This window comes from Micromonospora sp. NPDC057141 (assembly GCF_042670805.1).
In the GTDB taxonomy this organism is placed as follows: Bacteria; Actinomycetota; Actinomycetes; order Mycobacteriales; family Micromonosporaceae; genus Micromonospora.
Map to the genome: position 1 here is coordinate 1 of NZ_JBHUVA010000045.1, position 51,540 is coordinate 51,540.

48 protein-coding genes and 1 pseudogene are annotated in these 51,540 nt (G+C 74.1%); 27 read left to right on the forward strand and 22 right to left on the reverse strand.

The genetic code is table 11. From position 1 onward, the window contains the following. Nucleotides 1-119: 119 nt before the first annotated feature. Nucleotides 120-905: a bifunctional hydroxymethylpyrimidine kinase/phosphomethylpyrimidine kinase gene (gene thiD / locus ACFT41_RS21085; RefSeq protein WP_377581813.1), complete on the forward strand. Its 786-nt coding sequence runs from the start codon at nucleotides 120-122 to the stop codon at nucleotides 903-905. Nucleotides 906-925: 20 nt separating this feature from the next. After that, nucleotides 926-2,521: a phosphomethylpyrimidine synthase ThiC gene (gene thiC, locus ACFT41_RS21090; protein WP_377581608.1), complete on the forward strand. Its 1,596-nt coding sequence runs from the start codon at nucleotides 926-928 to the stop codon at nucleotides 2,519-2,521. A 26-nt stretch (nucleotides 2,522-2,547) separates the two neighbouring features. Here thiC and ACFT41_RS21095 read toward each other — a convergent pair whose 3' ends face one another. The 4 genes from ACFT41_RS21095 to ACFT41_RS21110 all read right to left on the reverse strand — a co-directional run bounded on the left by ACFT41_RS21095 (nucleotide 2,548) and on the right by ACFT41_RS21110 (nucleotide 6,661). Continuing rightward, nucleotides 2,548-4,497, reverse strand: coding sequence for a hypothetical protein (locus tag ACFT41_RS21095; RefSeq protein WP_377581610.1), 1,950 nt, complete (start codon nucleotides 4,495-4,497; stop codon nucleotides 2,548-2,550). Between the two features lie 76 nt (nucleotides 4,498-4,573). After that, entirely contained in the window at nucleotides 4,574-4,882 is a 309-nt protein-coding gene (locus ACFT41_RS21100; protein WP_377581612.1) for a cupin, read from the reverse strand. A 4-nt stretch (nucleotides 4,883-4,886) separates the two neighbouring features. Beyond that, nucleotides 4,887-5,855 carry an LLM class F420-dependent oxidoreductase gene (locus tag ACFT41_RS21105; RefSeq protein WP_377581815.1) on the reverse strand — a complete coding sequence of 323 codons (969 nt, stop codon included), beginning with the start codon at nucleotides 5,853-5,855 and terminating at the stop codon, nucleotides 4,887-4,889. A 2-nt stretch (nucleotides 5,856-5,857) separates the two neighbouring features. Continuing rightward, the gene (locus ACFT41_RS21110) at nucleotides 5,858-6,661 is read right to left on the reverse strand and encodes an ABC transporter ATP-binding protein (protein ID WP_377581614.1); all 804 of its coding nucleotides are present in this window, start codon (nucleotides 6,659-6,661) and stop codon (nucleotides 5,858-5,860) included. A 266-nt stretch (nucleotides 6,662-6,927) separates the two neighbouring features. Between ACFT41_RS21110 and ACFT41_RS21115 the strand changes: the two genes are divergently transcribed. Next, nucleotides 6,928-7,956: an ABC transporter substrate-binding protein gene (locus ACFT41_RS21115; protein WP_377581616.1), complete on the forward strand. Its 1,029-nt coding sequence runs from the start codon at nucleotides 6,928-6,930 to the stop codon at nucleotides 7,954-7,956. Nucleotides 7,957-8,347: 391 nt separating this feature from the next. After that, nucleotides 8,348-8,917 (forward strand): annotated as a pseudogene (locus ACFT41_RS21120) (ABC transporter permease); the annotation flags it as partial. Between the two features lie 49 nt (nucleotides 8,918-8,966). Here ACFT41_RS21120 and ACFT41_RS21125 read toward each other — a convergent pair. Beyond that, nucleotides 8,967-10,148, reverse strand: a complete 1,182-nt coding sequence (locus tag ACFT41_RS21125) for an ABC transporter substrate-binding protein (protein WP_377581618.1) — start codon at nucleotides 10,146-10,148, stop codon at nucleotides 8,967-8,969. Between the two features lie 448 nt (nucleotides 10,149-10,596). Between ACFT41_RS21125 and ACFT41_RS21130 the strand changes: the two genes are divergently transcribed. From ACFT41_RS21130 to ACFT41_RS21150, 5 genes are all read left to right on the forward strand, one after another. After that, complete coding sequence (locus tag ACFT41_RS21130) at nucleotides 10,597-13,749, forward strand: nitrate- and nitrite sensing domain-containing protein (RefSeq protein ID WP_377581619.1); 3,153 nt, start codon at nucleotides 10,597-10,599, stop codon at nucleotides 13,747-13,749. Next, entirely contained in the window at nucleotides 13,746-14,153 is a 408-nt protein-coding gene (locus tag ACFT41_RS21135; RefSeq protein ID WP_377581621.1) for a roadblock/LC7 domain-containing protein, read from the forward strand. Before ACFT41_RS21130 ends, ACFT41_RS21135 begins: the two co-directional genes overlap by 4 nt. A gap of 70 nt (nucleotides 14,154-14,223) precedes the next feature. Further along, nucleotides 14,224-14,589 (forward strand): DUF742 domain-containing protein, encoded by a 366-nt coding sequence (locus tag ACFT41_RS21140; protein ID WP_377581623.1) that lies wholly within the window; start codon nucleotides 14,224-14,226, stop codon nucleotides 14,587-14,589. After that, on the forward strand, nucleotides 14,570-15,193 hold the full coding sequence (locus ACFT41_RS21145) for an ATP/GTP-binding protein (RefSeq protein WP_377581625.1): 624 nt from the start codon (nucleotides 14,570-14,572) through the stop codon (nucleotides 15,191-15,193). Before ACFT41_RS21140 ends, ACFT41_RS21145 begins: the two co-directional genes overlap by 20 nt. A 314-nt stretch (nucleotides 15,194-15,507) precedes the next feature. Next, nucleotides 15,508-16,488, forward strand: a complete 981-nt coding sequence (locus ACFT41_RS21150; RefSeq protein WP_377581627.1) for a ferritin family protein — start codon at nucleotides 15,508-15,510, stop codon at nucleotides 16,486-16,488. Nucleotides 16,489-16,744: 256 nt separating this feature from the next. Here ACFT41_RS21150 and ACFT41_RS21155 read toward each other — a convergent pair whose 3' ends face one another. From ACFT41_RS21155 to ACFT41_RS21165, 3 genes are read right to left on the reverse strand one after another with little or no spacing between them, the layout of a single operon-like run. Further along, the gene (locus ACFT41_RS21155; protein ID WP_377581629.1) at nucleotides 16,745-17,026 is read right to left on the reverse strand and encodes a UTRA domain-containing protein; all 282 of its coding nucleotides are present in this window, start codon (nucleotides 17,024-17,026) and stop codon (nucleotides 16,745-16,747) included. Continuing rightward, the gene (locus ACFT41_RS21160; protein ID WP_377581632.1) at nucleotides 16,987-17,178 is read right to left on the reverse strand and encodes a DUF397 domain-containing protein; all 192 of its coding nucleotides are present in this window, start codon (nucleotides 17,176-17,178) and stop codon (nucleotides 16,987-16,989) included. The genes ACFT41_RS21155 and ACFT41_RS21160 overlap by 40 nt, the downstream gene beginning before the upstream one ends. A gap of 15 nt (nucleotides 17,179-17,193) precedes the next feature. Further along, nucleotides 17,194-17,916 carry a DUF5753 domain-containing protein gene (locus ACFT41_RS21165; protein ID WP_377581634.1) on the reverse strand — a complete coding sequence of 241 codons (723 nt, stop codon included), beginning with the start codon at nucleotides 17,914-17,916 and terminating at the stop codon, nucleotides 17,194-17,196. A gap of 71 nt (nucleotides 17,917-17,987) precedes the next feature. Between ACFT41_RS21165 and ACFT41_RS21170 the strand changes: the two genes are divergently transcribed. Continuing rightward, the gene (locus ACFT41_RS21170; protein ID WP_377581636.1) at nucleotides 17,988-18,278 is read left to right on the forward strand and encodes a hypothetical protein; all 291 of its coding nucleotides are present in this window, start codon (nucleotides 17,988-17,990) and stop codon (nucleotides 18,276-18,278) included. 12 nt (nucleotides 18,279-18,290) lie between these two features. Here ACFT41_RS21170 and ACFT41_RS21175 read toward each other — a convergent pair whose 3' ends face one another. The 5 genes from ACFT41_RS21175 to ACFT41_RS21195 are packed head-to-tail and all read right to left on the reverse strand — an operon-like array spanning nucleotide 18,291 to nucleotide 26,030. Next, nucleotides 18,291-19,379: a uroporphyrinogen-III synthase gene (locus ACFT41_RS21175; protein ID WP_377581638.1), complete on the reverse strand. Its 1,089-nt coding sequence runs from the start codon at nucleotides 19,377-19,379 to the stop codon at nucleotides 18,291-18,293. Continuing rightward, nucleotides 19,380-19,757, reverse strand: a complete 378-nt coding sequence (gene nirD, locus ACFT41_RS21180) for a nitrite reductase small subunit NirD (RefSeq protein ID WP_377581640.1) — start codon at nucleotides 19,755-19,757, stop codon at nucleotides 19,380-19,382. Next, nucleotides 19,754-22,309 (reverse strand): nitrite reductase large subunit NirB, encoded by a 2,556-nt coding sequence (gene nirB / locus ACFT41_RS21185; RefSeq protein WP_377581817.1) that lies wholly within the window; start codon nucleotides 22,307-22,309, stop codon nucleotides 19,754-19,756. The genes nirD and nirB overlap by 4 nt, the downstream gene beginning before the upstream one ends. 44 nt (nucleotides 22,310-22,353) lie before the next feature. Continuing rightward, complete coding sequence (locus ACFT41_RS21190; protein ID WP_377581642.1) at nucleotides 22,354-23,919, reverse strand: FAD-dependent oxidoreductase; 1,566 nt, start codon at nucleotides 23,917-23,919, stop codon at nucleotides 22,354-22,356. Beyond that, the gene (locus ACFT41_RS21195) at nucleotides 23,916-26,030 is read right to left on the reverse strand and encodes a molybdopterin oxidoreductase family protein (RefSeq protein WP_377581645.1); all 2,115 of its coding nucleotides are present in this window, start codon (nucleotides 26,028-26,030) and stop codon (nucleotides 23,916-23,918) included. The genes ACFT41_RS21190 and ACFT41_RS21195 overlap by 4 nt, the downstream gene beginning before the upstream one ends. Before the next feature lie 306 nt (nucleotides 26,031-26,336). Here ACFT41_RS21195 and ACFT41_RS21200 point away from each other — a divergent pair, with 306 nt between their 5' ends. The 6 genes from ACFT41_RS21200 (at nucleotide 26,337) to glmM (ending at nucleotide 31,060) form a co-directional block, all read left to right on the forward strand. Further along, a complete protein-coding gene (locus tag ACFT41_RS21200) occupies nucleotides 26,337-26,594 on the forward strand; it encodes a DUF6364 family protein (protein ID WP_377581648.1) in 258 nt (85 codons plus the stop codon). Then, nucleotides 26,584-26,877: a hypothetical protein gene (locus ACFT41_RS21205; RefSeq protein WP_377581652.1), complete on the forward strand. Its 294-nt coding sequence runs from the start codon at nucleotides 26,584-26,586 to the stop codon at nucleotides 26,875-26,877. The genes ACFT41_RS21200 and ACFT41_RS21205 overlap by 11 nt, the downstream gene beginning before the upstream one ends. A gap of 206 nt (nucleotides 26,878-27,083) precedes the next feature. Then, complete coding sequence (locus tag ACFT41_RS21210) at nucleotides 27,084-28,451, forward strand: NarK family nitrate/nitrite MFS transporter (RefSeq protein WP_377581654.1); 1,368 nt, start codon at nucleotides 27,084-27,086, stop codon at nucleotides 28,449-28,451. Between the two features lie 210 nt (nucleotides 28,452-28,661). After that, nucleotides 28,662-29,105: a 50S ribosomal protein L13 gene (gene rplM / locus ACFT41_RS21215; RefSeq protein ID WP_007072973.1), complete on the forward strand. Its 444-nt coding sequence runs from the start codon at nucleotides 28,662-28,664 to the stop codon at nucleotides 29,103-29,105. Between the two features lie 20 nt (nucleotides 29,106-29,125). Then, complete coding sequence (rpsI, locus tag ACFT41_RS21220) at nucleotides 29,126-29,590, forward strand: 30S ribosomal protein S9 (protein WP_377581657.1); 465 nt, start codon at nucleotides 29,126-29,128, stop codon at nucleotides 29,588-29,590. A 114-nt stretch (nucleotides 29,591-29,704) separates the two neighbouring features. Then, entirely contained in the window at nucleotides 29,705-31,060 is a 1,356-nt protein-coding gene (glmM, locus tag ACFT41_RS21225; protein ID WP_377581659.1) for a phosphoglucosamine mutase, read from the forward strand. A gap of 114 nt (nucleotides 31,061-31,174) precedes the next feature. On the opposite strand, the gene ACFT41_RS21230 is transcribed toward glmM, so the two are convergent. Both ACFT41_RS21230 and ACFT41_RS21235 read right to left on the reverse strand, forming a co-directional pair. Continuing rightward, a complete protein-coding gene (locus ACFT41_RS21230; protein WP_377581662.1) occupies nucleotides 31,175-32,362 on the reverse strand; it encodes a pyridoxal phosphate-dependent aminotransferase in 1,188 nt (395 codons plus the stop codon). Nucleotides 32,363-32,405: 43 nt separating this feature from the next. Next, complete coding sequence (locus ACFT41_RS21235) at nucleotides 32,406-32,882, reverse strand: MmpS family transport accessory protein (protein ID WP_377581665.1); 477 nt, start codon at nucleotides 32,880-32,882, stop codon at nucleotides 32,406-32,408. Nucleotides 32,883-33,721: 839 nt separating this feature from the next. On the opposite strand from ACFT41_RS21235, the gene glmS reads away from it, so the two are divergent. Continuing rightward, nucleotides 33,722-35,635: a glutamine--fructose-6-phosphate transaminase (isomerizing) gene (glmS, locus tag ACFT41_RS21240; protein WP_377581667.1), complete on the forward strand. Its 1,914-nt coding sequence runs from the start codon at nucleotides 33,722-33,724 to the stop codon at nucleotides 35,633-35,635. A gap of 11 nt (nucleotides 35,636-35,646) precedes the next feature. Here glmS and ACFT41_RS21245 read toward each other — a convergent pair whose 3' ends face one another. Both ACFT41_RS21245 and ACFT41_RS21250 read right to left on the reverse strand, forming a co-directional pair. After that, a complete protein-coding gene (locus tag ACFT41_RS21245) occupies nucleotides 35,647-37,257 on the reverse strand; it encodes an alpha/beta hydrolase (RefSeq protein ID WP_377581670.1) in 1,611 nt (536 codons plus the stop codon). Continuing rightward, on the reverse strand, nucleotides 37,254-37,550 hold the full coding sequence (locus tag ACFT41_RS21250; RefSeq protein ID WP_377581673.1) for a hypothetical protein: 297 nt from the start codon (nucleotides 37,548-37,550) through the stop codon (nucleotides 37,254-37,256). The genes ACFT41_RS21245 and ACFT41_RS21250 overlap by 4 nt, the downstream gene beginning before the upstream one ends. 320 nt (nucleotides 37,551-37,870) lie before the next feature. On the opposite strand from ACFT41_RS21250, the gene ACFT41_RS21255 reads away from it, so the two are divergent. The 10 genes from ACFT41_RS21255 to ACFT41_RS21300 all read left to right on the forward strand — a co-directional run bounded on the left by ACFT41_RS21255 (nucleotide 37,871) and on the right by ACFT41_RS21300 (nucleotide 46,783). After that, nucleotides 37,871-39,358: an NAD(P)H-hydrate dehydratase gene (locus tag ACFT41_RS21255; protein WP_377581675.1), complete on the forward strand. Its 1,488-nt coding sequence runs from the start codon at nucleotides 37,871-37,873 to the stop codon at nucleotides 39,356-39,358. Between the two features lie 100 nt (nucleotides 39,359-39,458). Beyond that, complete coding sequence (gene alr / locus ACFT41_RS21260; protein ID WP_377581677.1) at nucleotides 39,459-40,577, forward strand: alanine racemase; 1,119 nt, start codon at nucleotides 39,459-39,461, stop codon at nucleotides 40,575-40,577. Next, nucleotides 40,574-41,668, forward strand: a complete 1,095-nt coding sequence (locus tag ACFT41_RS21265; RefSeq protein WP_377581679.1) for an alpha/beta hydrolase — start codon at nucleotides 40,574-40,576, stop codon at nucleotides 41,666-41,668. The genes alr and ACFT41_RS21265 overlap by 4 nt, the downstream gene beginning before the upstream one ends. Nucleotides 41,669-41,730: 62 nt before the next feature. After that, nucleotides 41,731-42,225: a tRNA (adenosine(37)-N6)-threonylcarbamoyltransferase complex ATPase subunit type 1 TsaE gene (gene tsaE / locus ACFT41_RS21270; RefSeq protein WP_377581819.1), complete on the forward strand. Its 495-nt coding sequence runs from the start codon at nucleotides 41,731-41,733 to the stop codon at nucleotides 42,223-42,225. 152 nt (nucleotides 42,226-42,377) lie between these two features. Beyond that, nucleotides 42,378-43,079, forward strand: coding sequence for a uracil-DNA glycosylase (ung, locus tag ACFT41_RS21275; RefSeq protein WP_377581682.1), 702 nt, complete (start codon nucleotides 42,378-42,380; stop codon nucleotides 43,077-43,079). A gap of 116 nt (nucleotides 43,080-43,195) precedes the next feature. After that, a complete protein-coding gene (locus tag ACFT41_RS21280; RefSeq protein ID WP_377581684.1) occupies nucleotides 43,196-44,056 on the forward strand; it encodes a maleylpyruvate isomerase family mycothiol-dependent enzyme in 861 nt (286 codons plus the stop codon). Between the two features lie 158 nt (nucleotides 44,057-44,214). Next, entirely contained in the window at nucleotides 44,215-44,892 is a 678-nt protein-coding gene (gene tsaB / locus ACFT41_RS21285) for a tRNA (adenosine(37)-N6)-threonylcarbamoyltransferase complex dimerization subunit type 1 TsaB (RefSeq protein WP_377581687.1), read from the forward strand. Nucleotides 44,893-44,969: 77 nt separating this feature from the next. Beyond that, the gene (gene rimI / locus ACFT41_RS21290) at nucleotides 44,970-45,416 is read left to right on the forward strand and encodes a ribosomal protein S18-alanine N-acetyltransferase (RefSeq protein WP_377581822.1); all 447 of its coding nucleotides are present in this window, start codon (nucleotides 44,970-44,972) and stop codon (nucleotides 45,414-45,416) included. A gap of 6 nt (nucleotides 45,417-45,422) precedes the next feature. After that, nucleotides 45,423-46,469 carry a tRNA (adenosine(37)-N6)-threonylcarbamoyltransferase complex transferase subunit TsaD gene (tsaD, locus tag ACFT41_RS21295; RefSeq protein WP_377581689.1) on the forward strand — a complete coding sequence of 349 codons (1,047 nt, stop codon included), beginning with the start codon at nucleotides 45,423-45,425 and terminating at the stop codon, nucleotides 46,467-46,469. Nucleotides 46,470-46,528: 59 nt separating this feature from the next. Next, the gene (locus tag ACFT41_RS21300) at nucleotides 46,529-46,783 is read left to right on the forward strand and encodes a hypothetical protein (RefSeq protein ID WP_377581691.1); all 255 of its coding nucleotides are present in this window, start codon (nucleotides 46,529-46,531) and stop codon (nucleotides 46,781-46,783) included. Between the two features lie 90 nt (nucleotides 46,784-46,873). Here the strand turns inward: ACFT41_RS21300 and ACFT41_RS21305 are convergent, their stop codons facing one another. The 5 genes from ACFT41_RS21305 to ACFT41_RS21325 form a co-directional block, all read right to left on the reverse strand. Next, a complete protein-coding gene (locus ACFT41_RS21305) occupies nucleotides 46,874-47,566 on the reverse strand; it encodes a DUF4142 domain-containing protein (RefSeq protein WP_377581693.1) in 693 nt (230 codons plus the stop codon). A 238-nt stretch (nucleotides 47,567-47,804) separates the two neighbouring features. After that, nucleotides 47,805-48,122, reverse strand: a complete 318-nt coding sequence (locus ACFT41_RS21310; RefSeq protein WP_377581695.1) for a DUF1707 domain-containing protein — start codon at nucleotides 48,120-48,122, stop codon at nucleotides 47,805-47,807. A gap of 56 nt (nucleotides 48,123-48,178) precedes the next feature. Next, nucleotides 48,179-49,360: an ROK family protein gene (locus tag ACFT41_RS21315; RefSeq protein ID WP_377581697.1), complete on the reverse strand. Its 1,182-nt coding sequence runs from the start codon at nucleotides 49,358-49,360 to the stop codon at nucleotides 48,179-48,181. A 25-nt stretch (nucleotides 49,361-49,385) separates the two neighbouring features. Next, complete coding sequence (locus tag ACFT41_RS21320; protein WP_377581699.1) at nucleotides 49,386-50,645, reverse strand: sugar ABC transporter permease; 1,260 nt, start codon at nucleotides 50,643-50,645, stop codon at nucleotides 49,386-49,388. Beyond that, nucleotides 50,642-51,463 carry an ATP-binding cassette domain-containing protein gene (locus tag ACFT41_RS21325; protein WP_377581702.1) on the reverse strand — a complete coding sequence of 274 codons (822 nt, stop codon included), beginning with the start codon at nucleotides 51,461-51,463 and terminating at the stop codon, nucleotides 50,642-50,644. The genes ACFT41_RS21320 and ACFT41_RS21325 overlap by 4 nt, the downstream gene beginning before the upstream one ends. Nucleotides 51,464-51,540 lie beyond the last annotated feature (77 nt).

Here is a 51,540-nt window from a genome sequence, read left to right on the forward strand (position 1 = left end):
GGGCCGACCGTGCCCACGCAGGGATCAAGCCTGACTGCCCGGAGTGGGCACGGTCGGCCCCAGCCCTCAACCGCACCCACCGCCGCAACCACCGACCGCCGAGCGAGCGAGGCGAACAAGTGACCCCGACGACCGTGCTCACCGTCGCCGGCTCCGACTCCGGCGCGGGCGCCGGCATCCAGGCCGACCTCAAGGTCTTCGCGGCGCTCGGCGCGTACGGCACCAGCGTCCTCACCGCCGTCACCGCCCAGAACACCCGGGGCGTGGACGCCGTCCTGCCGCTGCCGCCGCGCACCGTCACCGAGCAGCTCGACAGCGTGCTCGGCGACTTCCGGGTGCGGGCGGTGAAGACCGGCATGCTCGGCACCCCGGCCGTCGCCGACGCGGTCGCCGACGCCGCGCGGGCGGGACGCCTGCCGCACCTCGTCGTCGACCCGGTGCTCGTCGCCACCAGCGGGCACCGGCTCGGCGTCGTCGAGGCGGTCGAGCGCCTCCTGCCGTACGCGGAGGTGGCGACGCCGAACTGCGCGGAGGCCGCCGCCCTCACCGGTCGCCCGGTGACCACGGTCGAGGAGATGGTGGCCGCCGCCGAGGCCCTCGCCGCCGGCGGCCCCGCACACGTGGTGGTCACCGGCGGCGACGTGGACGTGGCCGGCGAGTCGGTGGACGTGCTGGTCGGCGGCGGGACCGTCACCCTGCTGCGCGCCCGGAGGGTGTCCACCCGGCACAGCCACGGCACCGGCTGCTCGTTCTCGGCGGCGATCGCCGTCCGGCTGGCGGTCGGGGACCCGGTGCCGGCGGCCGTCAGGGCCGCCAAGGAGTACGTCACCCGCGCGCTGACCGGCGCGCGGGACTGGGAACTGGGCGCCGGACGCGGCCCGCTGGACCACTTCGGCTGGTCCTGACCACCACCTGGGAGGCAGTCATGCAGTCACGACGCAAGGTCTACGTCGAGGGGTCCCGGCCGGACATCCGGGTTCCGTTCGCCGAGGTCGACCTGACCGGCGACAACCCGCCGGTCCGGCTCTACGACACCTCCGGCCCCGGCTCCGACCCGGAGGTGGGGCTGCCCCCGCTGCGCGGGCCGTGGATCGCCGCCCGGGGCGACGTCGCGCCCGTCCGGGGCGCCGGAACGCCCCTGGCCGGCGCCCCGGACGGGAAGCGGCCGACGCAGCTCGCGTACGCGCGGGCCGGGGTCGTCACCCCGGAGATGGAGTTCGTGGCGATCCGGGAGGGCATGGCGCCGGAGTTCGTCCGCGACGAGATCGCCGCCGGCCGGGCGGTGCTGCCGCTCAACGTCAACCACCCCGAGTGCGAGCCGGCGATCATCGGCAAGGCGTTCCTGGTGAAGGTGAACGCCAACATCGGCACCTCGGCCGTCACCTCCTCCGTCGCCGAGGAGGTGGAGAAGCTGACCTGGGCCACCCGGTGGGGCGCGGACACCGTGATGGATCTGTCCACCGGCAAGCGGATCCACGAGACCCGCGAGGCGATCGTGCGCAACTCGCCGGTGCCGATCGGGACGGTGCCGATCTACCAGGCCCTGGAGAAGGTTGGCGGCGACCCGGTGAAGCTGAGCTGGGAGGTGTTCCGCGAGACGGTGATCGAACAGGCCGAGCAGGGCGTCGACTACATGACGGTGCACGCCGGGGTGCTGCTGCCGTACGTGCCGCTGGCCGTGGACCGGGTGACCGGGATCGTCTCCCGGGGCGGGTCGATCATGGCGGCCTGGTGCCTGGCGCACCACGAGGAGAACTTCCTCTACACCAACTTCCGCGAGCTGTGCGCGATCCTCGCGCGGTACGACGTGACGTTCTCGCTCGGTGACGGGCTGCGCCCCGGCTCGATCGCCGACGCCAACGACGAGGCGCAGTTCGCCGAGCTGCGCACCCTCGGCGAGCTGACGCGCATCGCCTGGGAGTACGACGTACAGGTGATGATCGAGGGCCCCGGGCACGTGCCGATGCACAAGATCAAGGAGAACGTGGACCTCCAGCAGGAGTGGTGCCACGAGGCCCCGTTCTACACCCTCGGCCCGCTGACCACGGACATCGCGCCCGCGTACGACCACATCACGTCGGCGATCGGCGCGGCGATGATCGGCATGTTCGGCACCGCGATGCTCTGCTACGTCACGCCGAAGGAGCACCTCGGCCTGCCCGACCGGGACGACGTGAAGGCCGGCGTGATCGCCTACAAGATCGCGGCACACGCGGCGGACCTGGCCAAGGGGCACCCCGGCGCGCAGGCCTGGGACGACGCGCTGTCGAAGGCGCGGTTCGAGTTCCGGTGGGAAGACCAGTTCAACCTCTCGCTGGACCCGGAGACGGCGCGGTCGTACCACGATGCGACCCTGCCGGCCGAGCCGGCGAAGACCGCCCACTTCTGCTCGATGTGCGGCCCGAAGTTCTGCTCCATGAAGATCACTCAGGAGCTGAAGGAGTACGCGGCGCGCGGCATGAAGGACAAGTCGGAGGAGTTCCTCTCCTCGGGCGGCCGGGTGTACCTGCCGCTGGCCTGATCCCCGGCTGGCCTCGCCGGGCGGGGTCAGTCCCGGTGGTGGCGGCCGGAGGGGCGCAGCGAGCGCCGGTCGGCGTCCTCCGACCCACCGTCCTCGCCCGACACGGGGCGGGCGAGGCCGGTGACCCAGTCGACGTACTCCTCGTCCTGCGCCGGCAGCGGTTCCGGGTCGCGGCGGTCGTCCCGCTCGGCCGCCGGGCTCACGTCGTCGGCCGCCCGCGTCCGGGCACGCCGGAACAGGGGCCGCAGGAGCCGGGACCGACCGGCGGCCGCTTCCTCCGGGACGCCGGGCTCTGCCGGAACGCCGGGCTCGCCGCCGGGGGCCGCGCCGGTCTTCTCTTCTGCGGTCGGGCGCGGCTCGCCCGGGTCAGCAGGTGCGCTGTGCGGGGGCTGCGTCTCGCCCGCCCCGTGGCGCTCGGGCGCCGGTGCGACGAACCGTCGGGTGGCGTTGCCGAACGCGTCCCAGCTCGCCGCCTGGTCGAGGTCGGGCAGGGGCAGCCGAGGGCGGGGGCGCGGGGCCGGCTCGATGACCTCGCCCGTCGGGGCCGGGCCGGTCGCCTCGCTGGTCCCGGCCGTGTCGGTGAGTCTGGCGGCGGACGTCCCGGAGGCCATCGGCCACTCCCAGTGCGCGGGGGGCACGTCGGCCGGACCGTCGGCCCCGACGAGGTCGCGGGCGTCGCCGGTGCGAGTGCGGGCGTCGCCGGTGCGGTCGTTCGGCAGCGGGTCGCCGACGGTCGCCGGGACCCGGCGGGCCGTGGCCGCGTCCGGGTGGGTGGCCAGGTCGACCGGGCCGTCGGGCTCGGCGTTACGGGCCGCCGGCGGGGTGGGGCCGGTCGGCAGCGGCCGGAGGATGTCCGTCGGCTCGATCACGGACTGGCCGTCGCCCGCGCGGAGCTTGCCGGTGAGGCCAGCGCCGCGCATCCTGGTCAGGCCAGCGCCACGCATCCCGGCCAGGGCCGCGCGGAGTGTCCCGGGCTGGCCGGCGCCGAGGGCCCCGGACAGGGACGCACCCTTCGCCCCGGGCAGGTCGGCCGGCACGCCGGCTGGAAGGTCGACCACGGCTGGAAGGTCGACCACGGCTGGACGGTCGACCACGTCGGCCAGCGGGTCGGTGTCGGCGGAGTGGGGGAAGAGGGGCCAGCGGGCCAGGGCGGCGGCCGTGGCGCCGAGCACGCCGGTGACGACCGCGATCAGGGCACCGTAGTAGGGCGCGAGCTGGTACCGGTCGGCCGAGTCGCCGGGGCCGGCGGCCAGGTAGGCGAAGGCGACCAGCACGGGGCCCGCCGCCCCGGTCGCGCCGGCGGTCAGCGGCGGGTGCCCGTGCCGGCGGGCCAGTGCGCCGGAGGCTGCGCCCGCGAGCAGGGCCACCAAGGGCAGGACGATCGTGGCCAGCCGCTGCGCCGCGTCCGCGCCGAGCCAACCGGGCTCGAACACCCCCAGCCGTACGGTCGGCAACGGGCCGGTGCCGATCAGGGCCGGCAGGGCCGAGACCAGGGCGACGAACCAGATCGTGCCGGCGAGCACCGCGAGGTTCCAGCCCAGCGGCGGGCGGAGCAGCACGGCGAGCGCCGCGCCGGCACCGACCACCGCGCCGAGGGTCGCGCAGATGCCCACCGCCCACACCGGGTCGACGCTGTTGAGCTGGGTGGCCCGGGCCGGCTGCATGCACAGCGGCGCGACGACGGTCGCGCCCAGGGCTGCCGCGCCGGCCAGGGCGAGCAGCCCGGTCGTGGTGCCGGTGACCGGGTCGGCGCGGGCGAGCCGCTCGGTGGCGACCGCGCCGACCACGGCGGCGAGCGCCGCGCACCAGCCCACCCAGACCAGCTGGGCGGGCCACCGGTTGACGGTGGCGTCGGTGAAGTCGCCGGCGATCCGCACGATGCCGAAGCCGTACGCGACGCCGAGTTGGCCGGCCCCGGCCAGCATGCTCACCCCGAGCGCGGTGAACAGCGGCTTGCCCCACGTCCGAAAGGCCATGTCGGGCACGTTACGGCCCGGTGCGCCCGATCGCCACCTTGACGCCGCGCGGCGCGGCGACGCGCCCGGCCTGCGACTACTTGAGCTCGACCAGCCGCGCCAGGTACGTCGTGTCCCCGACGTTGGTGAGCATGTGGACGGCACCCGGGTCGCGGTAGACGACCCCGCCGGTCGGCTCGTCCGCGTCGATGGTGGTGCCGTCGACGGTCTGTACCACGTTCTTCGCGCCCTGGACGGCGATCACCAGGTACGGGTGGTCGTGCCGGTGCAGCGGCTGCCGCTCGCCCGGCTCCAGCCGGATGTGCCACACCCGCACCCGGTCGTTCTCGTAGACGATCTCCTGGCCCACCGGGCCCAGCTCGGTCCCGTCGATCACGTCGGTCATGCGGTCAGCCTCCAGCCGCGACAGCGTCGGCGTGCCCCAGTTGCGGGAGCACCTCGGCGGCGACGAGTTCCAGGTGGTCGAGGTCGGCGAGGTCGATCAGCCGCAGGTGCACCCGGGTCGCCCCGACGGCGGCGAACTCGCCGATCCGGTCGACGAGCTGGGCGGGCGAGCCGACCACCGAATCCTCCGGCGGCAGGGCGCTCCTGGCGTGCAGCGGCGCGGCCCGTAGCCGCGCTTCGGCGTCGGTGCGCCCGATCGCCACCGCGATCCCGGCGGAGAGGACGAGCGGCGCCCGCCCCGACGCCGTACGGCCGTGCCGGTCGCACGCCTCGACCACCCGCTCGTACGCGGCGGCGGTCTCGGCGACGCTCCTGAACGGCATGTTGAACTCGTCGGCGTACCGGGCGGCCAGCTCGGGGGTGCGCCTGGGGCCGTTCCCGCCGACGATCACCGGCGGCCCGGGCCGCTGGACCGGCTTGGGCAGGGCGGGCGCGTCGACCAGGCGGTAGTGCTCGCCGGTGAAGCTGTAGGTCTCACCGACGGGCGTGCGCCACAGGCCGGTGATCACTTCGAGCTGCTCGCCGAGCCGGTCGAAGCGTTCGGCGACGGCGGGGAACGGGATGCCGTACGAGGTGTGTTCCCGTTCGTACCAGCCGGCGCCGATGCCCAGCTCGACCCGGCCGCCGCTCATCTGGTCGGCCTGGGCGACCATGACGGCGAGCGGCCCGGGGAGTCGGAACGTGGCCGAGGTGACGAGGGTGCCGAGGCGGACGTGGGTGGTCTCCCGGGCCAGCGCGGCGAGGGTGAGCCAGGCGTCGGTGGGGCCGGGCAGGCCGGGGTCGGCGCCCATGGCCTGGTAGTGGTCGGCCCGCAGGAACCCCTCGAAGCCGCCCGCCTCGACGGCCCGGGCGAAGCGCAGCTGGTCGTCGTAGGTGGCGCCCCGGTGCGGCTCGGTGAAGACGGTCACCCGCATGGTCAACGTCCCTCCGCGCCTGCACCGGCGGGGGCGGAGAGCGCGGCGGGGGCGTCGCGTTCCATCAGCAACTCGTGCAGCTCGGCGCTGACCCGGGCCACGTCGGCGAGGTGGGCGTTGCGGCCGAGGGTCCGGGGCCGGGGGATGTCGACCTCGACGATCGCGCGGAGCCGGCCCGGGCGGGGGCTGAGCACGACCACCCGGTCGGCGAGCAGCACCGCCTCGTCGATGGAGTGGGTGACGAAGACGACGGTGGCGCCGCTGGTCATGTGCACCCGCTGGAGCTCACCGGAGAGCTCCTCGCGGGTGAGCGCGTCCAGGGCGGAGAACGGTTCGTCCATGAGCATCACCCGGGGGTCGCCGATCAGCGACCGGCACAGCGACACCCGCTGCTGCATGCCGCCGGAGAGCTCGTGCGGCAGCCGCTTCTCGAACCCGGCGAGCCCGGCGAGTTCGAGCAGCTCCCGGGCGCGCTCGCGGCGCCTGGCGCGCTTCCACCCGAAGATCTCCACCGGCAGCAGCACGTTGTCCAGCACCGACCGCCAGGGCAGCAGGGCGGGTCGCTGGAACAGCATGGCGATGTCGCGGCGGGGACGGGTGATCGGCGTGCCGGCGACGGTGATCTCCCCGGCGGTGGCCGGCAGCAGCCCGGCGACCATCCGCAGCAGGGTGGACTTGCCGCAGCCCGAGCGGCCGAGGACGGCGACGAACTCGCCGTCGGCGACGTCGAGGTCGATGCCCCGCAGCGCCTCGACGCGGCCGGCCCGCCCGTCGAAGGTGCGGGACACGCCGGACAGTCGGATCATCGCCGGTGCCCTCCCTGAGTGGACCATCAGGACCGCAGCTAGGGTAGCCCGCCGCGGTCCGAGCAGCACCGTCCGGGGTGGAGATCAGTTCGTTTCCGTTCCGCAACAGACACTCCTCGCTACACCGGCAGGTCTCTTGCGTAGTCTGTGCCGGCGAAGAGTCCCCTCACGACGGTGGCGTCGGCTCCCCCCTCTGTCGACGCCGTCGCTCTCGACGACCCGCCCGGAGGCGTATCGCCCCTGGTCGGAAAGGACATGGTGCACAGATGAACAGGCTGACCCGCACGGTCGCCGCGGCCCTCCTGGCCTCCGCCCTCACCCTGGTGTCCGCGTGCAGCAGCGATTCGGACGCGTCCGACGCCAAGGGTGGCGACGGCAAGTCACTGGAGAAAGTGACGTACCTCACTTCCTTTGGCAACTTCGGCCGGGACTCCTACGCCTGGGTGGCGAAGGAGAAGGGCTTCTTCAAGGAAGCCGGCTTCGAGGTCGAGATCAAGCCCGGTCAGGGTACCGGCGCGGTGATCCAGACCATCGTCGGCGGTCAGGCCGACTTCGGCCCGATCGACCTCACCGGTGGTCTGCTCCAGCTCGGCAACGGCCAGGCCAAGGACTTCGTCGCCGTCGCGGCGATCCAGCAGCGCACCATGGCCGCCATCGTGACGGTCGAGGGCAAGAACATCGCCTCGCCGAAGGACCTGGAGGGCAAGAAGCTCGCCGACGCCCCGGCGTCCGTGGTCCGCAACCTCTTCCCGACGTACGCCCGGCTCGCCGGCGTCGACGTCAACAAGGTGACCTGGGTCAACGGCGAGCCGCAGACCCTGATGGGCACCCTCGCCTCCGGCTCCGTCGACGGCATCGGCCAGTTCGTCGTGGGCCAGCCGACGGTCGAGGCGGTCACCAAGAAGAAGGCCGTCCTGCTGCCCTACAGCAACGTGATGCAGGACCTCTACGGCAACGTGCTGATCACCTCCAGCAAGATCGCCAAGGAGAAGCCGGAGATGGTCAAGCGGTTCAGCGCTGCCCTGATCAAGGGCCTGGAATACTCCCTGGCGAACCCGCAGGAGGCCGCCGAGCTGCTGAAGAAGAACGTCGACGCCACCAACCCGGCGGCGGCCGCCGCCGAGCTCCAGCTCATGGCCGGGTACGTCCGGTCCAACAACTCCGGCACCAAGATCGGCACGCTGGACAGCGGCCGGGTCGCCAAGAGCATCGCGATCCTCCAGGGCGCGGGTTCGCTCAAGCAGAACATCACCCCCGACCAGATCATCGACTTCAACCTCGTGCCGCAGCCCTGACCGGTCCGACACGTCACCAGGGGTACGCCCCGCCGGCCTCCGGCGGGGCGTACCCCCGTTCCGTTCCCGGCCTTGGCGCCGGGTGGATGAGGAGAATGAGATGACCGACCTCCGGTCACCGGAACCGGCGCTCGCGGCCCCGCCCGTCGACCAGCCCCGCCCCGCCGCCGGTCGCGGCGCCCTGGGTGCCGGCGCGCGGGCCGGCGCGAACGGGCTGCTGCTGCCCGGCGCGGGCCTGCTGGTCGCGTTCGCGGTGTGGTGGCTCACCGCCCGGCTGGAGCTGGTCCACCCCGCCGCGCTGCCCACCCCCGGCTCGGTGCTGTCGGCGTTCACCGACAAGCCGGACCGGATGCTGGAGCACACGCTCGACACCATGCTGGAGATCCTGATCGGCTTCGCGCTCTCCGCCGTGGCCGGCGTCCTGCTCGGGCTGTCCCTGGCCGCTTCGCGCACCGTCGAGCGGATGTTCACCCCGCTGCTCGTCGCGGTCAACGCGGTCCCGAAGATCACCCTGGGGCCGCTGCTCGTGGTCGCGCTCGGCTGGGGTCAGAAGCCGATCCTGACCATGGTCTTCCTGCTCTGCTTCTTCCCGATCGTGCTCTCCACCGCGACCGGGCTGACCACCACGCCGTCCGACCTGGCCGAGCTGGTCCGCTCCTGGAACGCCTCCTGGTGGCAGGCGTTCCGCAAGGTGCGTTTCCCGGCCGCGCTGCCGCAGATCTTCATCGGGCTGAAGGTGGCGATGCCGTTGGCCGCGATCGGCGCGGTGATCGGGGAGTTCCAGGCCGGCGAGAGCGGCCTCGGGTACGTCATCACCCAGTATGCCGGCATCGGCGACACCGCCACCGCGTGGGCGGCGATCATGCTGGTGGCGCTGGTCAGCATCCTGCTCTACTCGGCGCTGGTGTTCGTGGAGCGCCTGGCCCTGCCCTGGGTGCGGGAGACCACCTCGACGAGGTGAGGTCGACGGTGTGGGCCCGCCGGTCGTCCGGCGGGCCCCATCCCCGTCGTCAGCCGGCGAGCCGCCAGCGGCCGCCCCGGGCGACCAGCGTGGTGAGGGCCTGTGGCATCAGCCCCGAGTGGTTGTCCGGCGTCATCCGGATCGGGCCGGAGAGCCCGTCCATCTGGGACGTCTCCAGCACGTTGCGCAGGCCGTCCCGGCCGGCCTTGCCGGGCTCGCCGCCGGCCCGCAGCTCGGCGTCGGCGATGAGCTGGACGGCGTCCGCGGCGAACGAGGAGAACCCGTTGTAGCCGCCGAAGCGGGCCGTGTAGTCCTGGAACCACTGGCGGCGGGCCGCCTTGGCCGGGGTGGTGGCGATGACGTCGTCGATCACCATGGTCTGGGTGAAGATCAGGGTGGCCCGCTCCGCCGACCGGGACGAGGCGCCCAGGAACAGCTCCCCGGCGGCCGAGGCGTCGAAGAACAGCGAACCGGTGAACCCGGCCGGCTGGGCCGCGCTCGCGGCGAGCATCGCCTGCTCCGGCGGCGTCCAGACGACCATCGCGTCGGGCTCGGGCTCGGCCAGCGCGCGGACCTGCCGGTTGACGTCGGTGTCGGTGGTCTTCACCGACTGGTCGCCCAGCAGTTGGATGTTGGTCTTGTCGAACTCGCGCCGCAGCACGTCGAGCCCTTCCCGGCCGTAGCTGTCGTCGCTGTGCAGCACGGCGACCTCGCGGATGCCGCGGCGGCGCAGCTCGGTGGTGAGGGCGGCGGCGCTGTCGGCCGCGTTCGGGGCCAGCTTGAACAGGTACCGCCGGTCGGCGACCGGGGTGGCCACGGCGCTGGACGAGGCGAGCGCGATCGTCGGGATCTTCTTCTCGTTGATCGTGCGGGCGGCGCCGACGGCGCATTCGTTGCACCCGCCCATGATGATCGCGCTCACCCGGGAGTCGTTGCTGAAGTCACCGATGTTGCGCAGCGATTCGCTCGCGTCCGACCGGTTGTCCTTCACCTTGAGCTCGATCTTGCGGGCGCCCAGCGCGCCCGAGGCGTTGAGCTGGTCGACCTTCAGTTCCAGCGCGCGCTGGTACGCCTTGCCCACCGGGGCCGCGGAGCCGGACAGCTCCAGGTCCACGGCGATCACGATCGGGCTCGTGTCCTGCTCCTCCGCGCCGAACTGGCAACCGGTGAGCGTGGTGGCCAAGACGGCCGAGGCGAGCGCCGCGATGGTCACGGAGCGGATGGGGATCAACTCTGTCCTCCAGGTGCGGCGCGGGCGCGTGCCCGGTCACCGCCGCTTGTTCCGTCCTCAGTGGAGAAACGGGATTGGTCTGCCGTACGGTGTGCGCGAAGCCTGCAAAACCTTGCCAATGCCGGGCCCTGTGGTCAAGCGCGGATGCGCCGAAGCTTTTCGGGACGGGCGTCCCACATGTTGGGGTAACCCGATGTTTGCAAACGCTTACTGTGCATTAGCACGCGACCACTCTGGAGTCACATGCCCTGATCAGGGGCTTGGGGAAATGAAGGTATTAGTTGACCGGATCACGCGATGAGTGCCGTGCGACCGTTTCCTACCTCACCGCGGCTTCCCAAACACGATCATCTCTGATGAAATCGCGGCCGTGCCGCGCGCGGCGTTGTCCGCTGCACCGGGCACGGGTTGGCGGTTCAGGCGTGGAAGAAACGACGGAGGCGATGTCGTGAGCACCGGACCTACGACCCTGCCCGAGAGCGGCGAGTCGAACGAGCGGGGCCGGCGACGGCTGCCCCGCCTCCGGGATGCCCGGATCCGCTCGAAGCTGGCGCTGATCCTGGTGGTGCCCGTCGCGGCGGTGATCCTGCTCGCCGCCATCCGGTTGATCTCCACCGGAGAGGGCGCGATGGAGGCGACCCAGCTGCGGGCGCTGACCGCCCTGTCGATCGATGTCTCGGCGCTGACCCAGGACCTGCACAAGGAGCGGATGGCCGCGGCCACCCTGCTGGCCCGCCCGGGCGAGAAGGGCCGGGTCGACGAGTACAACCTGCGGGTGCGCAGCACCGACGCGCGCATCGAGGCGTACAACGCCGAGCGGGGCGGCATCGGGGAGGTCCCGAGCGACGTACGGGACCGGCTGAAGGTCATCGACGACCACCTGAAGACGCTGAACAGCACCCGCCAGGAGGTGCTCGACCGCAAGCAGATGCCGGTTGCCGAGGCGTCGCTGCGCTACGGCGTCATCGTCACCGACCTGGTTTCCTACGGCGACACGCTCGCCCAGCTGCCCGGCCAGGAGGCCCTGGCCGACAACCGCCGGGCCGTGGCCGCGTTCGCCCACGCCAAGGCGGCGGTCGCCGAGGAGCAGGCGGTCGCCTACACGGCGCTCTCCTCCGGCCGGCTCGACGAGGAGCAGTTCTCCTCCTTCGTGGCCACCCTCACCAGCCAGCAGGAGGCCCTGGTCTCCTTCTCGCTGGCCGCCGACCCGACCCAGCGGGCCCTGGTCGACGGCACCGTCTCCGGCGACGCCGTCGTGCTCGCCGACCGGGTGGCCGCCGACCTGACCCGGTCGGTCGGGCAGACCCCCCTGGTCACCGCCGCCGACGTGTCCGCCTCCGTCGGCTCGGTCAACGACCTGATGCGGTGGGCCGAGATCCAGCTCCAGCAGCGGCTGCTCGACCAGACCGAGCAGGCCCTCTCGGACGTCGTCCAGCAGGCCGTCGTCGAGTCGGTGCTGGTGCTGCTGACCCTGATCGTCGCCGTCACGCTGGCCGTGGTGCTGGCCCGGTCGCTCAACCACTCGCTGCGCCGGCTGCGCGAGGGCGCGCTGTCGGTGGCCAACCACGACCTGCCCGACGCGGTGCAGCGGCTCCAGAGCATCGGCAACGTCGGCGACGGCGGCGTGGAGGAGATCGTCCGGCAGGTCCGGGACCCGATCAAGCTCACCAACCGCGACGAGGTCGGCCAGGTCGCCCTGGCGTTCAACGTCGTCCACCGGGAGGCGGTCCGGGTCGCCGCCGAGCAGGCCGCGCTGCGCACCAGCGTCTCCGCGATGTTCCTCAACCTGGCCCGGCGCAGTCAGACGCTGGTCGACCGGATGATCGGCGAGCTGGACGCGATCGAGCGCGGCGAGGAGGACCCGAAGCGGCTCGCCCAGCTCTTCGAGCTGGACCACCTGGCCACCCGGATGCGCCGCAACGACGAGAACCTGCTGGTCCTCGCCGGTGCCGACTCCGCCGTGCCGCGCCGCGACGACGCGCTCCTGATCGACGTGCTGCGGGCCTCCCAGTCCGAGGTCGAGCAGTACAACCGGATCGAGTTCGGCACCGTCGACACCGACATCTCGGTCGCCGCGCACGCGGTGAACGACGTCGTCCGCCTGGTCGCCGAGCTGCTCGACAACGCCACCCGGTTCTCCCCGCCGAACACGGTGGTGGTCGCCGACGGCCGGCGGATCCGCGACTACGTGCTCATCCAGGTCGAGGACCGGGGCCTCGGCCTCACCGACGAGCAGCTCGACTCGCTCAACCGCCGGCTCTCCGCCCCGTCCACCGTGGACGTGGCCGCGTTCCGGCTGATGGGTCTGGCCGTGGTGAGCCGCCTCGCCTCCCGGTACGGCATCCGGGTGGAGCTGCGGCGCAACGTGGAGGGCGGCACCGTCGCCCAGGTGACCCTGCCCAGCTCGACCGTGGTGCTGCCGTCGCTGCGGGGACGCGAGCCGGCCCCGGCGCCGCTCACCCCGGCGCGCCAGCCGGCTGCGGTGGAGCAGACCCCGCTGAACCCGGTCGGTTTCGGCGAGCCGGCGATCACCGGCCGCACCGCCACCCTGACCGACCAGTGGCGTACCGCCCCGCCGACGCCGGCCCGCTGGCAGGTGCCCGGCGAGGCCCGGGACGGGGCAGCGACCGCGCCGTTCGGGAGCCCGACCGTGGCCCAGCCGGCATTCCCGACCGTGACGCCCATGTCGCAGCCGCCCACCCTGCAGCCGCCCGTGCCGGCCCCGCCGGCGTACGCGCCCGGCGGCGGCTCGATCGGCAGCCCGACCGTGGCGTTCCCGGCGATCGACCCGCTGCCCCGGCGGTCGCCGAACGGGGAGTCCGCCCAGCCGGCCGCCCCGCTCGCGCCGGCCGCCCCGGCGGCGTCGTTCGCACCGGCCGCCCCGCTCGCACCGGTGACCCCGGCGGCGTCGTTCGCGCCGGTGACTCCGGCGCTGCCGGGTGGCCCGGTCGCCGGGACGACACCTTCCGCCCCGCCCGCGCCGGTCGCCCCGGCCACCCCGGTGGTCGCCCGCCCGGCCCAGCAGGCGGAGGCGCCGATCTTCCGCGAGATGGAGGCGGTATGGTTCCGCTCGCACGGTGACGACGTGACCGCGATCTTCCAGCGTCCCAACTTCGACGACGCGCCCGCCCCGGCGCAGGCCACCGCCCCCAGGCAGGCCACCGCCGCGCCGCGGGCCCCGCTGCCCACCCGTACCCCAGGGGCCATCTCCACGGACGGCCTGGCCGCGACGACGACAGCGCCGCCGGCCCAGACCCCGCCGGTGGCCCCGCCCGCGCCGCCGGCCGCCCCCGCGGCGCCCACTCCGCCGTCGGCGGTCGACCCCGAGGCGTGGCGGACCGCCGCCGACGAGGGCTGGTCCCGGGCCAGCCGGGCGGCCGAACCGCCGGCCGCCGGCACCACCCGCTCCGGCCTGCCCAAGCGGGTTCCCCAGGCGCAGCTCGTCCCCGGCGGGATCGAGCCGAAGAGCGGCCGGGACCGCAGCCGGCGCACCCCCGATGAGGTACGCGGCCTGCTGTCGGCCTATCACCGCGGTGTGCAGCGGGGGCGGACGGCCGGCGCGGACCAGAACAGCAATCCGACCAAGGAGACGAGCCGATGAACAGGCCAGCGGCCATGCAGGACATGGGTTGGCTGCTCACCAACTTCGCCGACAGCGTGGCGGGCATCGCCCACGTGGTGGCGGTGTCCGCGGACGGGCTGCTGCTCGCCTCGTCCCGGGACCTCCCCCAGGACCGGGCCGACCAGCTCGCCGCCATCACCTCCGGCGTGGTGAGCCTGACCGAGGGCGCGGCCCGTATGTTCAGCGCCGGCGGGGTGCTCCAGACGGTCATCGAGATGGACAGCGGATACCTGTTCCTCATGTCGATCAGCGACGGCTCGTCGATGGCGGTGCTCGCCGCCCGCAGCTGCGACGTCGGGCAGGTCGGCTACGAGATGGCGCTGCTGGTCGAGCGGGTGGGTGCGGCCCTGGTGCCGCTGCCCCGCGACGCGGTGCGCACGTAGCGCCGCCGGGCTGCACGGACAGATGAGCAGACGTCGAGCGACGACGTCGACCGGGAGGAGGTGATCGCGGATGGACCAACGACGGGAGGACCCGCGCGGCGCGCTGGTGCGTCCGTACGCGGTCACCCGTGGCCGTACCGAGCCGCGCCAGGACATCGCGCTGGAGGCGGTGCTGACGGCCAGCGCGACCGCCGTCGCCGAGTCCCGGTTCGCCGGCCACGACAAGCACCGGATCGCCACGATCTGCGAGGGTCGGCCCCAGTCGCTGGCCGAGGTCGCCGCGTACACCCGGATGCCCCTGGGCGTCGCCCGGGTGATCGTCGCCGACATGGTGGCCGAGGGCCTGCTGACCCTGCATACTGCCGCTCCCGCCGAGGGATACGAGGAGCGGATGGAAATTCTTGGAAGGGTGCTAAGTGGACTTCGCAGGCTATGACCCCGCCGGGGCGCGCCGCAACCGCGGGATCACCTCCGCGAAGATCGTGGTTGCGGGTGGCTTCGGCGTGGGCAAGACGACTCTGGTCGGCGCGGTCTCGGAGATCACTCCGCTGACCACCGAGGCGGTGATGACCTCGGCCGGCGTCGGCATCGACGACCCGTCGAAGGTGCCGGGGAAGCAGACGACGACGGTCGCCATGGACTTCGGCCGGATCACCATGGCCGAGGACCTGATCCTGTATCTGTTCGGCACGCCCGGCCAGACCCGGTTCTGGTTCATGTGGGACGAGATCATCAAGGGTGCGGTGGGCGCGGCGGTGCTGGTCGACACCCGCCGGATCACCGACGCGTTCGCCCCGCTGGACTACTTCGAGAACCGCCGCCTGCCGTACGTGGTGGCGCTCAACCGGTTCGACGGGGCGCCGCAGTACGAGCCGGAGGAGGTCCGCGAGGCCCTCGCCATCTCGCCCCAGGTGCCCCTGATCATGACCGACGCCCGGCACCGGGAGCCGGTGAAGCAGGTGCTGGTGACGGTCGTCGAGCACGCGATGATGCGCCTCCAGGCCGAGCACGGCCGGGGCTTCCCGACCCCGGTCGGCTGAGCGCCCGCCGCTCCGGGGCGGTGCCGGGGCGGCTCCGGGGCGGTGAGATCGCGCTCGATCGTGGAAAGAGTGGCCTCGAAGCGAGAGCGAGGCCACTCTTTCCTGCATCGAGCGCGATCTCGGGGTCGTGCGACGGTGCTGGCGGGTCGCATCCGGTTTGTCGTTTCGGGCGCGACTCCCCGCGTTCGCGTTCGCGGGCCCAGGCGTGCGCCAGCGCGGCTCACGCCCCCACTGACCTGCGGCAACTTACGCTTCTCCAGGAAGTGACGCAGCGTGATCGATGTGCAACGTCACGCTCGACGGAGGAGGAGTGCATGCGCAGAGTCACAGTGGTGTCCGCCGTGGTGGCGGGCGCGGTGATCGGCCTCGCCGGGCCGGCCCAGGCCGCCGGCCTGGACCCGCAGACCCGCCGCAACGCCCTGACCGCGATGGAGGGCGAGGCGTACGCCCACGCCAGCTACCTGGCGTACGCCCAGGAGGCCGACCGGAGCGGCCAGGGCGGCATCGCCACCCTGTTCCGCGCCACGGCGGAGACCGAACGGTACGACCACTTTGCGGCCGAGGCCGAGCTGATCGACTTCGTGCACGGCAACGCCGACAACCTGCGGGAGTCGATCGCCGGCGAGGAGCACGAGGCGACCGTCGTCTACCCGTCGTACGCCGAACAGGCCCGCCTGGACGACTGCCCCGAGGCGGCCGACCTGTTCACCGAGCTGGCCGGCGACGAGGCGACGCACGCCGCCCGGTTCCGGGTCGCCCTCGAAGCGGTGCTGAACCCCGGCTCGGGGATCGTCGTCCCCGTCGGCGAGGCGGTGCCGCCGGTGCCGATCGTCCGTAGCACGCCGGCCTGCTCGGGGCGCACCCAGGACAACCTGGAGACCACGCTGCGCGGAGAGGCGTTCGCCGACGCGAAGTACACCCTCTACGCCGAGCACGCCCGCGCCACCGGGCGGCCCCGGCTGGCCCGGCTCTGGGACAACACCGCCGGGCAGGAGCTCGGCGAGCACTTCGCCGAGACCGCCAACCTGGCCGGCCTGGTCGGTAGCAACGCCGACAACCTACGCACCTCGATCGCGGGCGAGGAGCACGAGGCGACCACCATGTACCCGTCCTTCTCCCGGCAGGCGGCGGCGGCCGGCGACGGGGATGCGGCGGCGCTGTTCGCCGAGATCGCCCACGACGAGGCCGACCACGCGTCGGCGTTCCTGCGGGCGCTGGTCGACCTCTCGCTGGGCGGGTCGGGCGGCGAAGAGGCGAAGAAGGGCGGCCGGCAGCCGACGAGCCCCAAGTCCTGACCGGGCTGGACGCGGTGCCCCCGAAGGCGGTGCGGGCCGCCGGGGGTGCTGCGGGCTGCACGATCCCTGGCCGGTTGCGCTGGAATCGTGTCGGCGTGTCGTGTAGTGGAAGCAGCCAACGTTCCGGCGACCCGAATCAAGGCGGGGTAGTACGACCCGGACAACTCGACCGGCTCGCCTCGGTGGACGAGAAGTCGGCGGCGATCTGTTCGTGTCGTGGGCGGCCGTCGTTCTCCTCGTTGCGGCGGTGACCCTTCTACTCGATCGCGACTTGGTACTGAAGGCGGCGGCCCTCGGCCACCATGGCCATCATGCTCACCTCGACCGGCACTCCGGCGTCGGTGGTGAGCCGGCGGGTGAGGCTGAGCACCCACTCGCCGGAGGTCAGGTCGAGCAGGGTGCCTTCCGTCGCGGTCGGACGGCGGGCCCGGACGTCCTCGGTCGCCCGCCGGGGGCGGTGACCCAACTCGGCGAGCAGGCTCACCGCGCCGCCCCTGCTCAGCGGTTCGGCTTCGCGCCCTCGACGAAGGCATGCCACGCGGCGCGGGAGAACGCCAGGACGGCTCCGGCGGGGTCCTTGGAATCCCGTACGGCGATGGCGTCCCCGGCATCGGCGACCTCGACGCAGTCGTTGTTGCCGCCGCCGCTGGACCGGGTGCTCTTGCGCCATGCGGCGTCTCGCAGCTCCATCACCGTCAGCCTTCCCTAGATGGCGTCGCGTGCCGCCTTGATCAGCAACCGTGACTCCTCCACGCTTGCCGCCGCCGCACGCAGGTAGTCGAAGGCCAGGGTAGACGCTTGGACGTCGTCGGCGCTCTCCACGTTGACGTCCCCGGTCGGCGACTCGACGAACAGCGCCGCAGGGTGATTCTCGAAGGCCATGATGGTGAAGGCGCCGTTGAGGCCGGCGTGCCAGACGGTCTGCTGCGGGAGGACCTGGATCGTCACGTTCTCGGGTGTGGCGAGCAGGTGGTCGAGCTGGGCTCGCAGCACCTTCGCGCCGCCGATCGGCCGGTGCAGCAGCGACTCGTCCAGCACCGCCCAGAGCCGCAACGAGCCCTCCGTGAGCCGCCGTTGCCGCGCGATCCGCGCCTCCACCAGCCTGTCGATCTCCCCGGTGGTCCGCCGACGGCCGGCGGGTTCGCCGGAGAAGGTGGCGCGGGCGTACTCGTCGGTCTGCACCAGGCCGTTGATCGTGCCCCAGGACCAGGTCCGCAGCTCGGTCGCCTCGGCCTCGAAGGCGATGTAGGCGCTGAGGCCGCTGCCGATCACTTCCCGGTAGTCCTCCCACCAGCCGCGCCCGCGCGCCTCCCGGGCCAGCTTCCAGTACCGCTCCTTGGTCTCCGGATCGGACAGCCCGTAGAGGTCGAGCATGAGGAAGAGATCGCCCTTGCTGATCCCGGTCTGGGCCAGCTCGATCAGAGACACCTTGCCGGGGTGGGTCGGTTTGGCGGCCTCTCCCACTCCCGGTCCGGCGCGAGCCGACGGGAGCAACCGCGATGGACCACGTCCCGGGGAACGACTCCCCCTCTGTCTACCACCCTTCGCCGGCCGGGGACACTCGCGCCGTCGCGCATCTGCCGGTCCGGCCGACCTGGGCGTGCACCGGCTGTGGCGACCCGTGGCCCTGCGCCGACGCGCGGGCCGGCCTGCTCGCCGAGTACGCCCACGACCGCCTGATGCTGTCGGTTCACCTGGCCGGTCACCTGGTCGACGCGATCTCCGACCTGCCGCCCGGCAAACCCGGCGAGCGGTACGCCCGGTTTCTCGGCTGGGCACGCCGGCGCTGAGTCCGACAGGGATCACTCGATCCTGAGCCGGTAACCGCGCTTGACCACCGTCTGCACCACCCGGGGGGCCTTCAGCCCGGCCCGCAGCCGGGCCACCGCCATCTCCACCGCGTGCTCGTCCGCGCCGCGCGGCAGCGTCCGCAGCAGGGCGGTGCGGGACAGCACCCGCCCCGGTGACGTGGCCAGCGCCCGTAGCACCGCCATGGGCGCCGGGGCGAGCGGGCGCAGCTCCCCGTCGACCACGGCCGCGTGCCCGCGCAGGGTCAGCAGGTGCCCGGCGGCCTTGATGCTGACCGTACGCCGGGGCAGCTCGTCCACGATGGTCCGGACCAGCGCGCCCAGCCGGGCCCGGCTGGGCGCGCTCACCGGCACCCCCCGCCGCACCAGCGGCTCGGCGGTGACCGCACCCACGCAACTGGCCAGCACGTCGCCGCGCAGCGCCTCCAGCACCGTCTCGGTGCGGTCCCCGGCGGCGCGCAGCAGCGCCTCGGCAGCCGGGGCGGAGGTGAACGTGACCGCGTCCACCAGCCGGCCCGCGACCAGGTCGATGAGCCGGTGCAGGGGTGCCGGGTCGGTCGGCGGCGCCCACCGGTAGACCGGCACCTCGATCACGGTCGCGCCGGCGTCCTCCAGCGCGCTCGTGCACTCGGGCTGCCGGTCGCCGTGCAGCTGCATGGCGATCACCTGCCCGGCCACCCCGCGCCGCACCAGGTGCTCGACGACCTCCTCGCAGCTCTCCGAGTCCGGCGACCACTGGTCGTGCAGGCCGGCGGCGCGGATCGCGCCCCGCGCCTTGGGACCCCGGGCCACCACGTACGCCCGCGACAGCACGCCGCGCAGCGGCTCGGCCAGCCCCCAGCCCTCGGCCGCCTCCAGCCAGCCCCGCATCCCGATGCCGGTGTTGGCCATCAGCACGTCCGGCGGGCGGTCCAGGCACTCCCGGGTCGCCTCGCGCAGGTCCGTGTCGTCGGTCAGCGGCACGATCCGCAGGGCCGGCGCGATGACCACCCGCGCGCCGCGTCGTTGCAGCAGGGCGGCCAGCTCGTCGCGCCGGCGGTCAGCGGTGACCCCGATGGTGAAGCCGGCCAGTTCGTCGGCCATTCACTCCTCCCGTCTCAGCCGCACCTCGACCAGGCCGTCCCGGCAGCGCACGTCGTGCCGGGGCACCGCCACGCCGGGCAGGTCCAGGCAGGCTCCGGTGTGCAGGTCGTACACCTGCTTGTGCAGCGGGGAGGCGACCGTCGGCGTGCCGCCCCGGCTGCCCACGATGCCCCGGGCCAGCACGTACGCCCCGCCGACGGGGTCGAGGTTGTCCAGGGCGAACAGCTCGTCGCCGGCGCGGAACAGGGCGACCTGCGCCCCGTCGACCAGGGCGGCAACGCCCCGCTCCGGTTCCAGCCGGTCCAGCGGGCAGACCGGGGTCCAGCCGAGGGCGTCCGCCGCCGTGCGGCGCGTGGACGTGTCCGTCGCGATGCTCATCGCCGTACCTCCGGAAGGCCGAGGGTGACCGGTTGCCGGCGGCGGGCCGGTGCCTCGCCGTCGGGTGCCGCTGACGCCGCGACCGGCCGGGCCCGGCCGGCGGGCACGGGCTGGCCGCGTTCGACGGCGAAGGTGATCGACGGGTCCGGCACGTCGGGCGCGTTGACGAAGGACGTGAACCGGCGCAGCCGCTCCGGGTCGTCGAGCACGTCGCGCCACTCGTCGGAGTACGCCGCCACGTGCCGGGCCATCTCCGCCTCCAGCTCGGCGCAGAGGCCCAGCGAGTCGTCCACGATGACCGCGCGCAGGTGGTCGAGCCCGCCCTCCATCGCCTCGATCCAGGCGGCGGTGCGCTGCAACCGGTCGGCCGTGCGGATGTAGTACATGAGGAACCGGTCGATCAGCGGGATCAGCTCCGCCGTCGACAGGTCGGTGGCGAACAGGTCGGCGTGCCGGGGCCGGAAGCCGCCGTTGCCGCCGACGTAGAGGTTCCAGCCGGTGTCGGTGGCGATGATGCCGAAGTCCTTGCTGCGGGCCTCGGCGCACTCCCGGGCACAGCCCGACACCGCCGACTTGAGCTTGTGCGGCGCGCGCAGCCCCCGGTAGCGCAGCTCCAGGGCCACGGCCAGCCCGACGGAGTCCTGCACCCCGTACCGGCACCAGGTCTCGCCGACGCACGACTTCACCGTGCGCAGCGCCTTGCCGTACGCGTGGCCGGACTCGAAGCCCGCGTCGACCAGCCGCCGCCAGATCTGCGGGAGCTGGTCGACCCGCGCCCCGAACAGGTCGATGCGCTGCCCGCCGGTGATCTTCGTGTAGAGCTTGAACTCCTGCGCCACCTGACCGATCACGATCAGCTTCTCCGGGGTGATCTCGCCGCCGGGGATCCGGGGCACCACCGAGTAGCTGCCGTCGCGTTGCAGGTTCGCCAGGTACGCGTCGTTGGTGTCCTGCAACGACGCCCGCTCACCGTCGAGCACGTGCCCGGTGCCCAGCGACGCGAGGATCGAGGCGACCACCGGCTTGCAGATGTCGCAGCCCCGGCCCCGCCCGTGCTCGGCGATCAGCCGGGAGAAGGTGCGGATGCCGCGCACCCGCACCACGTCGAACAGCTCCTGCCGGCTCAGGTCGAAGTGCTCGCACAGCGCGGTGGGCTGCTTCACCCCCGCCGCGTCGAGGAGCTGCTTGAGCATCGGCACGCACGACCCGCAGCTCGTGCCGGCCCGGGTGCACGCCTTCAGCGCCGGCACGTCCGCGCAACCGCCGGCGATCGCCGTGTCGATGTCGTCGCGGGTCACCGCGTTGCACGAGCAGACCTGCGCGCTGCCGGGCAGCGCGCCGGCCCCGGCCGCCGCCCCGCCGGCCGGGGCCAGCAGCGCCAGCGGCGCGGCCGGCAGCGGCCCGCCGACGCTGGCCCGCAGCGTCGGGTAGGCGCCCGCGTCCCCGACCAGCACGCCGCCGAGCAGCGTCGTCGCGTCGTCGGAGAGGACCAGCTTCGCGTACGACCGGGTGGCCGGGTCGGTGAACGTCACGTCCAGGCTGCCCTCGGTGGTGCCGTGCGCGTCGCCGAACGACGCCACGTCCACGCCGAGCAGCTTCAGCTTCGTCGCGGTGTCCGCGCCGGGGAACGTAGCCGCGCCGCCCAACAGCCGGTCGGCGACCACCTCCGCCGTGGCGTAGCCGGGGGCGACCAGGCCGTGGCAGACCCCGTCGACGGCCGCGCACTCGCCCACCGCCCAGATCCGCTCGTCGCCGGTGCGGCAGGACGTGTCGACCAGCACCCCGCCGCGCGGGCCCAGCTCCAGGCCGGCCGAGCGGGCCAGCTCGTCGCGGGGCCGGATGCCGGCCGCGACCACCACCAGCTCGGCGTCGACCGTGCGGCCGTCGGACAGCTCCAGGGCGGCCACCGTGCCGTCCGGGCCGGGCCGCAGCGCGGTGGTCGCCACCCCGAGGTGGGTGGACACCCCCAGCTCCTCGACGTAGCGGCGCAGCATCGCCCCGCCCGCCTCGTCGACCTGCACCGGCATCAGCCGGGGCGCGAACTCGATCACGTGGGTGGTCAGGCCGAGCAGGCGCAGGGCGTTCGCCGCCTCCAGGCCGAGCAGGCCGCCGCCGATCACCGCGCCGACGCGCCGGCCCCGGGCGTGCTCGCGGATCGCCTCCAGGTCGTCGAGCGTGCGGTAGACGAACACCCCGGGCAGCTCCCGGCCCGCCACCGGCGGCACGAACGGGTACGACCCGCAGGCCAGCACGACCGCGTCGTACGGATGCTCGCCGGCCGCCGTGACCACGACCCGCCGCTCCCGGTCGATGGCCGTGGCCGGCTCGCCGAGGCGCAGCTCGACCCCGTCGTCGGGGGTGTGCAGGTTCAGCTCCTCGGCGGACACCCCGTCGAAGAACGCCGACAGCCGCACCCGGTCGTACGCGGGCCGGCTCTCCTCGGCGAGCACCGTCACCTGCCAGCGGCGCCCGGTGTCCCGGGCGCGCAGCGCCTCGGTGAACCGCTGCCCCACCATGCCGTTGCCGATGACGACCACCCTGCCGCCGGTCACGGCGTCGCCTCCGCCGGTGCCCGGTCCTGTCGTGTCGCCGTTCATCACGCCACCTCCACGCGGTCGTGTCGCGCCCTCGGGCTGTCGTCGTTGACCTGGTCGGCTCCGGCGAGCGTCGGCGGGCCGTCGATGGCCGGGTCGACCCCGGCGAGCGCGGCCGGTCCGTCGGCCGCCGGGTCGACCTCGGCGAGCCAGCCGACGATGCCGGCGAGGGCGTCGCGACACCCGCCGCAGCCGGTGCCGGCCCGGGTCGCCGTCGACATCGCCGCCACCGTCCGGGCCCCGGCCCGCCAGCAGGCCACCAGCGCGCCCTTGCTGACGTCGTTGCACTGGCACACGGTCACCGCGTCCGGCATCAGCGCCGGTGACGCGGCCGGCGGGGCCGGCGCCCCGCCGAGCGCCCGGCCCAGCAGCAGCGCCCGCCGGTCCGACGGCACCGGGGCGCCCCGGTCGAACAGCTGCACCACCGTGCCGACGGCCGGGTTGTCGCCGAGCAGGATCGCCCCGGTCAACCGCTCGTCGCGGATGCGCAGCCGGGCGTACGTGCCCCGCGCCGGGTCGGCGAACGTCAGCTCCTCCACCGGCCCGTCGCCGGCCCGGTCGCCCCCGGCGGCGGTGTCGCCCATCGCGGCGAGGTCGATCCCGGCCGCCTTGAGCCGGGTCACCGCCGGCCGGGGCCGGTACGCCGCCTGCGGGTCCGCGCCGCCGAGCAACTGCGCCACCACCCGGGCCTGAGCCCAGGCCGGTGCGACCAGCCCGCTGGGCGTGCCCCCGTGCTGGGCGCAGTCGCCGATCGCCGAGACGTGCGGGTCGCTGGTGCGCAGCCGGTCGTCGACGACGACGCCCCGGGCCACCGTCAGCCCCGCCGCCGCGGCGAGGGCGGTGTCGGGGCGTACCCCGCAGGAGAGCACCAGCAGGTCGGCGGCGAGCGACGAACCGTCGGACAGGTCGAGCCGGACGCCGTGGGCGTCGGCGGCGAGCCCCGTCGCGGACGCGCCGAGGTGGGTGCGCACCCCGAGGTCGGCGAGCGTGCCCGCGAGCACCACGCCGGCCGTCGGGTCGAGCTGCCGCTCCATCAGGTGCCCCTTCGGGTGGACCACCGTCACTTCCAGCCCCCGGGCGGCGAGCCCCCGGGCCGCCTCCAGCCCGAGCAGGCCGCCGCCGAGCACCAGCGCACGGCGCGCGCCCCGGGCCAGGGCCAGGATGCGCCGGCAGTCGTCCAGGGTGCGGAAGACGGCCACCCGCTCCGGCAGGTCGGACGGGTCCAGCCCGGGCAGCGGCGGCACCACGGCCCGGCTGCCGGTGGCGAGCACCAGGTGGTCGTACCCGATCCGGTCGCCGTCGTCGGTGCGCACCGCGCGGGCCGCCCGGTCGATCGCGGCCACCGCGACCCCGGTGCGTACGTCCACGCCGTGCCCGGCGGCCTCGGTCAGCTCCACGTCCGGCTCGTCGAGCTTCCCGGCCAGCAGGGTGGAGAGCATGATCCGGTTGTATGCCCGGTGCGGCTCCGCGCCGAACACGGTGACCTTGCGGTCGCCGGGCTGGGCGTGCAGCTCGGCGGCGAGCCGTGCGCCGGCCATCCCGTATCCCACGATCACGACGGCGGTCATGCCGGTGCCCTCTCCACCCGGACGGCGCAGATCTTGAACTCCGGCATCCCGGAGACCGGGTCGACGGCGTCGTTGGTGACCGAATTCGCCCGCGCGGCCCCGCCCCAGTGGAACGGCGCGAAGACGGTGTCGGGGCGGATCGTCGGGGTGAGCCGGGCCGGGGCGCGCAGCTCGCCGCGCCGCGAGGTGACCCGTACCTCCTCGCCGTCGCCTACGCCGAGCCGGGCGGCCAGGTCCGGGTGCAGCTCGACGAACGCCCCCGGCGCGGCCCGGCGCAGCGCCGCCACCCGGCGGGTCTGCGCGCCGGACTGGTATTGGGCGAGCACCCGGCCGGTGGTCAGCCGCAGCGGATACTCGGCGCACACCTCCTCGGCGGCCGGCCGGTGGTCGACGGCGCGGAACCGGGCCCGCCCGTCGGGGGTGGGGAAGGCGTCGGCGAACAGGCGCGGGGTGTCCGGCGCGTCCGGGTCCGGGCAGGGCCAGAACACCCCGCCGGTGGCGTCGATCCGGTCGTAGGTGACCCCGGCGTAGTCGGCCACCCCACCGGCCGAGGCCCGGCGCAGCTCGGCGAAGACCTCCGCCGGGTCGTCGCTGAAGCCCGCCTTCGTGCCGAGCCGGTCGGCCAGGTCGGCGATGATCGCCAGGTCGGTCCGGACGCCCGGCGGGGGCGTGCGCACCGCGCGGCGGCGCAGCACCCGACCCTCCAGGTTGGTCATCGTGCCGTCCTCCTCGGCCCACTGGGCGGTGGGCAGCACCACGTCGGCCAGCTCGGCGGTCTCGGAACGCACCAGGTCGGCGACGACCAGCAAATCCAGGTCGCGCAGCCGGCCCTCGATCCGGGCCGCGCGGGGCGCCGACACCACCGGGTTGGAGCCGAACACCAGCAGCGCCTTCGGGCCCGCCGGGGTGCCGAGAGAATCCAGGAGCTGGTACGCGGGCACGCCCGGCCCGGGCAGCTCGTCGGCGGGCACCCCCCACACCCCGGCGACGTGCGCGCGGGCCGCCGGGTCGGCGATGCTGCGGTACCCGGGAAGCTGGTCGGCCTTCTGGCCGTGCTCCCGCCCGCCCTGGCCGTTGCCCTGCCCGGTGAGGCAGCCGTACCCGGATCCGGGCCGGCCCGGCAGGCCCAGCGCCAGTGCCAGGTTGATGAACGCGGTGACCGTGTCGACGCCCTTGGCGTGCTGCTCGGCCCCCCGCGCGGTGAGGATGATCGCGCCGCCCGCCGTCGCCAGCGCCCGCGCGGTCGCCTCCAGATCGGCCACCGGCACGCCGGTCAGCCGCTCCACCTCGGCCGGCCAGTAGCCGGCCACCGTCCGCCGCACCTCGTCGAAGCCCGTGGTGCGCTCGGCGACGTACGCCCGGTCGACGAAGCCCTCGGTGAGCGCGATGTGCAGCAGCGCGTTGGCCACCGCGAGGTCGGTGCCGGGCACCGGTTGCAGGTGCAGGTCGGCCTGCCGGGCGGTGGCGGTGGCCCGGGGGTCCACCACGATCAGCGTGCCGCCGGCGGCACGCTGGTCGGCGACGTGGCGCATCAGCGGCGGCATCGTCTCGGCCGGGTTCGCGCCGACCATCAGCAGGGTCCGCGCCCGGCCCAGGTCGGCCAGCGGGAAGGGCAGCCCCCGGTCGACGCCGAACGCGCGGTTGCCGGCCGCCGCCGCCGACGACATGCACCAGCGCCCGTTGTAGTCGATGTGCCGGGTCCGCAGCGCCACCCGGGCGAACTTGCCCAGCGCGTACGCCTTCTCGTTGGTCAGCCCGCCGCCGCCGAAGACGGCGACCGCGTCGCGGCCGTGCCGGTCCTGGACGGCGCGCACGCCCCCGACGATGCGCTCCATCGCCTCGGCCCAGGACGCCGGGCGCAGCTGCCCGGTGCCGGCGTCGCGCACCAGCGGGGTGGTCAGCCGGTCGGGGTGGTCGAGCAGCTCGGCGGCCGTCCAGCCCTTCTGGCAGAGGCCGCCGCGGTTGGTGGGGAACTGCCGGGGGAGCACCTCGACCCGGCCGTCGGTCTCGCGCAGCGTCATGCCGCACTGGAGGGCGCAGTACGGGCAGTGCGTCGCCGCCTCCCGGGGGGACTTCCCCGCCGGAGTCGCCGGTCGTGCACCGTCTGTCATGTCGCCAAAGCGTGCCGCCGGGCGGTTTCGGGTCAGCGTCCCGTTTGTTTCGGTCCTGTCAAGAGCACCTCACACCGCACAGGAGAAACCCGCCGGACCTCCTGTTGAACGTCGTCACCGCTCCCACCCCGCCCCGCCCGCCTCGCCCCGCCCCGCCTCGCCCCGCCCCGCCCGCCTCGCCCCGGTGATCAAGAGGAAAGTGTCAGAGTGGATCTCAACGATGACGCAAACCTCTTGATCACCGGGCCGGCCTCGGCTGGGCGGGAGGGGATGACCGGGGGTCATACCGGGAGTAGGATGTGTGGCATGACTGCCAAGGTGACACTGTCGTTCTCCGACGAGACGATCGAGGAGGCGCGCCGGTTCGCCAAGCGCGAGGGGCTGTCGCTCTCCGCCTGGATGGACCAGGCCGCCCGGGAGAAGGCGCTGCGCGAGGTCTTCACCGCGCACGCCGACGCCGTCCACCGGGCCGGGCTCGACCTGGAGACGGCCGCCGTCGCCGACGCCCGCGAGGTGGCGATGGTCGACGATCTGCTCTTCGGCGGGCGGCCGCGTGCTGCGTAGGGGAGAGGTCTGGCGCATCTCCGGCGCCCGGGAACGGCTCGGGCTGGTGATCAGCTCCGACGTCTACAACTCCACCGATGTGCCCATCGTGATGGTGGCCGAGGTGGTCGAGGCGGCGCTGCTGCGCGACTCGCCGCTGGCCGTGCCGATGGGCGGGCACGTGGTGATGCCCGATCGGCTCTCCTCGCCCTTGAAGCAGTGGTTCACCGAGTGCGTGGACGTGGCCGACACCGACACCATGCAGCGGGTCGCCCGGGCGTTGCGTATCCTGCAACAGCTCTGACCGCGCCCCGCGCCACCAGCCCCGGCTTCGACCGGGATCTCACCATTGTCCCGACCCGCCCTGTGCGGCGGCTGTTGCGTCGGCGACTCCCGCGACGCATCTTCCGGTAATCCCGGCCTCCTAACTTTCAGGCGGAACCGCCCGTCGCCCGTTCCCGCGGCGCCGGGCGACGTGGACGCCAGCGCCCGGCCGGGAGGAGACAGCGGATGACCAGCACGGTGGCCGAGACCGAACCCACAGGTGAGATCGACCTGCAACGACGGCCGGGCCGGTGGATCGGGCACTGGGACCCGGAGGACCAGGGCTTCTGGCGGGCCGTCGGCAGCCGGATCGCCCGCCGGAACCTCATCTACTCGATCTTCGCCGAGCACATCGGTTTCTCCGTCTGGCTGCTCTGGAGCATCGTCGTCGTCCGGCTCGACGACGTCGGCTGGCAGCTCACCACCAGCCAGGCGCTGTGGCTGACCGCCGTGCCCAGCGGCGTCGGCGCGCTGCTGCGGCTGCCGTACACCTTCGCGGTGCCGATCTTCGGCGGCCGGAACTGGACGGTGGCCTCCGCGCTGCTGCTGATCCTGCCCTGCCTCGGCCTGGCCTGGGCGGTCGAGAACCCGGAGATCGGGTACGTGCCGCTGCTGCTGATCGCCGCCACCGCCGGCCTCGGCGGCGGCAACTTCGCCTCCAGCATGGCCAACATCTCCTTCTTCTACCCCGAGCGGGAGAAGGGCTGGGCGCTGGGCCTCAACGCGGCCGGCGGCAACATCGGCGTCGCGGTCGTGCAGTTCCTGGTGCCCCAGGTGGTCGTGCTGGGCGGCGGGCTCGCGCTCTCCCTGGCCGGCCTGATGTACGTCCCGCTCGCCGTCGCCGCGGCCGTCTGCGCGTACCTGTTCATGGACAACCTGGCCGAGGCGAAGGCGGACGTGAAGCCGGTCTGGTCCTCGCTGCGGCACGCCGACACCTGGATCATGTCGCTGCTGTACATCGGCACCTTCGGCTCGTTCATCGGCTACTCGGCGGCCTTCCCCACCCTGCTCAACTCGGTGTTCGGCCGGCCCGACATCGCGCTGAGCTGGGCGTTCATCGGCGCCGGGATCGGCTCGTTCTTCCGCCCGCTGGGCGGTCGGCTGGCCGACTCGGTGGGCGGCGCCCGGGTCACCATCGGCAGCTTCGTGCTGATGGCCGTCGGGGCGTACGGGGCGCTCTGGTCGGTGCAGGAGCGCAGCCTGGGCGTCTTCTTCGCCGCGTTCATGCTGCTGTTCGTGGCGACCGGGATCGGCAACGGGTCGACGTACCGGATGATCTCCAAGATTTTCCGGGTCAAGGGGGAGGACCTCGGCGGCTCCCCGGAGACCATGCTGTCCATGCGGCGGCAGGCGGCCGGGGCGCTGGGCATCATCTCCTCGGTCGGCGCGTTCGGCGGCTTCCTCGTCCCGATCTGCTACGCCTGGGCCAAGTCCACCTACGGCGGTATCCAGCCGGCGCTGCGCTTCTACGTCGGCTTCTTCCTGGTGCTGCTGGTGGTCACCTGGGTCGCGTACGTGCGGCCCGGCTCCCGGATGGCCCGCGCCGGGGTGTGACCCTGGTCATGATCGAAACGGGGGGCCGCGCCGGGCGACCCCCCGTTTTGACCTGCCGACCCAGCCCCGGGTATCGTTGCCTGCTGTTGTACGACATTTAGAGGCGTGCCGCATCAGGTACGCTTGGTCGTTCGTGCGCGCTGGTCCGGCCGGGATGTCCTGGTCACCTCGGCGCGCGACCCCAGACCGACGACGAGACAAGGTAGACCTGTGCGTACGTACAGCCCGAAGCCGGGTGAGATCGAGCGTCAGTGGCACGTCATCGACGCCTCTGATGTCGTGCTGGGCCGCCTCGCGACCCACGCCGCCACGCTGCTGCGTGGCAAGCACAAGCCGACTTTCGCGCCGCACGTCGACACGGGCGACTTCGTCGTCGTCGTGAACGCGGGCAAGGTCGCGCTGACCGGCAACAAGCGCCAGCAGAAGGTCGCCTACCGCCACTCCGGCTACCCGGGCGGCCTCAAGCAGGTCGGCTACGAGGAGCTGCTCAGCAAGCGCCCCGAGCGGGCCATCGAGCTGGCCGTGAAGGGGATGCTCCCGCACAACAAGCTCGGCCGTCAGCTGATCAAGAAGCTGAAGGTCTACGCCGGTGCCGAGCACCCGCACGGCGCGCAGCAGCCGGCGCCGTTCGAGATCAAGCAGATCGCGCAGTGAGCGCGGGCGAAGGAAACAGCATGACCGACATCACCGAGACCGAGGTTGCCCCCGAGGCCACCGAGGCACCGGCGCCCGTCGTCCGCGCGCCCCGCGGCGACCGGCCGATCCAGACCGTCGGCCGCCGCAAGGAGGCCATCGTCCGGGTGCGCATCGTCCCCGGCAGCGGCAAGATCACCTGCAACGGCCGTGACCTTGAGGCCTACTTCCCGAGCAAGGTGCACCAGCAGCTCATCAAGGACCCGCTGGTGACCGCCGAGAAGCCCGAGGCCTTCGACGTCATCGCCAACCTGCGCGGCGGCGGCACCACCGGCCAGGCCGGTGCGCTGCGGCTCGCCATCGCCCGGGCGCTGATCGTCAACGAGCCCGACGACCGCCCGGCCCTCAAGAAGGCCGGCTTCCTGACCCGTGACGCCCGGGTCAAGGAGAGCAAGAAGTACGGCCTCAAGAAGGCCCGTAAGGCTCCCCAGTACTCGAAGCGCTGACCAACAGCTTCACGTTGTACTTCTGACGGACGGCCGGGTCCGCCTCCCCTCGACGGGAGGTGGCCCGGCCGTTTCGCTTTCTCTGTTGCACCATTTCATCGGAGGTTGGCGGGTATGGGCCGGTTGTTCGGCACGGACGGCGTACGCGGACGCGCGAACGCGGATCTCACCCCGGAGCTCGCGCTCGCGGTGGCGGTTGCCGCCGCCCACACACTGGCCGAGACGGACCGCAGCCATCCGCCGCTGGCCGTGGTCGGCCGGGACACCCGGGCCAGCGGCGAGATGCTGGAGGCCGCCGTGGTGGCCGGCCTCACCAGCGCCGGCGCCAACGTCGTGCGGGTCGGCGTGCTGCCCACCCCCGCCGTGGCGTTCCTCACCGCCGAGGCCAAGGCCGACCTGGGTGTGATGCTCTCCGCCTCGCACAACCCCATGCCCGACAACGGCATCAAGCTCTTCGCCGCCGGTGGCCACAAGCTGCCCGACGAGATCGAGGTGCGGATCGAGGCGGCCGTCGAGGCGAACGCCGTCACCGCGTGGGACCGGCCGACCGGCGCCGGGGTGGGGCGGGTGCACGACCTGCTCGACGGCGCGGACCACTACGTGCAGCACCTCGTCGGCACCGTGCCGCACCGCCTCGACGGGATCAAGGTCGTGGTCGACTGCGCCAACGGGGCCGCCGCCGAGGTCGCGCCGGTGGCGTACCGGGAGGCGGGGGCCGAGGTCGTCGCCATCCACGCCGAGCCGGACGGCCTCAACATCAACGACGACTGCGGCTCCAACCACATCGACGCGCTGCGCGAGGCCGTGGTCGCGCACGGCGCGCACCTGGGCATCGCCCACGACGGCGACGCCGACCGGTGCGTCGCGGTCACCGCCGACGGGGTCGAGGTCGACGGCGACCAGGTCATGGCGATCCTCGCCGTGGCCATGCGGGAGGCCGGCGCGCTCACCGACGACACCCTCGTCGCCACCGTGATGAGCAACCTCGGCCTGCGGCTGGCCATGTCCGCGCAGGGCATCCGGCTGATCGAGACGAAGGTCGGCGACCGGTACGTCCTGGAGGAGCTGCGCGGCTCCGGCCTCGCCCTCGGCGGCGAGCAGAGCGGGCACATCGTCATACCGGCCTACGCGACCACCGGAGACGGGGTGCTCACCGGGCTGCACCTGATGGCCCGGATGGCTGCCACCGGCCGCACCCTCGCGGACCTGGCCGCCGTGGTGACCAAGCTGCCCCAGGTGCTGATCAACGTGCCGGTCGGGGACCGGTCGGTGGGGGCCGCCGCGCCAGCCGTGCGGGCCGAGGTCGAGCGGGCCGAGGCGGAACTGGGCGAGACCGGCCGGGTGCTGCTGCGCCCCTCGGGCACCGAACTCCTGGTCCGGGTGATGGTCGAGGCGGCCACCGAGCGGGCCGCCCGCGAGGTGGCCGAGCGCATCGCCGAGCAGGTCCGCGCCGCCAGCCCCGCGTTGTAAGGAAGGGCCCCTTGTCAACGCTTCTGTATGGAAGGGGCGCCTTCTCACACCCCGGCGACGGGGACGCCGGCTGTGTGGTGGGCGGGGCGGGCGTGTGCGGGGCGGTCGCCCGGGTCAGGTCAGGCGGCGCAGCCGGGTGACCGCCTCGGTGAGCACCTCCGGGCGCTTGCAGAACGCGAACCGGACCAGCCGCCGCCCCGCCTCGGCATCGTCGTAGAACACCTGCGTCGGCACGGCCACCACCCCGCACCGCGCCGGCAGCGACCGGCAGAACTCGACCCCGTCCCGCCCGCCGAGCGGGCCGACGTCGGCCGTGACGAAGTATGTCCCCTCCGGCGTGAGGACGCCGAAGCCCGCGTCGGTCAGCCCGGCGACCAACTGGTCCCGACGGGCCCGCATCCCGGCCGCGAACTCCGCGAAGTAGGCGTCCGGCAGGGCCAGGGCCACCGCCACCGCCGGCTGCAACGGCGCGCCGTTGACGAAGGTGAGGAACTGCTTGACCCGCAGCACCGCCGAGACCAGTGGCGCCGGCCCGCTGACCCAGCCCACCTTCCACCCCGTGCAGGAGAACGTCTTGCCGGCCGACGAGATCCGCAGCGTGCGCTCGCGCATGCCGGGCAGGCTGGCCAGCGGCACGTGCGGTGTCGCGGCGTCGGCGAAGACCAGGTGCTCGTACACCTCGTCGGTCACCGCGTACGCGCCGTGCTCGCGGCACAGCTCGGCCACCAGGGCCAACTCCTCGCGGGTGAAGACCTTGCCCGTCGGGTTGTGCGGCGAGTTCAGCAGGACCAGCCGCGTCCGCGGCCCGAACGCGGCACGCAGCGCCGCCGGGTCGAAGGCGTACCGGCCGTCCGAGCCGGGCCGCAGCGTCACCGGCCGCCGCACCGCCCCGGCGAGGGCGATCGAGGCGGCGTACGAGTCGTAGTACGGCTCGAAGCAGACCACCTCGTCGCCCGGCTCGCAGAGGGCGAGGATGCTCGCGGCGATCGCCTCGGTGGCCCCGGCGGTGACGACGATCTCGCCGTCCGGGTCGTACTCCAGGCCCCAGAACCGGCGCTGGTGGGCGGCGACGGCGGCGCGCAGCGCGGGGATGCCGGGGCCCGGCGGGTACTGGTTCTGGCCGCCGCGCAGCGCCTCGACCGCGACGGCGAGCATCTCGGGCGGCCCGTCGGTGTCGGGGAAACCCTGCCCCAGGTTGACCGCGCCGGTCCGGACGGCCAGGGCAGACATCTCGGCGAAGATGGTCGTCCCGAACGGCCGCATCCGGGCCACCAGCGGGTCGACATCAGCGGGCGTCGTCACGTCGGCCAGCTTACGGGCCGGTGACGCAGGGGCAAGACCACGCTCAGCCGGTGCAGTTGACCCACCACCAACTCCCGTCCTCGGCGACGGACCGGCCGTCGACGGTGATCCCGCAGTCGACCCGGTGCTGCCGGTTGCGGCTGGTGGCGAGCACCATCACCCGGCTGGCGTCGGTCATCCGGAAGGTCTTGCGCCAGGGCAGCCGCACGTCGTCCGTCTGGATCAGGTCGCCGTCCGAGTCGTAGAACTCCACGTCGACGGGCCCCTGACCGGTCACCTCGTAGGTGACGGAGACCCGCCCCGGCGCACCGGAGGGCCGGATGGCGGGGCTGCGGGTGGGCTCCGGGGGCGGGGACGGCACCGCCTCGTCCTCGCCGTCCGGGGCGTATGGGCCGCCGTACCAGGGGTCCTGCGCGGTGGACCGGTCCTCGGCGGCGGCGGTGAGAATGCCGGCCACGACGGCGCAGCCGCACAGCCCGATGACCAGGACAACCGCCAGGCCGATCACCAGGCCGATCACCAGACCGTTGCCGCCCGCGTGCCCCGGTGGCCGCCCCGGGTACGCGAACGGCGGCGGGTAGCCCGCCGGCGGCCAGCCGGCCGGCGCGCCCGGGGGCGGTGGGACCGGGCCGGGAGGCGGTGGCGGCCAGCCGGCCGGGCCGTACCCAGACCCGGGGTGAGCGCCCGGCCAGGGCTGCCCGCCCGGGTGGGGTCGAGCGCCCGCGGATGGCATGCCCGGGGCCACCGCTTGTCCCGCCTGTCCTGCCTGCCGGTTCTCCGGAACGTCGGCGGGCGGCGGAGCACCTGGGCCGGCGGCGGACGGGGCGTACGGCTCCGGGGCGGCCCAGGGCTGCGGCGGAGCCAGCGGGTCGGGCGGCGACCACGAGGAGCCTGCCGGAGTCTGGGGAACAGCGGGGTCGGTGCCGGCGGACGGGCCCGGCTCAGCAGACGTCGCCTCAGCAGACGGCGGCTCGGGGGACGGCGGCTCGGGGGACGGCGGCGACGCCTCGGACATGGGACTGCTCCGGGAAGGGGGGCGCGGCGTGGCCGCGGCGGGGTGGGATGGGGACGTCGGGGCCGCGACCGCGGCCGGCTCCCGCGAGGTGGCCCTCAATGTACGCGGTCACGCCGCTGCCCTGCGGCCCCTGCCGCTGCTGCTTTGCCGTCAGCTGCGGCCCGGCCGGCACGAGGCTTGACCCGCGCCGTCTTGGCCGGCATGCGTCTTGGCCGGAGCCGGGATGACGGGCCGGGGAGATTCGTCCCCGGAGCAGCCCGGCCTACCAATTCGCTCAATCCAGATGCTTGTTTGCCCGGCTTCCGCGCACGTGTGATGAGCGAAACTGGGTTAGGCTGCGGACCATGTGTGGAATCGTGGGTTACGCCGGCGCGCGCCCGGCGCTCGGCATCGTGCTCGACGGCTTGCGCCGCCTGGAGTACCGGGGCTACGACTCGGCCGGGGTGGCCGTCGTGTGCGCCGACGAGCTGCTGATCGAGAAGAAGGCGGGCAAGCTGGCCAACCTGGAGAAGGTGCTCGCCGAGCAGGCCGCCACCGACCCGGAGGCCTGCGCCGCGAGCCCGATCGGCATCGGCGACGGCACCACCGGCATCGGGCACACCCGCTGGGCCACCCACGGTGGCCCCACCGACCGCAACGCCCACCCGCACCTCGCCCCCGACGGGCGGGTCGCCGTGATCCACAACGGCATCATCGAGAACTTCGCGAAGCTCCGTGCCGAGCTGGAGGACGACGGCGTCCTGTTCAACAGCGACACCGACACCGAGTGCGCCGCCCACCTGCTCTCCGCCGCGCTGGCCGACCTGCGCGCCGCCGGCGAGCCGGACGGCCCACAGCTGCTCGCCGCCGCGATGCGCGTGGTCTGCCAGCGCCTCGAAGGCGCGTTCACACTGCTCGCCGTCGACGCGGGGGTGCCCGGCGCGGTGGTCGGGGCCCGCCGAAACTCGCCGTTGGTGGTCGGCCGGGGCGACGGGGGAAACTACCTCGCCAGCGACGTCGCGGCATTCATCGAGCACACCCGCGACGCGGTCGAGCTGGGCCAGGACCAGATCGTCCTGATCACCGCCGACTCGATCGAGATCACCGACTTCGCCGGCCTGCCGGCCACCGGCAAGGACTTCCACATCGACTGGGACTCCTCGGCCGCCGAGAAGGGCGGCTACGACTGGTTCATGCTCAAGGAGATCGAGGAGCAGCCGCAGGCCGTCGCCGACACCCTGCTCGGCCGGCTCACCGACGGCGGCGAGATCATGCTCGACGAGGTCCGACTCAGCGACCAGGACCTGCGCGACGTCGACAAGATCTTCATCGTCGCGTGCGGCACCGCGTACCACTCCGGACTGGTCGCGAAGTATGCCATCGAGCACTGGACCCGGATCCCGTGCGAGGTGGAGCTGGCCAGCGAGTTCCGCTACCGCGACCCGGTCCTCGACCGGTCCACGCTGATCATCGTGATCTCCCAGTCCGGCGAGACCATGGACACGCTGATGGCGCTGCGGCACGCCAAGGAGCAGAAGGCCCGGGTGCTCGCCATCTGCAACACCAACGGCTCGACCATCCCGCGCGAGTCCGACGCCGTCCTCTACACCCACGGCGGGCCGGAGATCGCGGTCGCCTCCACCAAGGCGTTCCTCACCCAGCTCGTCGCCTGCTATCTCATCGGTCTGCACCTCGCCCAGGTGCGCGGGATCAAGTTCGCCGACGAGGTGGCCGCCGTGGTGGACCAGCTCCACCAGATGCCCGGCAAGCTGCGCGAGCTGCTCGGCCGGATCGAGCCGGTGCGGGAGCTGGCGCGGGAGATCAGGTCCGAGCCGACGGTGCTCTTCATCGGCCGGCACGTCGGCTACCCGGTCGCCCTGGAGGGCGCGCTCAAGCTCAAGGAGCTGGCGTACATGCACGCCGAGGGCTTCGCCGCCGGCGAACTCAAGCACGGCCCGATCGCGCTCATCGACCAGGGCACCCCGGTGATCTGCATCGTGCCGTCGCCCGTCGGCCGGGGCATGCTGCACGACAAGGTCGTCTCCAACATCCAGGAGGTGCGCGCCCGGGGGGCCCGCACCATCGTGATCGCCGAGGAGGGCGACGAGGCGGTGGTCCGCTACGCCGACCATCTGATCCGGGTGCCGCGTACGCCGACGCTGCTCGCGCCCCTGGTGACCACCGTGCCGTTGCAGGTGCTCGCGGCGGAGATCGCGGCGGCCCGGGGCCACGACGTCGACCAGCCCCGCAACCTCGCCAAGTCCGTCACCGTCGAGTAGCCCGGCACGCCTCACCGGCCCAGCACCACCCGGGCCATGCCGTCCAGGGCCGGGTTGGCCGGGTCCCAGTAGCCGGTGTGGCCGTGCCGGCCGCTGGGGAAGGTGCGCCCGCCGAAGCCCGGGTCGGCCGGATCGTGGCCGAACCACAGCGCGTGGTCGTCCCGGCCGGTCAGCACGGCTGCCAGCGGGCTGAGCCCGCGCAGGACGCGGCGGGGCAGCTCGTCGGGAGCGGGGGCCAGCCGGATCGCGTCGTCCGGTGCCGTGCTGGCCCAGACCTCGCCGGCGGGCAGCCCAAGCCCGTCGGCCCGGTCCACGCCGACGCCGGGCGAACCGACGAAGACCAGCGCGTCGGCGGCGAGCCCGTGGTCGCGGGCGGCGGTGCCCACGACCAGCGAGCCGTAGCTGTGCCCGAGCACCGTCTGCCGGGCCGGCGGGCCGTCATGGGTGGCCCGCAGCCCCTCCTGGAACCGGTGCAGCGCCGGTCCGGCGTCGCGGGCCTGGTGGGGCAGGACGGCCTCGTGCAGGAAGTCCGGCGCGTCGTAGTCCAGCCAGAGCACCGCCGCGGTGGACCCCGTCGGATCCAGCGCCGCGCAGCGGGCCTGCACCCGGGCGGCCCGGCCCAGCTCGCCGGTGGCGTCGGCGAGGCCGGCGGTCATCCCCGGCACGTAGGTCAGCACCCGGTCGGCCCGGTCCGGGTCGCCCAGCGCCACGACCGTGCGCCCCTCGCCGCCCGGGTCCAGTCCCAGCAGGTACGCCCGGGGCTGCCCGCCGCCGGTCAGCCGGGCCGTCAGCGCGTCCAGCCCCGTCAGGGCCCCCTTTACCCGGGCCAGGCCGGCCAGCTCCACCGGCCCGTGCGGCAGCCGGTCGAGCAGCCGGCGTCGCTCGGCCAGCAGCACCTCCCGCCGCCGGTCGAGCAGCAGCCGGTTCGCCTGGTCCCGGGCCGCCACGGGCACCCCGTCGAGGCGGCCGACCAGCTCGGGCTCCCGGGCCACCAGCCAGCGGCGCTGCGCGGGCGTGAGCCCGGCCCACCAGGACCGGACGGTCGCCGGGGCGGCACCCGGCGGCGGACGCCAGGGTGGGGGCTGGGCCACCCAGCCCGCGCCGGCCGCCCGGGTCAGCTCGTCGAGCCGGCCGGCGGCCTCCCGGTCGGCCGCGTCGGCCAGCTCCAGGGCCGCCGCCACGGCGGCGGCGACCCGCGCCACGGGGGCGGGCGCGCCGGGCTGCGCCCGCGCCGGGTCGGTGCTCGCCCGACCCCGCCGGTCCAGCCGCACCCCGCCCGCATCGGCCAGGGCGACCGCCTCGGTCAGCCGGGCCTTGGCCCGGTGCAGCCGCCCGGCCAGCTCGGCGAGCACCTGGTCGGTTTCGATCACCGCCGGGGCGAGGGCCGCCAGCTCGGACCGGAGCGCGCCGATCCGCCCGCCCGCCGCCCCGGCCGCAGCGCCCACCCAGCCGCCCCGCAGCGTCCGGGCCGCCCCGTCCAGCTCGGTGGCCCGCCGGTCGACCAGCCCGGCCAGCCCCCGCCAGGCCGCGCCGGCCGCCGCCCACCGGCCCGGGTCGGCCGCCCACAGCCGGGCGTAGGCGTCGCCCCCGCCGGCCGTGCGCCCGCGCGCCGCCGTGCTCACCGGGGCAGCGCCGTCAGCCGGTGGGCGGCCCGCTCGTCGGCCGACTGGTAGCCCTCGGCGGCGACGGTCAGCGCCCCCGAGGCGGCGGCCACCCGCGCGCCGAGCGCGCCGCACCAGGCGTGCGCGGCCGACTCCAGGCCGGCCAGGGCAGCCGCCGCGCGCCAGCCGGGGGCGGGCACCGCCAGGCCGGGCACTCCCGCCAGCCCGTGCCCGAGCCGGTACGCGAGGTCGCCCAGCGCCCCGGCGACCTCCCGCAGCAGCTCGGGGCGGACGGTGAACGGCTCCTCGGTCATCGGCGGACTCCTCCGGCTCGGTGCCCCGTCACGACATGACGGGCGGCGAGGCCGACCAGGGTGGGCCGGCAACACCGCCGTCGACGGGTGAACAGCGACGCCGTCGACGCTAGGCAGCCGCCCCGCCGACCGGAACGCCCTGTGGACAACGGGCGGCGGTCGTACCCCCGGGTTGTCCACAGGCATTGCCCACAGTCGACCCGACGGGTAACCTGCGGCCGCTTCCGCCGGTAGGGTGAGGCCATGATCCTCGACGGGCCGGGGCGGACCAGGCGTGCGGACGGCGGCCCCGGTGCGGACTCCGGACGGGACGCGGTGGCATGAAACCGGTCTGGCGGGTCGCGGACGTCCGGGCAGCCGAGGCCGGGCTGATGGCCACCCTCCCCGCCGGGGCGCTGATGCAGCGGGCGGCAGCCGGGCTGACCCGCCGCTGCGCGCTGCTGCTCGCCGACCGGGGCGGGGTGTACGGGGCCCGGGTGCTGCTGCTGGTCGGCACGGGCGACAACGGCGGCGACGCCCTGTACGCGGGGGAGCGGCTGGCCCGCCGGGGCGTCGCCGTCTCGGCCCTGCTGCTCACCCCGGGCCGGGCGCACGCGCCGGGGCTGGCCGCGCTGCGCGCCGCCGGGGGCCGCCTGGTGGACCGGGTGCCCGCGGTGGTCGACCTGGTGCTGGACGGGATCGTCGGGATCGGCGGCACCGGCGGGCTGCGCGAGGCGGCCGACCGGCTGGCCGGCGAGCTGCCCGGCTTGCACGGCCGCGACGGCGGGCGGGCCGGCGTGGTCGCCGTGGACGTCCCCAGCGGCGTGGCCGTGGACACCGGCCACCTGCCGCTGGCCGCCTCCGGCCGGCCGGCCGCGATCCGGGCCGATGTGACGGTGGCGTTCGGCGCGCTGAAGCCGGCCCTGGTGGTGGGCCCGGCGGCGGCGCTGGCCGGCCAGGTCGAGCTGGTCGACATCGGTCTGGAGCCGTGGCTGCGCGGCACGCCCGCGCTGCGGGTCACCGAGCGGACCGACGTGGTCGACTGGTGGCCGGAGCTGGGCCCGGCCGCGGAGAAATACACTCGGGGCGTGGTGGGCCTCGCGACGGGCTCGGCGGCGTACCCGGGTGCGTCCGTGCTCTCCGTCGGCGGCGCGCTCGCCGGGCCGACGGGCCTGGTCCGGTACGCCGGCAGCGCCCGCGCCGACGTGCTGCTGCACCACCCGTCCGTGATCGCGACCGGCCGGGTCGCCGACGCCGGCCGGGTCCAGGCGTGGGTCTGTGGCTCGGGCCTGGGCACCGGCGAGGACGCCGTCGCCGAGCTGCGGGCGGTGCTCGCCGCCCCGGTGCCGGTGGTGCTCGACGCCGACGCGCTGACCCTGCTCGTGGGCGGGTCGATGGCCGACCGGCTGCGCCGGCGGGAAGCGCCGATCGTGGTCACCCCGCACGACCGGGAGTTCACCCGGCTCTGTGGGGAGGAGCCGGGCGCGGACCGGGCCGCCGCCGCGTTGCGGCTGGCCGCCTGGATGAACGCGGTGGTCCTGCTCAAGGGGGACCGCACGATCGTCGCCACCCCCGACGGCCGGGCGTACGTCAACCCGACCGGCACCCCCGCGTTGGCCACCGGAGGCACCGGCGACGTGCTCGCCGGGCTGCTCGGCTCGCTGCTCGCCGCCGGGCTGGCCCCGGAGCGGGCGGCCGCCGCGGCGGCGTACCTGCACGGGCTGGCCGGGCGGGAGGCGGCCCGGTCGGGTCCGGTGACCGCGCCCGACGTGGCCGCCGCGCTGCGTCCGGTCGTGGCCGGCCTGTCGGCGGCACCCGGGGCGGGATGATCGACGCCAGGTCGGCGACGTGGCGGTATCTTTCCTTCCGGATACCGCCATCCGCCCGACATGGGAAAGCTCGTGGCGGCCCGGTCAGTAGGCTGGGGGCATGTGGCAGTCCGAGGTGCGGGTCGATCTTGACGCGATCCGGGAGAACGTGACGCGGCTGCGGGCGGGCACCAGCGCCGAGCTGATGGCGGTGGTCAAGGGCGACGGCTATGGCCACGGCATGCTCCCGTCGGCCCGTGCCGCGCTCGACGCCGGCGCGGACTGGCTCGGCGTCTGCACCCTCGACGAGGCGCTCACGCTGCGCCGGGCCGGCATCGACGCGCCCGTGCTGGCCTGGCTGCTCGCCCCCGGGGTGCCGCTGCACGAGGGCGTCGCGACCGGGGTGGACCTGGCCGCCGCGAGCCTCACCCAGCTCGACGAGATGGCCGAGGCGGGCCGGCGGGCCGGCCGCCCGGCCCGGCTGCACCTGAAGATCGACACGGGGCTGGCCCGGGGCGGGGCCACCGTCGCCGACTGGCCGGCGCTGCTGGAGGCCGCCGCGAAGGCCCAGGCCGACGGCCTGGTCGAGGTGGTCGGCGTGTGGAGCCACTTCGTGTATGCGGACCTGCCCGGCCACCCGACGACCGACCGCCAGCTCGCGGTCTTCCACGAGGGGCTGGACATGGTCGAGCGGGCCGGGCTGCGCCCGCACTACCGGCACCTGGCCAACTCCGCCGCTACCCTGACCCGCCCCGACACCCACTTCGACCTGGTTCGGCCCGGGATCGCGACCTACGGGCTCTCCCCGGTGGCCGGCGAGCGGTTCGGGCTGCGCCCGGCGATGACCGCCCGGGCCCGGGTCATGCTCACCAAGCGGGTGCGCGCCGGCAGCGGCGTGTCGTACGGGCACACCTACCTGACCGAGGCCGACGCCAACCTGGCCGTGGTGCCGCTCGGCTACGCCGACGGGGTGCCCCGGCACGCCTCCAACACCGGCCCCGTGCAGCTCGCCGGCCGGCGGCGGACCGTCTCGGGCCGGGTCTGCATGGACCAGTTCGTGATCGACTGCGGCGACGACCCGGTGGCGGCCGGCGACGTGGCGACCCTGTTCGGCCCCGGCACCGACGGCGAGCCCACGGCCGACGACTGGGCCGAGGCGGCCGGCACGATCAACTACGAGATCGTCACCCGGTTCGGTGGGGTCCGGGTGCCCCGCGTCTACGACGGCGAGCGGCCGTGAGCGAGCGCAGGTTCCGCATCCCCCGGCCGCGCACCGCCGCCGGCCGGGTCGCCGGGGTGGTCGGGGCGGCCGTCGGGGTGGCCGCCGCCGGGCTCGCGGCGGGGGTGGTGAGCGAGCGCATCCTGGTCCGCCGGCTCAAGGCCGGCCCCGCCGATCCGTACGCCGACGAGGTGTTCGGTCAGCAGCGCTACGACGAGGCGTTCCGGCTGGAGCTGCCCGACGGCACCGACATCCACGTCGAGGTGGTGGAGCCGACCCGCCCCGTCCCGGGGCACCCGACCGTGGTGCTGGTGCACGGCTTCTGCCTGGACATGGGCACCTTCCACTTCCAGCGCAAGATGCTCGCCGAGCGGGGCGAGCACCGCATCGTCGCGTACGACCAGCCGGGGCACGGCCGGTCGGGGCGGCTGGAGACCGGCGAGTACGACCTCGCCGCGCTCGGCCGCACGCTGCGCCGGGTCATCGACCGGACCGCCCCGGAGGGGCCGCTCGTGCTGGTCGGCCACTCGATGGGCGGGATGACCATCATGGCGTTCGCGGAGCTCTACCCGGAGCTGTTCGGCGACCGGGTGGTCGGCACGGTGCTGATGGCCACCTCGGGCGGGCTGCTGGCCGAGACGAAGCTGGTCGCCCCGGCCCTGCTCGGCCGGGTCGGCTCCCCGGTGCTCTACATGATGAGCAACGCCACCCGTTACGGCGGCACGGCGATCGACGCCGCCCGCAAGTCGACGTCCAACGTGGCCTGGCTGCTCACCCGCAAGTACGGCTTCGGCACCCCGAGGCCCAGCCCGGCCCTGGTGTCGTACGTGGAGCTGATGAACTCCCGCACGTCGGCCGACACGGTCACCCGCTACCTGCGCACCCTGGCCACCCACTCCCGATATCCGGCGCTGGCCGCGCTGGCCGGCACCCCGGTGCTGGTGGTGGTCGGCGACAAGGACATGATCACCCCCGTGACCCACTCGGAGGAGATCGTCCGGCGGCTCCCGCACGCCGAATACCTCAAGATCCACGACAGCGGGCACGTGGTGATGCTGGAGCACGCCGACGAGGTCAACGGGGCCCTGGCCCGCTTCCTGGAGGGGCTGTGAGCGGCGTCGACCCGGTCGGCGGTCCCGCCGGACAGGGCCCGGCATCCGGCGGCCCGGTCGGCGTGGGCGTCGGCGTCGATGTCGGTGTGACGCTGCCGACGGTCGAGGACACCCACGCGTTCGGTCGCCGGCTCGCCGGGGTGCTGCGCGCCGGCGACCTGCTGCTGCTCACCGGTCCGCTCGGCGCTGGCAAGACCGCGCTGACCCGCGGCATCGGCGCGGGCCTCGGCGTGCTCGGCGACATCACCTCGCCGACCTTCGTGATCGCCCGCGTGCACCGGCCCGATCCGGTGCGGGGCCGGGGCGTGGCGCTGGTGCACGCCGACGCGTACCGGCTCGGGGACGCCGCCGACCCGCGCGCCGAGATCGACGACCTTGACCTGGACGCCTCGGTCGACGACTCGGTGACCGTCGTCGAGTGGGGCGAAGGGCTGGTCGAGCAGCTGGTCGACGCCCACCTGCGGGTCCGCATCGATCGGCGCGACGACGACACCCGACTGGTCGAGCTGGAACCGGCCGGCGGCGACTGGGCCGCCCGTCTGACCGCCCTTTCCTGACCGGTTCGCCCGCCTGGTCGCCCTTTTCTGACCGCCCTCTCCTGACCGGTCGTCGCCGGCACGAGGCTTCCGCGCCCGCCGTCGGCCCGGCTCGCGCGGGGTGTCGGACCGGGCTGGTAGGAAGGGGGCCGACCGACTGCGAAAGGCTGCCGATGCCCCACGACGCCTCCACCCTCGACCTGCTCTCCCTGCTGCCCGAGGAGTGGCGCGCCCTGCTCACCCCGCACCTCGACCCGGCCCGCACGGCCGCGTTGGCCGAGTTCGTCGCCGGGGAATACGCCACCCAGACCGTCTTCCCGCCGGTCGAGGATCTGTTCTCCGCGTACCGGCTGTGCGGGCCGGGTCAGACCCGGGTGCTGATCCTCGGGCAGGACCCGTACCACAAGGCCGGGCAGGCGCACGGGCTGAGCTTCAGCGTCCGCGAGGGGGTGTCCGTCCCGCCGTCGCTGCGTAACGTCTTCAAGGAGCTGACCGAGGACCTGGGGGTGCCGAAGCCGCGCGGCGGCAACCTCGACGGCTGGGCCGCGCAGGGGGTGCTGCTGCTCAACTCGGTGCTGACCGTCCGGCAGGCCACCCCGGGGTCGCACGCCAACAAGGGGTGGGAGGAGTTCACCGACGCGACGATCCGTGCCCTCGACGCCCTCGACCAGCGGGTCGTCTTCCTGCTCTGGGGCGGGTACGCCCGCAAGAAGGCGACCCTGGTCACCAACCCGCAGCACCTGGTGCTGGAAGCCGGTCACCCGAGCCCGATGAACCCCCGCGGGTTCCTCGGCAGCCGCCCGTTCAGCGCGACCAACAAGGCCCTCGCCGACGCGGGCCTGCCGACCATCGACTGGGAGCGGTCGGCGGGCTGAGCCGGTTTCGTCGCCCGGTCACCCCGCAGATTTCGGAGTGACCGGGCGATCACCTTCTGCTGTAGACTGTGCGGCAGCCCGAGTGTCCCGGCGGCTCCACGGATCGGAGGCGGCACGTGGCGGCTACGGCGACGATCAGCCCGCAGCAGTGGCTCGCGGCCCGGGGGGCGCTGGCGGCGGCCACCGACCGGTTCGTCCGGCTCGTCGAGTCGGTCGACCGGCCGCAGACCATGGTGACCGCGCACTGGTCGGTCGCCGACACCGTCGTCCACCTGGTCTCGGTCGGCTGGTGGTATGCGACGAAGCTCGACCCCGAGCACCCGCCGCTGCCGATTCCCGGCCTCGACGCCCAGCTGCCGACGGTCACCGTGGACACCATCGAGGGCGTCAACGACCTGATCCTGGCCCACCTGCCGGAGCGCGACCCCGCGCCGCTGCTGGCGCAGTTCCGCGCCGACGTGGCCAAGATCCTCTCGCTCGCCGCCGACCGCGATCCGACCGAGCTGCTGCCCTGGTTCGGCGCCGCCCGCGCGCCGCTCGCCGGTCTCTTCGGCCACCTCGTCAACGAGCTGCTCGTGCACGGCTGGGACATCGCCCGCGCCACGGGCCGGCCGTGGGAGATGCCCGGCCGGGAGGCCGTGCTGTTCTTCGAGGTCTTTCTCGTCGGGGTGGTCCGCGCCGGCTACGGCCGGCTGCTCGACAACGACGAGCCGCCCCGGGACCGCCCGATCACCGTGGAGTTCCAGTCGGCATACTGCGCCGACATCACCCTCGTCCTGCACCGGGGGCTGGTGTCGATCGCCGCGCCCGGCGCCCGCCCGGACGTGCGGGTGCGGTTCGACCCGGCGGCGCTCAACCTGATGCTGTTCGGCCGGGTGGGCCGGGTCCGCACTGCCCTGACCGGCGGGGTCTCGATCCGCGGCCGTCGCCCCTGGCTCCTGTTTCCGTTCCTCCGAGTTCTCCGCACCCCCAGCTGACCCCCGCCCCTCGGTGATCAAGAAGTTTGTGTCACCGTCGAGATCATCTTTGACGTTTTCCTCTTGATCACGGCGGCGGGGGTGCGGGGAGCGCGGGGAGTGGGTGGGGTGGGTGGGGCTGCAATGGTGCGGCGGGGTGGGCGGTTAGGGTTGCGTTCGTGCTCGTACTGGTGGTGGACTCCTCGACCCCCGCGGTGACCGCGGCGCTGGTGGAGATCACGGCGACCGGCGTGACGCCGCGCGCCCAGCGGTGCACCGTCGATGCCCGCGCGCACGGCGAGCTGCTCGCACCGCAGGTGCACGCCGTCCTCGCCGACGTCGACGCCCGCCCGGCCGATTTGACCGCGATCGTCGCCGGCCTCGGCCCCGGCCCGTTCACCGGGCTGCGGGTGGGGCTGGTCACCGCCGCCACCATGGCCCAGGTGCTGGGCGTCGCAGCGTACGGCGTGTGCTCGCTGGACGGGATCGGCCACCCGGCGGCGGCCGGCGAGCCGGTCCTGGCGGCCAGCGACGCCCGCCGCCGGGAGGTCTACTGGGCGGTGTACGACGGCGCCGGCCAGCGGATCGCCGGCCCCGACGTGGACGCCCCGGCGGTCGCTGCGCAGCGTGCCCGCGAACTGGGGGTCACCGCCGCGGTCGGCGACGGCGCGCACCGGTACGCCGACGTGCTCGGCCTGCCGCTGCGTGCCGAGCCCCGCTACCCGGACCCGACCGCGCTGGCCCTGTTGGCGGCCGAGCGGATCCGGGCCGGCGCGCCCGGCGAGCCGCTCACCCCGCTGTACCTGCGCCGCCCCGACGCCGTGGCCGCCACCGCCCGCAAGCCGGTCCTGCCGTGAGCGGGCGGGAGCGGCCGAGTCCTGAGCGGGCGGGAGGCCCGGCCGTGAGCGGGCCCGAGCGGCCGAGCCCGACAGGAATCCGGCTGGGCCGGTTCCGCTGGTGGCACGTCGACGAGGTGCTGCCGATCGAGGCGGACCTGTTCGGGGCCGAGCGGTGGTCGCCCGCGATGTTCTGGAACGAGCTGGCCAACGGCCACTTCTACCTGGTCGCCACTCCGGCCGACGGGGAGCGCGTGCTCGGCTACGCCGGGCTCGCCGTCGCCGCGCCGGACGAGGCGTGGGTGCAGAACATCGCCGTCGCCCGGGACGCCCAGCGGCGCGGGGTGGGTCGGGCGATGCTGGAGGCGCTGCTCGCCGAGGCCGCCCGCCGGGGCGTACGCAGCACGCTGCTGGAGGTCGCGGCGGACAACGGCCCCGCCCAGCGGCTCTACGCGACGTACGGCTTCGAGCCGATCGGCGTACGCCGCGGCTACTACCAACCCAGCAACACCGACGCGCTGGTCATGCGGCGCGACCAGGACTGAGGAGCCATGGCCGACGAACCGCTCATCCTCGGCATCGAGACCTCCTGCGACGAGACCGGCATCGGCATCGTGCGCGGGCACACCCTGCTCGCGGACGCGTTGGCCTCCAGCGTCGCCGAGCACGCCCGGTTCGGCGGGGTGGTGCCCGAGGTGGCCAGCCGTGCCCACCTGGAGGCCATCGTGCCCACCATGGACCGGGCGCTCGCCGAGGCGGGGGTGACCATCGCCGACATCGACGCCATCGCGGTGACGTCCGGCCCGGGGCTGGCCGGCGCGCTGCTGGTCGGCGTGGCCGCCGCGAAGGGCTATGCGCTGGCCGCCGACAAGCCGGTGTACGGGGTGAACCACCTCGCCGCGCACGTCGCCGTGGACACTCTGGAGCACGGGCCGCTGCCCGAGCCGGCGATCGCCCTGCTGGTCTCCGGCGGGCACTCGTCCCTGCTGCTCGTCGACGACCTGGCCCGGGGGGTGACCCCGCTCGGGGCGACCATCGACGACGCCGCCGGTGAGGCGTTCGACAAGGTGGCCCGGCTGCTCGGCCTGCCGTTCCCCGGTGGCCCGTACATCGACCGGGAGGCCGCCGCCGGCGACGCCGCCGCGATCGGCTTCCCGCGCGGTCTCACCGCCGCCAAGGACCTCGCCGCCCACCGGTACGACTTCTCCTTCTCCGGCCTGAAGACGGCGGTGGCCCGCTGGGTGGAGGCCCGGCAGCGGGCCGGCGAGCCGGTGCCGGTGGCCGACGTGGCCGCGTCGTTCCAGGAGGCGGTCTGCGACGTGCTGACCGCGAAGGCGCTGGCCGCGTGCCAGGCCCACGGGGTGGACACGCTGGTGATCGGCGGGGGAGTGGCGGCGAACTCCCGGCTGCGGGTGCTGGCCGAGCACCGGGCGGCGAAGCTCGGCATCCGGGTACGGGTGCCCCGGCCGAAGCTGTGCACCGACAACGGGGCGATGGTGGCGGCGCTGGGCTCGCACCTGGTCGCCGCAGGGGTCGCGCCCAGCCGGCTCGACCTGCCGGCCGACTCGGCGCTGCCGCTGACCACGGTCAGCGTGTGACGGCCCGACCTGACCGGGGAGCGCCACCGAAGGCCCGACCTGACCGAGGGAGCGACGACGTGATCGTACGGATGTGGGAGGCGCGGGCGGAGCCCTACGGCTTCGCCGACCTGATCACCTGGGTCTGCGACACGGCCCTGCCGGAGGTCGAGCACGACCCGCTGCACGTGTCCAGCGAGGTGTTCAGTTCCACCGACCACCGGGTGGTGGTGGTCTCGAAGTGGCGCAGCAGCCCCCGGCCGCTGCCGGATCCGCCCGCGACGTTGATCGCCCGCCCCCCACACACCTGGGACTTCACCCAGGTGGACCGCTGACGCGGCAGGTGCAGCCGCAGCCGGTGCAAGGAAGGGCCCCCTGTTAACGCATTCTGTTGCACAGGGGGCCCTTCCTAACATCCAAGCCGGTCAGTTGCGGCGCAGGATGCGGTACGTGGCGATGCCGCCGGTGCCCAGCGCGGCGATGAATACCAGCCACACCACCGTCGTGCTGACCCCGAGCCGGCCGCCGCTGCCGACGTTCGCGGCGGCCGCCGCGACCAGCGAGTCGCTCTGCGCCGGCGGGAGCGCGGCGGGTGGCAGCTGGTCCCAGCGGACCAGGCCGGTGCTCTCCAGCATCGCCATGTGGTCCCCGACGAACTTGTTGGACTCGTCGGCGAGCTTGCGGACGGTCGCGTCCCGGGTGCTGGCGCGCACCGCGCCGATGACCGGGAAGATCTTGCCGTGCGCCACCCGGAGCCGGGTCACGAAGATCTGGTCGAACCGGGCGCCGGTGGAGTCCTGCATCTCCTTGAGCCACCCCTTCTGCTCGGCGGTGGGGTCCGTGGGCAGGGTCGCGCCGAGCTTGTTGGCGGCGTCCACGACGAGCTGGTCCAGCACCCCGTGCTGCCGGGAGATCTCGGCGCCGATCTCGCGCACCCGGGCCGACTGGCCCTTCTCGGCGGCCATCTGCCCGGCCGGCATCTCCCACAGCCCGGCCAGCCGTACGCCGACGAGCAGGGTGGTGTCGGCGGCGTTGAGCTGGGCGTTGACCGGCGCGGCGAGGGCCACGCCGGGTAGCACCCCCAGTGCGGCGACGAAGGTGACAACCAGCGCCGCCATCCGGTGGGTCCGGTGCCCTGGCCGGCGACGTGCGGATCTGAGCGGTGCCATGGGTGCGGTGCCTCCTCGGTCCGGGCCGAACGCGTCCGTCCGGGCGGCCGAGTCCCACGGGCCGCCCGTCCGGTCACTGGTACGGATGGCTGCCGCGATCAGTTCATCCGGATCCCGGAAGAGCGTCTCGTGAAACCCGGCGGGGGATCCGGCGCGGGGAATCAGGCCGGGCAACCGGGGCGACAGGTCAGCGGGTGACGGCCATCAGCAGGCCGAGCAGGAGCAGGGTGGCGACGGCGACCGCGAAGACGACCAGCAGGTCCCGCCGGCCGTGCGCGGGCGAAGAGGACGCAGACGAGGGAGCCGCGGGCGAGGGAGGGAGGACCGGCTCGACCGGCAGGTCCCGGGTCACCAGGGCCAGGTCGCCGAGGGTACGGGCGGCCCAGGCCTCGCCGACCCGCTCGGAGAACTCGTCGAGGGTGAGCCGGCCCGCCGAGGTGTGCCGTTGCAGGTCGGCGACGACCCGGTGCCGGTCGTCGTCGGAGGCGCGCAGCTCGACGTCCACGCCGGACAGCGTACGCAGCCGGGCACGCCCGGGGCACCCCACGCCAGACGGGAGGGTCAGGCCGCGTCGAGGGGGTCGGCGAGCAGCCGCTCGAACGCCAGCTCGGCCGCGCCGATCAGCGCCGCGTCGTCGCCGAGTTTCGGGGTACGCAGCCGCACGTGCTCCAGGCAGGCCGGCAGCCCCATCGAGTTGAGCCGGCTGCGCACCTGTGCCGCCGCGGCGAGGTAGAGGTCCCGCATCGTGCCGCCGAAGATGACCATCTCGGGGTTGAAGATGTTGACCAGGTTGGCCACGCCGAAGCCGAGCCAGTCGCCGGCCTGCCGTACCGCCGTCTGGGCCCGTGCGTCGCCCCGGTCGGCGGCCTCGAAGAGGGCCAGCACCGCGTCGGGCCCTCGGGCGTCGGACCGGCCGGCGGCCCGCAGCAGCCCGTGCTCGCCGATCTCGGTCTCCCAGCAGCCCCGGGAGCCGCACTCGCAGGGCTGCCCGCCGCGCACCACCACCATGTGGCCGACCTCGCCGCCGTACCCGCCGTGTCCGGTCAGCCGCCGGCCGCCGGCGATGATGCCGGCGCCGACGCCGACGTCCCCGTACAGGTAGATGACGTTGTCGCAGCCGGCGGCGACGCCCCGGGCGTGCTCGGCGAACGCCGCCACGTCGGCCACGTTGCCGACCGTGATGGGCACGTCGATGCCCAGCTCGGCGGCGAGCGCCGCGCCGATCGGCTCGTCCACCCAGCCGGTGGTCGGGCTGAGCCGAACCAGGCCGTCGTCGCGGCGGACCATGCCGCAGACCGCCACCCCGGCCCCGACGCAGAACGCACCCGCCGGGACCGACTGGTGCATCTCCTTGACCGCGCCGGCCAGCAGCGGGGCGGCCTCCCCGGCCATCAGGTTGCGGGGTCGGTCCAGTTCCCGGCGATCGAGCACCGCGCCGCCCAGACCGACCCGCGCGGCCCGCAGCCGGTCCACCTCCACGCTGTACGCGTACGCGTAGACCCGCTCCGACTCGGGCCGGACGACCAGCGACGGTCGTCCGGCCCGGCCGGTCTCCTTCGGCGTGCCCTCGCTGACCAGCCCGGCGCCGGCCAGGTCGGCGGTCAGCGCGCCGATGGTGCTGCGGTTGAGCCCGAGGGTGGTGGTCAGTTCGGCGCGGGTCGTCGCGCCGTGGACGTGCACGTAGCGCAGCAGGGCACCGAGGTTCTGCCGACGGATCTCGTCCTGACTCGGTCCCACACGCATCGTTACCGGTACTTTCGCGCGGGTGTCAACGGTTGCCGGTGGCGGCCGACCGGTGCCGGGAGAAGGCGTCCACGCTCGCGGCGAGCAGCAGCACCACGCCGGTTACCACGTACTTCACCCCCGAGCTGTAGCCCATCAGACCCATGCCGTTGTCGATCACGGCGACCACCGCGCCGCCGAGCACGGCGTCGAGCACCCGGCCCTTGCCGCCGAAGAGGCTGGTGCCGCCGATCACCGCCGCGCCCACGGCGTAGAGCAGCACATTACTGCCACCCGTGTTGGGGTCCACCGAGTTGGCCCTGCTCGCCGCGACGATGCCGCCGATCGCGGCCATCGAGGAGCAGATGACGAAGACCGAGATGCGGATCCGGTCGACGTTGATGCCGGCGCGGCGGGCGGCCTCCTTGTTGCCGCCGACGGCGTAGACGTGCCGGCCGTAGCTGGTGCGCTGGAGCACGAAGGTCCAGACGATCAGCAGCACCGCGATGATCGGCACCACGATCGGCACGCCCTTGAGCGAGGTGATCAGGACGTTGCGGCTGCGCTCCAGGTTGAGCACGTAGACGGCGGCGCCGAGGATGACCGTCAGCACGCCCACCCGGGCGAACACGACGGCCAGCGGGTCGGTGACGAGCCCCCGGGCGGACCGGTTGCGGTGCCGCATCAGCTGCACCGCCGCGTAGGCGGCGACGGCGACGGCGGCCAGCGCCCAGCCGATCGCGGGCGGCAGGTTGCGGTTGGAGATCGCCACCAGCGTCTCGTCGCGTACGGAGATGTTGCTGCCGTCCTTCATCAGCATCAGCACGATGCCCTGGAAGGCGAGGAAGCCGGCGAGGGTGACCACGAAGGACGGGATGCCGATCTTCGCCACCAGGAAGCCCAGCGTGGTGCCGATGAGCACGCCGGTGCCGAGCGCGGCGAGCACCGCGACCCACCAGGGGTAGCCGAGCACGGTGACGACGTTGGCGAGGATCGCCGCGCAGACGCCGCTGGCGAAGCCGGCGGAGAGGTCGATCTCGCCGAGCAGCAGGACGAAGACCAGGCCCATCGCGATGAGCGTCACCGCCGCGCCCTGGGTGAACAGGTTGGCGAAGTTGCCGGCGGACAGGAACGACGGGCGCATGATCGCGAAGACCGTGCAGAGCACGATCAGGCCCAGCACGGCCGGCAGGGCGCCGATGTCGCCGCCGCGTACCCGGCTGACGTAGCTGCGCACGTGGCCGCCGACGGTGACCGGCGGGGCGACCGCCGCCGGCCCTTCCTTCTTCACGACGGTGCTGGTCATCGGAGGGCTCCCGGGGTCGTGCCGACGGCCGCGCCGCCGGTGCCGTTGCCACCCGCCGGCTCGGCGGCGAACCCGAGGGCACCGGAGCGCCCGGCGGTGATCAGCTCGACGACCTGCGAGTGGGTGATGTCGGTGGTCTTCACCTGGGCCACCATCTGGCCGAGGTAGAGGGCGGCGATCCGGTCGGAGACCGCGAAGACGTCGTTCATGTTGTGCGAGATGAGCACGACGGCGAGGCCGTTGTCGGCGAGCCGGCGGACCAGTTCCAGCACCTGGGCGGTCTGCGCGACGCCCAGGGCGGCGGTCGGCTCGTCGAGGATGACCAGCCGGCTGTTCCAGAGCACCGCCTTGGCGATGGCGACGGTCTGCCGCTGGCCGCCGGAGAGGCTGGAGACGTGCTGGCGCAGCGACTTCACCGTCCGGACGCTCAGTCCGGCGAGGGTGTCGGCGGCCATCTGCTCCATGGTCGGCTCGTCGAGGACGATGCCGGTGCGCTTCTCCCGGCCGAGGAACATGTTCTGCACGATGTCGAGGTTGTCGCAGAGCGCGAGGTCCTGGTAGACGACCTCGATGCCCAGGGCGGCGGCGTCCCGGGGGCTGCTGATGCTGACCGGGCGGCCCTCGAAGAGGAACTGGCCGGAGTCGGTCGGGTAGATGCCGCTGATGCACTTCACCAGGGTCGACTTGCCGGCGCCGTTGTCGCCGACCAGCGCGGTGACCTCGCCGGCGTGGGCGGTGAGGGCGACGTCGCGCAGCACCTGGACGGGACCGAAGCTCTTGTCGATCCCTCGTAGTTCCAGCAGGGGGGTTGCGGACACAAGGGTCTCCTTGTCGCGGAGGGGAGATCGCGGAGCCCGTCCGGCGCGAGCCGCCGCCCGGCACGGGGTCACCGCTG

What these genes read in the sequence shown, in the direction of transcription:
- thiC (WP_377581608.1), top strand. Translation starts at nt 926, where the DNA reads ATGCAGTCACGACGCAAGGTCTACGTCGAGGGGTCCCGGCCGGACATC.
- ACFT41_RS21095 (WP_377581610.1), bottom strand. Translation starts at nt 4,497, where the DNA reads ATGGCCTTTCGGACGTGGGGCAAGCCGCTGTTCACCGCGCTCGGGGTG.
- ACFT41_RS21100 (WP_377581612.1), bottom strand. Translation starts at nt 4,882, where the DNA reads ATGACCGACGTGATCGACGGGACCGAGCTGGGCCCGGTGGGCCAGGAG.
- ACFT41_RS21105 (WP_377581815.1), bottom strand. Translation starts at nt 5,855, where the DNA reads ATGCGGGTGACCGTCTTCACCGAGCCGCACCGGGGCGCCACCTACGAC.
- ACFT41_RS21110 (WP_377581614.1), bottom strand. Translation starts at nt 6,661, where the DNA reads ATGATCCGACTGTCCGGCGTGTCCCGCACCTTCGACGGGCGGGCCGGC.
- ACFT41_RS21115 (WP_377581616.1), top strand. Translation starts at nt 6,928, where the DNA reads ATGAACAGGCTGACCCGCACGGTCGCCGCGGCCCTCCTGGCCTCCGCC.
- ACFT41_RS21135 (WP_377581621.1), top strand. Translation starts at nt 13,746, where the DNA reads ATGAACAGGCCAGCGGCCATGCAGGACATGGGTTGGCTGCTCACCAAC.
- ACFT41_RS21140 (WP_377581623.1), top strand. Translation starts at nt 14,224, where the DNA reads ATGGACCAACGACGGGAGGACCCGCGCGGCGCGCTGGTGCGTCCGTAC.
- ACFT41_RS21150 (WP_377581627.1), top strand. Translation starts at nt 15,508, where the DNA reads ATGCGCAGAGTCACAGTGGTGTCCGCCGTGGTGGCGGGCGCGGTGATC.
- ACFT41_RS21160 (WP_377581632.1), bottom strand. Translation starts at nt 17,178, where the DNA reads ATGGAGCTGCGAGACGCCGCATGGCGCAAGAGCACCCGGTCCAGCGGC.
- ACFT41_RS21170 (WP_377581636.1), top strand. Translation starts at nt 17,988, where the DNA reads ATGGACCACGTCCCGGGGAACGACTCCCCCTCTGTCTACCACCCTTCG.
- ACFT41_RS21175 (WP_377581638.1), bottom strand. Translation starts at nt 19,379, where the DNA reads ATGGCCGACGAACTGGCCGGCTTCACCATCGGGGTCACCGCTGACCGC.
- nirD (WP_377581640.1), bottom strand. Translation starts at nt 19,757, where the DNA reads ATGAGCATCGCGACGGACACGTCCACGCGCCGCACGGCGGCGGACGCC.
- ACFT41_RS21190 (WP_377581642.1), bottom strand. Translation starts at nt 23,919, where the DNA reads ATGACCGCCGTCGTGATCGTGGGATACGGGATGGCCGGCGCACGGCTC.
- ACFT41_RS21195 (WP_377581645.1), bottom strand. Translation starts at nt 26,030, where the DNA reads ATGACAGACGGTGCACGACCGGCGACTCCGGCGGGGAAGTCCCCCCGG.
- ACFT41_RS21200 (WP_377581648.1), top strand. Translation starts at nt 26,337, where the DNA reads ATGACTGCCAAGGTGACACTGTCGTTCTCCGACGAGACGATCGAGGAG.
- ACFT41_RS21210 (WP_377581654.1), top strand. Translation starts at nt 27,084, where the DNA reads ATGACCAGCACGGTGGCCGAGACCGAACCCACAGGTGAGATCGACCTG.
- rpsI (WP_377581657.1), top strand. Translation starts at nt 29,126, where the DNA reads ATGACCGACATCACCGAGACCGAGGTTGCCCCCGAGGCCACCGAGGCA.
- glmM (WP_377581659.1), top strand. Translation starts at nt 29,705, where the DNA reads ATGGGCCGGTTGTTCGGCACGGACGGCGTACGCGGACGCGCGAACGCG.
- glmS (WP_377581667.1), top strand. Translation starts at nt 33,722, where the DNA reads ATGTGTGGAATCGTGGGTTACGCCGGCGCGCGCCCGGCGCTCGGCATC.
- ACFT41_RS21250 (WP_377581673.1), bottom strand. Translation starts at nt 37,550, where the DNA reads ATGACCGAGGAGCCGTTCACCGTCCGCCCCGAGCTGCTGCGGGAGGTC.
- ACFT41_RS21255 (WP_377581675.1), top strand. Translation starts at nt 37,871, where the DNA reads ATGAAACCGGTCTGGCGGGTCGCGGACGTCCGGGCAGCCGAGGCCGGG.
- alr (WP_377581677.1), top strand. Translation starts at nt 39,459, where the DNA reads ATGTGGCAGTCCGAGGTGCGGGTCGATCTTGACGCGATCCGGGAGAAC.
- ung (WP_377581682.1), top strand. Translation starts at nt 42,378, where the DNA reads ATGCCCCACGACGCCTCCACCCTCGACCTGCTCTCCCTGCTGCCCGAG.
- tsaD (WP_377581689.1), top strand. Translation starts at nt 45,423, where the DNA reads ATGGCCGACGAACCGCTCATCCTCGGCATCGAGACCTCCTGCGACGAG.
- ACFT41_RS21305 (WP_377581693.1), bottom strand. Translation starts at nt 47,566, where the DNA reads ATGGCGGCGCTGGTTGTCACCTTCGTCGCCGCACTGGGGGTGCTACCC.
- ACFT41_RS21315 (WP_377581697.1), bottom strand. Translation starts at nt 49,360, where the DNA reads ATGCGTGTGGGACCGAGTCAGGACGAGATCCGTCGGCAGAACCTCGGT.
- ACFT41_RS21320 (WP_377581699.1), bottom strand. Translation starts at nt 50,645, where the DNA reads ATGACCAGCACCGTCGTGAAGAAGGAAGGGCCGGCGGCGGTCGCCCCG.